Source organism: Roseimaritima sediminicola (assembly GCF_009618275.1).
GTDB classification, from domain to species: Bacteria; Planctomycetota; Planctomycetia; order Pirellulales; family Pirellulaceae; genus Roseimaritima; species Roseimaritima sediminicola.
On the sequence record NZ_WIAD01000042.1, the window covers coordinates 1 to 52028 of the forward strand.

General features: G+C 63.7%; 37 protein-coding genes and 1 tRNA gene. 13 read left to right on the forward strand and 25 right to left on the reverse strand.

Annotated elements, in window-relative coordinates; translation table 11 throughout:
- Positions 1–610 precede the first annotated feature (610 nt).
- Positions 611–1393, forward strand: a complete 783-nt coding sequence (locus tag GE027_RS17190) for a DUF1571 domain-containing protein (protein ID WP_162006780.1) — start codon at positions 611–613, stop codon at positions 1391–1393.
- A 566-nt stretch (positions 1394–1959) separates the two neighbouring features.
- On the opposite strand, the gene GE027_RS17195 is transcribed toward GE027_RS17190, so the two are convergent.
- The 6 genes from GE027_RS17195 to coxB form a co-directional block, all read right to left on the reverse strand.
- Positions 1960–3243, reverse strand: coding sequence for a PDZ domain-containing protein (locus GE027_RS17195; RefSeq protein ID WP_153558456.1), 1284 nt, complete (start codon positions 3241–3243; stop codon positions 1960–1962).
- A 306-nt stretch (positions 3244–3549) separates the two neighbouring features.
- Positions 3550–4680, reverse strand: a complete 1131-nt coding sequence (locus GE027_RS17200) for a c-type cytochrome (protein WP_153558457.1) — start codon at positions 4678–4680, stop codon at positions 3550–3552.
- Positions 4677–5390 carry a cytochrome c oxidase assembly protein gene (locus GE027_RS17205; protein WP_237607611.1) on the reverse strand — a complete coding sequence of 238 codons (714 nt, stop codon included), beginning with the start codon at positions 5388–5390 and terminating at the stop codon, positions 4677–4679. Before GE027_RS17205 ends, GE027_RS17200 begins: the two co-directional genes overlap by 4 nt.
- A complete protein-coding gene (locus tag GE027_RS17210) occupies positions 5390–5827 on the reverse strand; it encodes a transmembrane prediction (protein ID WP_237607612.1) in 438 nt (145 codons plus the stop codon). Before GE027_RS17210 ends, GE027_RS17205 begins: the two co-directional genes overlap by 1 nt.
- Before the next feature lie 19 nt (positions 5828–5846).
- Positions 5847–8447: a cytochrome c oxidase subunit I gene (ctaD, locus tag GE027_RS17215; RefSeq protein ID WP_153558459.1), complete on the reverse strand. Its 2601-nt coding sequence runs from the start codon at positions 8445–8447 to the stop codon at positions 5847–5849.
- Positions 8444–9400, reverse strand: a complete 957-nt coding sequence (gene coxB / locus GE027_RS17220; protein WP_237607613.1) for a cytochrome c oxidase subunit II — start codon at positions 9398–9400, stop codon at positions 8444–8446. Before coxB ends, ctaD begins: the two co-directional genes overlap by 4 nt.
- 228 nt (positions 9401–9628) lie before the next feature.
- Here coxB and GE027_RS17225 point away from each other — a divergent pair, with 228 nt between their 5' ends.
- The 3 genes from GE027_RS17225 to GE027_RS17235 all read left to right on the forward strand — a co-directional run bounded on the left by GE027_RS17225 (position 9629) and on the right by GE027_RS17235 (position 12538).
- The gene (locus tag GE027_RS17225) at positions 9629–11143 is read left to right on the forward strand and encodes a hypothetical protein (protein ID WP_153558460.1); all 1515 of its coding nucleotides are present in this window, start codon (positions 9629–9631) and stop codon (positions 11141–11143) included.
- Between the two features lie 110 nt (positions 11144–11253).
- Entirely contained in the window at positions 11254–11478 is a 225-nt protein-coding gene (locus GE027_RS17230) for a BON domain-containing protein (protein ID WP_153558461.1), read from the forward strand.
- A gap of 163 nt (positions 11479–11641) precedes the next feature.
- Entirely contained in the window at positions 11642–12538 is an 897-nt protein-coding gene (locus tag GE027_RS17235) for a hypothetical protein (RefSeq protein ID WP_153558462.1), read from the forward strand.
- Between the two features lie 76 nt (positions 12539–12614).
- Here GE027_RS17235 and GE027_RS17240 read toward each other — a convergent pair whose 3' ends face one another.
- The 6 genes from GE027_RS17240 to msrB form a co-directional block, all read right to left on the reverse strand.
- Positions 12615–13637, reverse strand: coding sequence for a polysaccharide biosynthesis/export family protein (locus GE027_RS17240; RefSeq protein WP_153558463.1), 1023 nt, complete (start codon positions 13635–13637; stop codon positions 12615–12617).
- 845 nt (positions 13638–14482) lie between these two features.
- Positions 14483–17557 (reverse strand): AsmA-like C-terminal region-containing protein, encoded by a 3075-nt coding sequence (locus GE027_RS17245; RefSeq protein WP_153558464.1) that lies wholly within the window; start codon positions 17555–17557, stop codon positions 14483–14485.
- A gap of 238 nt (positions 17558–17795) precedes the next feature.
- A complete protein-coding gene (gene miaB / locus GE027_RS17250; RefSeq protein ID WP_153558465.1) occupies positions 17796–19223 on the reverse strand; it encodes a tRNA (N6-isopentenyl adenosine(37)-C2)-methylthiotransferase MiaB in 1428 nt (475 codons plus the stop codon).
- Between the two features lie 8 nt (positions 19224–19231).
- On the reverse strand, positions 19232–19357 hold the full coding sequence (locus GE027_RS23605; RefSeq protein ID WP_261344063.1) for a hypothetical protein: 126 nt from the start codon (positions 19355–19357) through the stop codon (positions 19232–19234).
- A 277-nt stretch (positions 19358–19634) separates the two neighbouring features.
- On the reverse strand, positions 19635–20342 hold the full coding sequence (locus tag GE027_RS17255) for a hypothetical protein (RefSeq protein ID WP_153558466.1): 708 nt from the start codon (positions 20340–20342) through the stop codon (positions 19635–19637).
- 271 nt (positions 20343–20613) lie between these two features.
- On the reverse strand, positions 20614–21144 hold the full coding sequence (gene msrB / locus GE027_RS17260) for a peptide-methionine (R)-S-oxide reductase MsrB (protein ID WP_237607614.1): 531 nt from the start codon (positions 21142–21144) through the stop codon (positions 20614–20616).
- Between the two features lie 211 nt (positions 21145–21355).
- Between msrB and GE027_RS17265 the strand changes: the two genes are divergently transcribed.
- On the forward strand, positions 21356–22459 hold the full coding sequence (locus GE027_RS17265; protein ID WP_237607616.1) for an ABC transporter ATP-binding protein: 1104 nt from the start codon (positions 21356–21358) through the stop codon (positions 22457–22459).
- A gap of 349 nt (positions 22460–22808) precedes the next feature.
- Here GE027_RS17265 and leuB read toward each other — a convergent pair whose 3' ends face one another.
- The 5 genes from leuB to zwf all read right to left on the reverse strand — a co-directional run bounded on the left by leuB (position 22809) and on the right by zwf (position 29914).
- Positions 22809–23876, reverse strand: coding sequence for a 3-isopropylmalate dehydrogenase (gene leuB, locus GE027_RS17270; protein WP_153558469.1), 1068 nt, complete (start codon positions 23874–23876; stop codon positions 22809–22811).
- 204 nt (positions 23877–24080) lie between these two features.
- Positions 24081–25334, reverse strand: coding sequence for a hypothetical protein (locus tag GE027_RS17275; RefSeq protein WP_153558470.1), 1254 nt, complete (start codon positions 25332–25334; stop codon positions 24081–24083).
- Positions 25335–25433: 99 nt separating this feature from the next.
- The gene (locus GE027_RS17280) at positions 25434–27299 is read right to left on the reverse strand and encodes a pilus assembly protein N-terminal domain-containing protein (RefSeq protein ID WP_153558471.1); all 1866 of its coding nucleotides are present in this window, start codon (positions 27297–27299) and stop codon (positions 25434–25436) included.
- Between the two features lie 357 nt (positions 27300–27656).
- A complete protein-coding gene (locus tag GE027_RS17285; RefSeq protein ID WP_202617450.1) occupies positions 27657–28478 on the reverse strand; it encodes a TrmH family RNA methyltransferase in 822 nt (273 codons plus the stop codon).
- Positions 28457–29914: a glucose-6-phosphate dehydrogenase gene (zwf, locus tag GE027_RS17290; RefSeq protein ID WP_153558472.1), complete on the reverse strand. Its 1458-nt coding sequence runs from the start codon at positions 29912–29914 to the stop codon at positions 28457–28459. Before zwf ends, GE027_RS17285 begins: the two co-directional genes overlap by 22 nt.
- A gap of 181 nt (positions 29915–30095) precedes the next feature.
- Here zwf and GE027_RS17295 point away from each other — a divergent pair, with 181 nt between their 5' ends.
- Positions 30096–31064 (forward strand): ferredoxin--NADP reductase, encoded by a 969-nt coding sequence (locus GE027_RS17295; protein WP_153558473.1) that lies wholly within the window; start codon positions 30096–30098, stop codon positions 31062–31064.
- A gap of 796 nt (positions 31065–31860) precedes the next feature.
- Here GE027_RS17295 and GE027_RS17300 read toward each other — a convergent pair.
- The 4 genes from GE027_RS17300 to GE027_RS17315 all read right to left on the reverse strand — a co-directional run bounded on the left by GE027_RS17300 (position 31861) and on the right by GE027_RS17315 (position 38009).
- Complete coding sequence (locus tag GE027_RS17300) at positions 31861–33939, reverse strand: sulfatase-like hydrolase/transferase (RefSeq protein ID WP_153558474.1); 2079 nt, start codon at positions 33937–33939, stop codon at positions 31861–31863.
- Positions 33940–34008: 69 nt separating this feature from the next.
- The gene (locus GE027_RS17305) at positions 34009–35613 is read right to left on the reverse strand and encodes an arylsulfatase B (RefSeq protein ID WP_153558475.1); all 1605 of its coding nucleotides are present in this window, start codon (positions 35611–35613) and stop codon (positions 34009–34011) included.
- A gap of 83 nt (positions 35614–35696) precedes the next feature.
- Positions 35697–36515 carry an inositol monophosphatase family protein gene (locus tag GE027_RS17310; protein WP_153558476.1) on the reverse strand — a complete coding sequence of 273 codons (819 nt, stop codon included), beginning with the start codon at positions 36513–36515 and terminating at the stop codon, positions 35697–35699.
- Positions 36516–36941: 426 nt separating this feature from the next.
- A complete protein-coding gene (locus GE027_RS17315; RefSeq protein ID WP_162006781.1) occupies positions 36942–38009 on the reverse strand; it encodes an aldo/keto reductase in 1068 nt (355 codons plus the stop codon).
- 354 nt (positions 38010–38363) lie between these two features.
- On the opposite strand from GE027_RS17315, the gene GE027_RS17320 reads away from it, so the two are divergent.
- The 4 genes from GE027_RS17320 to GE027_RS17335 all read left to right on the forward strand — a co-directional run bounded on the left by GE027_RS17320 (position 38364) and on the right by GE027_RS17335 (position 43571).
- Positions 38364–39302, forward strand: coding sequence for a glycosyltransferase family A protein (locus tag GE027_RS17320; protein ID WP_153558478.1), 939 nt, complete (start codon positions 38364–38366; stop codon positions 39300–39302).
- A gap of 446 nt (positions 39303–39748) precedes the next feature.
- Positions 39749–41377, forward strand: coding sequence for an HlyD family secretion protein (locus tag GE027_RS17325; protein WP_315852922.1), 1629 nt, complete (start codon positions 39749–39751; stop codon positions 41375–41377).
- Positions 41377–42237 (forward strand): ABC transporter ATP-binding protein, encoded by an 861-nt coding sequence (locus GE027_RS17330; protein ID WP_153558479.1) that lies wholly within the window; start codon positions 41377–41379, stop codon positions 42235–42237. The genes GE027_RS17325 and GE027_RS17330 overlap by 1 nt, the downstream gene beginning before the upstream one ends.
- A complete protein-coding gene (locus GE027_RS17335; RefSeq protein ID WP_153558490.1) occupies positions 42237–43571 on the forward strand; it encodes an ABC transporter permease in 1335 nt (444 codons plus the stop codon). The genes GE027_RS17330 and GE027_RS17335 overlap by 1 nt, the downstream gene beginning before the upstream one ends.
- A 522-nt stretch (positions 43572–44093) precedes the next feature.
- Here the strand turns inward: GE027_RS17335 and GE027_RS17340 are convergent.
- From GE027_RS17340 to infC, 4 genes are all read right to left on the reverse strand, one after another.
- The gene (locus GE027_RS17340) at positions 44094–45695 is read right to left on the reverse strand and encodes a hypothetical protein (RefSeq protein WP_153558480.1); all 1602 of its coding nucleotides are present in this window, start codon (positions 45693–45695) and stop codon (positions 44094–44096) included.
- Complete coding sequence (locus tag GE027_RS17345; RefSeq protein WP_153558481.1) at positions 45692–46468, reverse strand: glycosyltransferase family 2 protein; 777 nt, start codon at positions 46466–46468, stop codon at positions 45692–45694. The genes GE027_RS17340 and GE027_RS17345 overlap by 4 nt, the downstream gene beginning before the upstream one ends.
- 213 nt (positions 46469–46681) lie before the next feature.
- Entirely contained in the window at positions 46682–47563 is an 882-nt protein-coding gene (locus GE027_RS17350) for a Nif3-like dinuclear metal center hexameric protein (protein WP_153558482.1), read from the reverse strand.
- Positions 47564–47610: 47 nt separating this feature from the next.
- Positions 47611–48141, reverse strand: coding sequence for a translation initiation factor IF-3 (infC, locus tag GE027_RS17355; RefSeq protein WP_153558483.1), 531 nt, complete (start codon positions 48139–48141; stop codon positions 47611–47613).
- A 485-nt stretch (positions 48142–48626) separates the two neighbouring features.
- Here infC and GE027_RS17360 point away from each other — a divergent pair.
- From GE027_RS17360 to GE027_RS17370, 3 genes are all read left to right on the forward strand, one after another.
- A tRNA-Val gene (locus GE027_RS17360) sits at positions 48627–48700 on the forward strand.
- A 375-nt stretch (positions 48701–49075) separates the two neighbouring features.
- Positions 49076–51532, forward strand: a complete 2457-nt coding sequence (locus GE027_RS17365; protein WP_153558484.1) for a type I restriction-modification system subunit M — start codon at positions 49076–49078, stop codon at positions 51530–51532.
- The coding region (locus tag GE027_RS17370) for a DUF1016 N-terminal domain-containing protein (protein WP_153558485.1) at positions 51529–52028 on the forward strand (500 nt) is incomplete at its 3' end. The genes GE027_RS17365 and GE027_RS17370, both read left to right, overlap by 4 nt.

Genomic DNA, 52028 nt, shown 5'->3' on the forward strand with positions numbered 1-52028 from the left:
GGGAGGGCCCTACGAAAACCCTCTCCGGGCCTGAGAGCCCGACTCTCCCAGAGGGAGAGTAAAGCCGAATTAAATGTTGCGACGCGCTTAACACCTCTCGTCCTGTAGTCGAAGCCGCCAGACTTTGGGGGCATTTGCCCCCTCTCGCCGATGCTGTCCAAACGCTGGCGAGTTCAGCTACGAGGGCCGAGGTACTGGATCGCAGCGGCTATGGGCGCAGCATTTGCAAGATTCATTGAAGTTGGCGATGACCGTTCCATTTTCGTATGTGCCGAAGCCGCACAGCAGTCGATTCGCGGTCGCTCGGACGTGTCGTCGCCTCGAACCACCGCACCGTGCGCCGCAATCGCGGCTGTGCCCTCCCGCCTGAACGGCTTCCAGTCAACCGAGGCCAAAGATGACGATGTTTCGCTGCTGTTGTTCTACCACCGCTGTGTTGTTGCTGATGTCCGGCCTTGCAGCTCCTCTGCGGGCTGAGGAACCGTCCCGCGAACCGCCTTCACCCCCAGCCGCGGCGCCCCCGGCAACGCAGGAGGATCGATCGTTGCCGGGGCAAGAGAATCTGCTGGCCAAACTAGTGCGGCTGCCGCGCGGTGTTCGAACGATCGATGTGCGACCACGCAAAACCAGCCAACATCCGCTGCTACCGCTGCTGGACTGGGCCGAAGCGGGTCGGCAGCGAGTGCTGGCGGACGTCCGTGATTACACCTGTGTGCTGTCGGTGCGCGAACGCCTGCACGGCCGCTTGAGCCCGCGGAGGTACATGTTTGCCAAAGTTCGGCACGAGCAAGTGAAGGACGGACGCGTAATCGTGCCGCTGAGCATCTATCTGAAATTCCTGGCACCGGAGAGTCTCGAGGGTCGCGAAGTCCTGTACGTCAAAGGACGCGACGACGATCAGTTGCTGGTTCGCAAAGGAGGCCGATACCTGTCCTCGTTGACCACCCTGATCGATCCCCACGGCCCGATGGCGATGGCCGACCACCGTTACCCGATTACCGAGATGGGGATCCTGCGTTTGATCGAGCGGCTGGTCGAGGTGGGACGGGCGGAACTCGAGCACGGCGAATGTGAAGTCGCCGTGCAGCACGATTTCAAAACCAAACACCGCGTGTGTACGAAAGTGGAAGTACGGCACCCGCATCCACGCAAACATTTCCAGTACCACCTGGCGAGGATCTACGTCGACAACGATCTGCAGTTGCCGATTCGGTTCGAGTCGTACCTGTGGCCGCAAGCGGGTGACGAGGAACCGCCGTTGTTGGAAGAGTACACGTATCACGACTTGAAGATCAACGTCGGCCTCACGGACGAAGATTTCGACTGCGACTGTCCCGATTACCAGTTCGGCGATGTCACTACCGCCGCATCACTGGCCGACCTCAAGCCGTAGCCGAACCGGCCAGAGTCGCCTTTCGCTCCGCCGAAAGTACCGAGCGACACCTCGTAGCCGAACCGGCCAGAGTTTAGAGGAGCGACGCACGCAGTTTCAGATCTCCTCGCTCCGGCGGGATCTATGTATGAAGAAATTCGTTTTCTCCCCTCTCCCCCGAATCCTGGCGAGCCTAAGCGAGCCAGGATTCGGGGGAGAGGGGTCGGGGGTGAGGGGGCATTGCAGAGCAGCACCACTTCCGTATTTCGATGCGGAGCGAGAGTCGGAAATCGTGCACAAACAGTCATTCCGTTGCACCCGAGACCCCCTCACCCCCGGCCCCTCTCCCACCACTGCTTCACTCGCTGACGCTCGCGGCGCAGCGGGGGAGAGGGGAGAAAACGTTGCATTCTATCGCCGCTCACCGCTCACCGCTCACCGCTCGCCGCTCGCCGCTCGCCGCTTCTTCTCCAAACTCTGGCGAGTTCAGCGACGAGCCTAATAAGAAAGGCCTCAAACCGGTCGTGAGGCGACCGGGCTGAGGCCTTCGAGCCTGTTGGGCTTCGCCCTTTCGGACGGCGGATTACTTAGTACCAGTAAACGCCGAAGTTACCGAGCTGGATGCCCGAGCGGCCGTAGCCGTATCCATAACCGCCGCCGCGGTTGTAGTAGGGTCGACCGCCGTAGTTGTAGTAGTAGTTGCCGTAGCGGGGACTGCGGTACAGCGGCCGGTAGCTGCGGTAACCATAGCCGTCGTTCCAACCGCGGTCATTGTAGTAACGGTTGCCGCGGTTCCAGCGATTTCCGCGATCCCAACGATTTCGATCCCAGAAGTCGCCTCGCTGTACCACCAACGTCGTGCCGTTCTGCTCGGCGGCATCAAAGCGCAGGGAAACGTCCGGGTCGCTCGGGGCGTCGGAGTCCTGATGGTGTTGCTGCAGCCGGCGAACCTCCTGCTCCAGCTGGTGCAGTTGGCGGCGGATCTGATCCAGCGTTTCTTCCATCATCGGATCGCCGCCACCACCGAACCCGGGTCCGGGACCAAAGCCGCCTCCGAAACCGCCTTGAGGCCCATCCATCGGCGGCCGCATGGCTCGCAGGAAACGCATCGGTGCGGCGTGCACATGTCCCAGCGTCACGTCCATCTGCTGCTCTTCGCCGTCACGGCGTACGGTCAGCTGCAAGTCCGTTCCCGGACCCTTGTCTTCGACGCTGCGGACGAACGCCTGCACGTCGGTCACTTCCTGGCCGCCCTGCTTGACGATCGTATCGCCACGCTGCAGCCCCGCTTCATCAGCAGGACTTCGCGGCACCACTTGTTCCACTCGCACCCCTTCGCCATCGGTGCGGGCCAGCATCACGCCCAACCAGGCTTTGTGGCTTTCCGGCTGCTGCTCGGCACGCGAGGCCAGCATCAGTTCCTTTTTCATTTCCTCGCCTTCGCGCCACACGGTCACCGAGGTTTCTTGCCCCGGTTTCATCTTCTTGATCAGCTCCCGCAGTTCGCCGGGCGAACTGACCTTCTTGCCATCGACCGACAAGATGTAGTCGCCTTGGCGAATCCCCGCCGAGTCGGCCGGACTGTTCCACACCGTGTCCTTGACGCACACCCCTTCGCCGGGACAGGAGCCCACGATCACGCCCAGCGCCGGTTCCTCGTCCTCTGCATGCTGAGACAACATCTTGGAAGAATTTTGTCCAGCGCGTTGTTCCTGACGGTCATCACGCTGCTGCTGGCGCGCTTCGGCACGCTCGCCGCGACGCGTATCCGGTCGTTGCCCCTGGGCGATGCCCATCGTCGAAACCGCCGCGCCGGCAATCGCTGGCAAGACGACGGGCCGAAGAAAGCGGTACAGTCGTTCGTACTTCATACTCGGGTTCTCCTTATCGAAACCAAACCATCAAGGACGGACGCCAACCCCGTGCTGGCACAGCAGTCCTTTGTCGTTCGAACCCAATGAGCTGCAAACACCGCGCCCGCGATCAAATTCCGCGGTCAAACAGAAAGTAGCCCGGCCGTGACGAGGTTCAAAGTAGCACGTCGCAACATTTCATTCGGCTTTACCCTCCCGCTGCGCGGGAGGGTGTTGTCGCGGGGTTTCACCGAAAGATTTATGCCGACGTGCTTAGCACGGCCGTCCCCGGCCGTGACACTGTTCTCGGCTGGGACAGCCGAGCTACTTTTCGTCCTTGGCCGAGAGGCTGGCGTAGTAGGCGGCGAGGGCCGCGCGATGATCCTCGTCCAGGTTGTCGGCCACCTCGTGCATCAGCGAAGCGTCCGGGCCGCCGCCGCGGTTCCGCTCGGCGAACAGCCGCAGCTGGTTCTGGAGGTACTGCTGCGGCTGGCCGGCCAGACGAGGATAATGCGGTTCGGCCTGGTGTGCTTTATCGCTGTGTTCTCCAGGGCCGTGGCAGGCCACGCAGGCGGGAATCTTGGCGGCGACGTCGCCTTGATGGGCCCAGCGTCGGCCTTCACTTTGCAACCCCCGATCGATACGTGCCAACGATTCCTGCGAGGATTCCGGCGGCGGCGGTTGAGAACTGTAATGGGCGGCCAGGGCGGCGATCTGCGCATCACTCAACCAGTAAGCCACCGGCATCATCACACCGCTGTGGCGATCCTGCTCGCGATAGGCCAGCAGGGCCTGGCGAAGGTAAGCTTCGCGTTGTCCGGCCAGGATCGGCACGCGGGGGCTGCCGATGCCGTGACCATCGACACCGTGACAGGCAGCACAGCGACGGCGCACCAGGTCGATGGTCGCAGCGAAACCGTCGACGGATACATCGGCCGGCGCGTCGGCGCGGCCATGAACCATCTGCCGGTACTCCGCCGTGCTGGTCTCGGGCCACTGCTGCAGAAAAGCGACCACGGGCCAGATCTCTTGCTCGCGTTGCTGCGTCGGCCAGGCGGGCATGCCGGCGAACTTGATCCCGTGCTTGACGATGTAAAACAACTCCCGAGGCTCTTTCTGCCGAGCGGCCGTCAGCAGATTCGGCGGCTTGGGCGTCATGCCTCCGGCCACCGGCGGCCGACCGCCGCCGGGTTCCCCGTGACAGAACCGGCAATTGGTTTCGTAGATCGCCGCGCCCAACCGGACTATGCCCGGTTCGTCCAGCGGCGGCGTATCGACGCCGCGACTGTGCAGCGATACCGAACGGTCGCTGGCGAAATCCAACACCCAACGCGTCACCGCCCAGTGGCCCCCGCTGGCCTTCACCGGCACGATCCCGCTGACCAATACCCCCACGCCCAGGAGGGCCAGGGCGGCGGCGGCCAGGACGAGGCGTTTGACATGTCGCTTCTTCACGAGGTCTCTCCGCAGGGAATCGGTTCATCGCCGGGCGCAGGTGGCCGGGAGGCTTGCGCCGGTGGCCGGGAGGCTTGCGCCGGTGGCCGGGAGGCTTGCCTTGGGGACGTCAACAGCAGGTCGCGGGTCAGCCACAAGCCGCCGGCTAGAAAGGCGATCCCGCCGACGACCAACATCACCGCGCCACCGATGTGTTGATCGAGCAGCGGCGGCAGACCGCCACCGCCGTGGTGATGGACGTACAACAACCGCGGCGACATCGCCAACAGGGCACCGAGAAACGTCATGTGCATCGAGGTCAACAGCAGGGCGATCACGCCGGCACCGCTGCGCGAGCGGCTGCGAGGCAGTCGGCCGCCGAAGGCCGACAACCAAACCCAAACGCCGGCGGCCAGAAACATCGATTGCTCGATCACCAGACCGATCGTCGAATGGCGGGCGAAATGATGCAGCCCCGGCGCGTGCCAAGCCCACACGATGACCAGCTCGCCCAGCGAGGCCGGCAGAGGCGAAAAGAAGCGCGGCCAGCGGCGCACCGGATCGTAACGGCACCCCGCCGCGGCGATCGACAACAGCGGCGCCGCGACGGCCACGACGGCCATGTGCAGCGTCATGTGAGCGGCGAACGAGTAACCCGCCCAGAACGGCAGCGGGCCCAGCCAAGCCAGGATCAACACCACCCATCCCAGGTTCCACAGCAGAGGTTTCATCAGTGGCACCCCCGCACCAACACGAACACCGCGGCGGTGAACAGCGTGGCCACCAGACTGAGCAGTGCCAACAACAGCCCGGCTAGGGCGATAAAGCGTCCGCGATCGCGCGGCCGGTCCAGATCCTCGGGCAACGCCTCGCAGCCGCGACGGTGGTTGCGATAACTGATCACGCCGAAGACCACGATCCCGGCCACCGCCACCACCGAGTAGATCGCCACGAGGATCAAAAGCAGCGCATCGGAATCCGCCTCGGCAGCGTACTTGGCACACCAGATCGCGGCGGTCAAGTAACACGCCAGAAAGTGCAGCGCCCACAGCGTCGGACCGATCACGATCCACCACAGACGCTCGCTGATTTCCAGCGACTGCCCCTCGTACCGAGGCGGCGGGGCGGAGGGCGATGGGTTTGCCGAAGCGTTTACCGATTGCGTCATCGAATCCTCCTCCGCTGCGTCACGAGACCAAGGGAAACAGTCCGATCACCATCGCGGTGATCGCGGCGGTCAGCAGCATAAAGTGCCAGTACAGGGTCACGTTGACGATGTCCGCATCGTGCCGCCCGTCCATTCGACCGGCCAACCGCCGGGCACCGCAGTACAGCAGCATCACGATCGCGACCGCCAGGTGCAGCACGGTCCACAGCACCAGCACACAGACGATGGCCGAATAGGCGTGATGCGTGGGATCCATGCCGCGCGCCAGGGGCCCCCACACAAACGCCACCCCGGCCGACGCTGCCAAGACAATCGCAAGGACAAGGGTTCCATAGAACGCGCCGGCGCGGTCCTTTCGGTTGCTCCGCCGCGCCCCCAACACGGCGGCCCAGGCGGCGCCGGCCAGGGCCAGGGCCACCATCGGCCACAGCGTTCCCGGACCGATCACCGGGCGACCGTCGAACTGCTGGGGCGGAAACGTCTCGTGCACCGTCCAGAAAAAGAAGTACCCGAACACCAACGAGATGTACGCCGTGATGTCGCCCAGCATCGTGATCAACATCGCCCACCAGCCCACCGCGCGGGGCCCCGATACGTAGGTCGGCAGCGTTAATCCCAGGCCGACGTCCTTGTGCGATTTTTCCGGGATCTGAGCCGTGCCGGTCCACAACCAGGTCAGGATCGTGCCCAAGGACAATACGCCGCTGATCCCCGCCGCCCACCACCAGTGATAGGTCGAAAAGATGAACACGCCGCCGGTAAACACCGCGGCAAACATTGCCAGGAACGTCGGACCGGGAACCCGCAAGCACTGCATCGGTTCGGCGTCGACCGCGCTGGTCACCAACGTCTCGCGCAAACCTTCCTCGGCATCGGGCAAATAGAATCGACCGGCGTCGATGTCGGCCAACAGGTTCGGCTGCTGCCACAGCGGATAGCGAGTCTTGATAATGGGAATCGAACGAATGCCCCACGGCCGGTCGGGAACCTCCGCGACCCATTCCAGCGTGCCCGCGTTCCAGATGTTTCTTTTCACCAGCGGCTGCTTTGACTTGGGCCGCAGCACATCCCACAGAAACACGGCCAGCCCCGCGGCCAACACAAACGACCCGCCGGTGGAAATCAGATTGGGAATCTCCAACCCCAAGCCTTCGGCATAGGTGTAAACGCGCCGCGGCATGCCCCACAAACCACTCAGGTGCATCGGAAAGAACGCGACATTAAACCCGATCAACATCAACCAGAAACTGACCGTCCCCAAACGTTCGGATAGTTGTTTGCTGGTGACCACCGGGTAGTAGTAATAGAACCCGGCCATGATGGGAAAGATCGTGCCGCCGACCAGCACGTAGTGCAGATGGCCGACGATGAAGTACGAGTCGTGAGCTTGATAGTCGAACGGCGCGACGGCAACCATCACACCGGTCAATCCGCCGATGATGAACGTAGCCAACCCCGCCAGGACGAACAACAAACTGACGCTTCGCACCACGCGTCCGATCAACAGCGTGGCGATGAAACAAAACAGCTGGACGCCCGTGGGAATGGCCACGGCCTGGGACGCGGCGGAAAAAATCCCAATGGTGATCCCCGGCAGACCGGTGGTGAACATGTGATGCACCCACAGCCCGAAACTGAGGAAGCCGGTTCCCACGGCGGCCAGCACGATCCATCCGTAACCGGCCATCGGCACGCGCGCAAACGTCGGCACGATCATCGCAATCAAGGCGATCGACGGCAGGAAGACGATGTAGACCTCCGGGTGCCCAAAGATCCAGAACAGGTGTTGCCACAGCAGCGGATCGCCACCTCGCTGGGCATCGAAGAAGGGCCAGTCGGCGGCGCGTTCCAGCTCCATCAGCATGTCGCCGGCAATCAGCGGCGGGAAGGCGAACAGGATCATCACGGCCACGACCAGGATGTACCAGGCGTACAGCGGAATTAAATTCAACCGCATGCCCGGCGGCCGACACTTCAGCGCGCCGACAATCAATTCCACCGCCGCGGCGATCGAGGCGATCTCGATAAACGATAATCCCAACAGCCAGATATCCGGCCCCACACCCTCGTGGTACTCGGTCGTCAACGGCGGATACATGAACCAACCGCCGCGCGGGGCCACCCCGAAGAACAGCGACCCACAAACGAAAACCCCGCCAATCAGGAAACACCAAAAACCGTAGGCCGACAGGCGTGGAAACGGCAAATCCCTCGCCCCCATCATCTGAGGCAACAATAGAATCGAGATCGCTTCCAGGATCGGTACGGCAAACAGGAACATCATCACGCTGCCGTGCATCGTGAAGACCTGGTTGTACTGCTCGGCGGTCAGAAAGTCGTTGCCGGGAACGGCCAACTGGATCCGCATCACCAGTGCCAATACGCCGCCGAACAGAAAGAACGCAAAGGCGGCCAACGTGTACCACAACCCGACTTCGGAATTGTTGACCGCCGACCAGTAACGCCAGCCCTCGGGCGTATGCCAGGCCTTCAGCAATCGCTCCGCACTGCCGGCCGGCGCCTCGCCGCGCGGCTCCTGCTCGCGTGGTTCCTGGTCGCGTGGTTCCCCGTCGCGTGGCTCCCCGTCGTCGGGCCGCCGGGTTTCCTCGGCATCGCTCATCGCAGGTGCTCCAGATAGGCGACCAAAGCCTCCAACTCGTCCGCTTCCAAGTTTTCGAAGGCGGGCATCTCCACGCCGGGTTTGATGTCGTGGGTTCGAGTGATCCAGTGACGCAGGTTCTCGGGCGTGTTTCGCAGTTCCCCTGCTCCGATGGAAAGTCGGCTGCCGAAGTGCGTCAGGTCGGGCCCCAGTCTGCCGGCCGCTTGGGTGCCACGAATCTGGTGACACGCGCCACAGCCCAGGGACAGAAATGCCGCTTGGCCGGCGCGCGTCTGCGGGTCCTCGGGCGGCGTCGCCGGCTGAGCCAGCTCGGCCAGAACACGATCGAACCGCTCGCGCGGATGCACCACCACGTCGAAAGCCATGTGGGCATGCGAAGCCCCGCAGAACTCGGCGCACACGCCGCGATACCGGCCGGGGACTTGGGGATGCAGCTTCAACCGGTTCTCGCGACTGGGGATCATGTCCACCTTGCCTCCGAGCGATGGGATCCAAAACGAATGGATGACGTCCTCACTGGTCAGTTTGAACTCAACCGCTTCGCCGGCCGGCAGGTGGATCTCATTGGCCGCTTCGACGCTTCGGCCGTCGGGCAAACGATAGGCCACTCGCCACCAGAACCGCGCCCCGGAAACATCGATCACCTGACTGCCCTCGGGCGCGGGCCGCTGCAGCTCCGGTAAAAAGGAGAGTCCATAAAACAGCAGCCCCGTCAGCACCACGGTCGGCATGACGGCCCCGCCGCCGATGACCAACAGACGTGTGGAGCGGGGATCATGGCGACCGGGCCGCCACAGGGCATAGACGGCCAGACCGATCACCACGGCCCAGATCACCACCGCCCCGGCGACCATCACGTAGAACAACTGGGCAATCTGCGCAGCCCCACTGCCGGCGGTCTCCAGCGCGGATTGCGAAGGCAACGAATTCATGCCGAAAGGATTGAGGTTCATGCTGTGAAACAGGGTTCTCGCCAAACTGGGTGCCCCGCCCGGGGGTGCAGCCAACTTGCTGCATTTATTATGCCCACTTGGAATTCCCCATCGCCGGGGCCCGATCGACGGATGGCCAGACGCCGCGGCTCCGCGGAAATTGGCTCCGGCGAGGATTTCAGTTAATCTTAAAGGAGCTGCTCGGGGCTTGTCCGTGCCGCCGCTTTCTTTTCTTTCGGAACTGTTCGTATGCGTCTTCCACTGTCCCGTTGCCCCTTCCTGCCGGCCGCCTCGGCCGCCCATCGCGGTCGTACCCTGCTTTCGCTGCTGACCGGACTGGTCCTATTGGCCGGTGCGGAGTTGCCGCCGGCCGCGGCCGATCAATGGACCGATGTTTCGGGCCAGCACACGCTGGAAGCGGAATTCCTGGGACTGTGGGGTGAGAAGGCCGTCTTCGCGCTGCCCGATGGCCAGCGGAAAACGGTGTTGCTGAAGAACCTGCAGGCGGAGAGCCGACTGCGAGCCCTGGATCTGGCCGAACAGCGAAAGGCACGCGTCGAGGAGATCAAAGCTGAATTGGCCGCGATCCAGGAAGCCGAACGAGCTCCCTCGGCCGAACGCATCGAGCAGCCCAGCGACTCGGCCCCGCCCTACCAAGCCCCGTCTCAGGACGCTTCGCTGGAAGCATTCGTCGAACATCAAATGGCCCAGCTGCGCGCCGGACACCTGCTGGTGTTCTGGGATTCGCTGCCCGCCTCCTACCAGAAAGACCTCGAAGAACTCACCGTCCTGTACGCCCAAACAATCGATCAATCGGTTTACGAGCAACAACTCGATAACCTGGATCGCATCACTCGGCTGTTGGCCAGTCGGGAAGACTGGATCTTCTCGCACCCCTTGGTGATCGGCCTCCTGGGCCAGGTCAGCCAGGACGAAAACGCGGCTCGCGACACCTACCGCAATCTGATCGGATTGGTGCAAGCTTCGATCGATCCCGAAGTCGCTTCGCTGGAACGCGCCAAGCAAGGCGACCTGGACGGATTAATGCGTCGCTGGAACGAGCTCGCCGCCGGCTTCGTCCACAACCTGATGCCGCTCGTCGAACCAAACCTGCCCACCGGTTACAAGGTCACCATGACCGACGAGAACCACGGCACGATCGTCGCCCAGTACGATGACGCAAGCGGCCAAGCGGGCCGAGCCGGTGACCAACCCGGACCGGGCGGATCGCCCGAGATGTACGGCTCCGGCATGCAGCCGCCGGGCATAGCACCCGGCGGCCCCGGTGGCCCCGGCGGACGTGGTGGCCCCGGCGTCAAGATGGTGCGTGTCGAAGGTCGCTGGGTCGACCAGCGGGTGGCGGACAACTGGGACAAGACCGTCGCCGAGACGCGCGAGCAAATCGAGAAGCTGCCGGAGTTGATCGCCCAGTATCGCGGAACCCTGGACGCCGTGAACCAATGGGTCAACCTGAACGTTGCTCCGCTGGAAACGGCGCAAAGCCGAGAAGCGTTTCACGCCTCGCTGGATCCGATCCTGGCCGATGTGATGCTGAAGGTGATGCAGGCCAGACCGCGCCGCGGCGCCGCGACTTACGGCAGTGGCGGTTACGGCGAAGGCGGCTACGGCGAAGGCGGCTACGGCGAAGATGGTTACGGCGAGGATGGCTACGGCGAAGAACCCTACAGCGAAGGCGACGCCGGTTACGGCGAAGGCCCCGACGGCGGCTACGAAGGTGCCGAAGGCTACGGGCCACCACGCTAGTTTTTGCTAGCATTTCCAACTGTTTGACAGTCGCTCTCGCCAGCTCTACGCTATCGGACGGAACATCTGATCGCGGTGTTCATTCGTTTTGCCATCCAATGGAGTGAATCATGGTTGACGTGGTTGAGCGGCGTGAAGCGGCAGAAATCCAAGCCCGCACGTTGCTTCGAAACAGCCCGATCGCCGAGCTGCGGGAGCTGCGGATCGAATGCGATGAGGGCTATCTTCAGATCAGCGGCCGCGTGCGCTGCTTCTATCACAAGCAACTGGCTCAAGAGACGGTGCGCGGCGTTGCCAGTGGCTTGCAAGTTTTAAACGCCGTCGACGTCGATTAGCAACGTCGGGGCAGATCCATAACCGTCGACGACAAGGAAGCAGCGTCGACGCGGTTGGGCCACAGGATTCGATGCCGCGTGATTTGCGCAGCCGGACGGAGTATCATGTGGGGGTTTGGCAACCCGCCACCGAGAAACTTCGTATCACCGACTGGGCAATCGCATGATCCATCCCCTGCTCCGCTGCATCGTCTTGTTCGTCACATTGACGCTTCTACATTCGTCAGCCTTGCCGATCTGGGCACAGGCCACCCCTGAAGGCGAAGCTCAACCGGAACCCGAAACCGGACTGCGGCTGTCCTGGGACGACGGCTATCTCGAGATCAGCGGCCCGAACGTTCCCGGCGGCCCCGTGCGGATCCACTACATGGAAGCCTACTGCCGGCCGGGGTCGACGAAGCGCGACTGGTCGGAAACGGTCATCCCTCACGAAACGGCTCGTCACAGTGTCAGCAGCGACGGCAAGCGGTTGGTGCTGGAGGATGTGCTGGAGGACGGTTGCAAATTCATGCACTTCATCGAAGCCGGCGAGGACGAGGTCAGCTTTTACATCTCGGCTTACAATCCCACCGATCAAGCGTCGGACGTGCACTGGGCCCAGCCCTGCATGCGGGTCGACACCTTCACGGGCAGCGATCCGGAGGACGCGCGTCAGACGCAGCCGCCGTACATCCGCAAATGCTTCTTGATGGTCGACGGCGAACTGACGCGTCTACCCACCGAACCCTGGGCGACCGAAGCGCGCTACGTTCCCGGCCAAGTTTACGTCCCCGAGGGCGTCGATCGCGCCGACGTCAATCCGCGTCCGCTCAGCCAGGTCGTGCCCTCGAGCGGCCTGACCGGCTGCTATTCGGAGGACGAAAAAATGATCTTGGCGATCGCCTGGGAGGACTACCAGGAGGTGTTTCAGGGCGTGATCACCTGCATGCACAGCGATGTTCGCATCGGCGGTTTAGCTCCCAAAGAGCGGAAGGGGATCGACGGCAAACTGTACATCGTCCCGGCCGACGAGCAGCAACTGATCCGCCGGGTCCGCAAGGATTTCCAAGCCCTGAAGTAGCCGCGCCCTCGTAGCTGAACTCGCCAGAGCTCGGACAAGTGTCGCCTTTCGCTCCGCCGAAAGTTGCCCGCCCCACTTACAGCGGCGCTTCGAAATCCAGCTCACCGTCTCGCAGCGGCCGCCGAGGAACCGTCTCGATCGCCGGCGCGGCGGCTTCGGTGGTCGGCCGGAGCGGCAGGGACTCGCCGCTGGAATCGATCGTCGGCGGCGCGGTGGATTCGATCATCTCGTCCTGGGCGACCAACGGTTCGGGACGCTCCAGCTGGGGATCCTGAGACCAATTGGGCAGCGGTGGCGAGGCGGGCAGCGTGACGGCGACCGGCCGGTACTGAGGCACGGCTTGGGGAGCACAGCAAGCTTGCTGCGCTCCGCAGCAGCGGTCACAGCTCTGCTTGGCTTTCCAAAACATCCATTCTTCACAGCAGGAGCGGGAAGCGATGTAGATGCGGTCGCCCGGCTGCAGTTGGTAGTTCGTCGTGGTGTCGCCCAGCTGGGTGATCTGGCGGTAGCAGATCGGCAGCACGACGCGGCAGGAACCGGGTGCGGTGGGACGCGCGAGCAGGATACGGCAGGGGGCCGCCAGGTCGGTCAGCCCACCGGCTTGCAGGATCCCGTCGAGCACGGTTTCGTGACCGACCAGTGGATAAGCGCCGGGCGATTGAACTTCGCCCAGTACATAGTAGCGTTCGATGCCGTCGAGCAGCCGCACGTTCACCTGAGCCGGCGAGGCTTGCATCGCGACCAACCGCTGCTCGATGGCGGCCTCGGCTTCTTCCAGCGTCATTCCGGCGACCTGCAGGCGACCGAAGCCGGCCAGGTCGAGGGTGCCGTCGGGCATCACTTTCTGATCCGCCGGCAACCGCACGTTCTCATCGAACTCGACCGCTTCGATCAACAGCACGTCGCCGGGCTGGAGGTAGTGCACCGGAACGACCGATAGGTCCAGTTCGCGTGGCAGCGGGGCCCGAGACGGCGCCTGCTCGAGAACCGCTTCGCTCTCCGGCGTCAGCAGGTGTCCGGTGGGATAGAGCGAGATACCCAGCGAGCTGCAACCGACCGACGACAACAAGCAGCAGCAAACCAGCAGAGTGCGGATCATAGGATTCACCGGGTTACGCGGGACAAACCGTTCCAGTAGTGTTCGTCGACAACACCGCTGCAACTGGTTTGCTCCGATCCTGCGGCCCGGCACAACAGGCACCGTACGGCATTTCCACGCAACCGGAACAGTTTGCCAGACGCAAAGCTCTTCAGGCTCCAGTGTCACCCCTCCGGGGTTTGGCGTGTGTTGGGGTCATGCCCCAGGGGCTCGCGCCCAATGCCATCTACTTTCACCATCGCTTGCGATTGAAGCGTTAGCGGAGCGGCGCAAGCCGCCCGGTGTGTGAAGGTTCGCACCGCAAAACCGGACGGCTCGCGCCGTTCCGCTACAAAGAAAGTGGCATTGGTCGCTAGCCCACGGTTACGCCAGTTGCGAAGCAACGACCGTCGATAGCCTGGGATGCCAATCCCAGGTCGGCCACAGCCCACCCCACGGATAGTCGCGAAGCGACGACCTTTGGCTTGCGCGACGCAATTCCTCGATGGACGCTGTAAGGCACGAGCACAAACGACTGCCGTCGCTCCGCGACTCCTGACGTGTCTTGGGGGGCTCCTACCTCGGATTGGCATCCGAGGCTATCAACTGCCATCGCTTCGCGATTCAGCGTGTTGCGGCAGACGCCAGACCACAGAACCGGACGCTAGCGCGCCAGCGGCTGATCAACGCATCAGCTGCCGCAGGGCGCGAGCCCAATGCCATCTACTTTCACCATCGCTTGCGATGGAAGCGTTAGCGGAGCGGCGCAAGCCGCCCGGTGTGTGAAGGTTCGCACCGCAAAACCGGACGGCTCGCGCCGTTCCGCTACAAAGGAAGTGACATTGGGCGCTAGCCCCCGGGAAGCGCTAATCCAGGGCGGCGCCGAGCACGACTGCGGCGGTGCCGCGGCGAGCTTGACGCAGGAAGAACTCGGTCGCGTTAGCGCGCAGGGTGTCGATCGATTTCAGCTTCACTCGCGGATTGCTGACCGGCCCCGACAAGCCCACTAACAACGTCCGATTGCTGAGCAATTCGTTGGCTTGGATGACGACCGACAAGGGCACGGCCGCCTCGCCGGCGAAACCGGCCAGCCGCCGCAACAGGATGTTCTGGGCGGCAAAGTCGCCGGTGTTCAGGACCGCGTCGATCGCCATGCGGCCATCGGCCAGCCGAATTTTGCCGTCGGCAAAGACCCGCAACTGGCTGTCCAGCAACCAGAACTCGTCCAGCACAACCGCTCCGCCGCGGATCACGCCCTCCATGCGGCCTTGGTCGAAACGCACCGATCCCAACGACACCGCGCCCAAATAGTTCTGCGTGTCCGGTAATCCCGGTACCGCGCGAGCCTCGGTCCCGTCCAGTTCGGCGGCAAAGCGGCCTTCCAGATCACTCAGCCCGCGAATCGATCGTCCGCCCAAAGTCAGCTCGCCCGACGCCCGCGCCGTTCCCAGCGAGATCGGGCCGCTGCGGGTCGGAAACAAATCGGTAAAGTCCACGCGGTCCGCCTTCCAGTGGCTGGCCAGTTTGATCCCGCGGCGATCGACGGTCGACGCCACGCTGGCCTGCCCCGTCCACTTGCCGCGCAGCGTCCGCAGCTGGATGCGATTCAAATCCGCTCGCCAAGATCTCAGGTCCTTGGCCACCTGCACGCGAAAGCCCGCGTCGCCGGTCTGGATCGGGATTTCGATCAATCGTCCCTCATGCCACTGCACCGCCCCGCTCAACCGGATCGCGTCGGCATAACGAAGCCGCGCGGTCAGACTGCCGTACCCGTCGACGTACCGGGGCGCTTCGGACCACAGCGGGAGCAGGGCCGCCGACACGTCCACACTGCTGGCTCGAACCACCATCTGTCCGCGCCGCCAACCATCGCTCCAACCGCCCGAACCGCTCCAGGTCCCGCCCGCATAGCGGCCTTCGAAGCGGTCCAGCCACAATCGTTGCCGGTCGCCACGCAGGTGGATCTGCAACTGCGGCGAAAGCAACCGCGTGCCGTACGTGACCTGCTGCAGCGTCACCGCCGCCGTAAACTGCGGCCCCACCAGATCAGAACCCGCCACATCAGAACCCACCACATCAGAACCCGCCACATCAGAACCCGCCACGCTGGAATCTGCGGCGGACTGGACGGCGACGGTCACGGATACTTTGCCACCGACGTCGAGCGGCGTCCGGCCGGGCACGAGCCGCGCCGCGCGCTGCAGGTCGGCCGCGTCCAACTTCACCTCGGCCCGCCAGGCGTCCTGCCAAACCTCCCGCCAACTGGTCTTCTGCTCCAGCGACGAATCGGCGCTGACGGCGAACGTTCCGCCCAACAGCTCGCCGCTGCCGGCCAGCTCGATCGCCCGGCCGTCGTGGCTGAGCTGCACCGTCGCCGATCCGATTTCGGCATCGCCCAGACTCAAACGCCTCAGGTCCAGCGACGCGCGGCCCCGATGTCGGTCCGGACGCTGCCACCGCGCGGCAGCGACCCGCCAGTCGATCGCGCCCGAGGATTCGGCGACCAACATCCGATTGCCCAGCCCGAGCAGCGGCAGCGGCACGGGCAATCGCAGGTCGCTCCAGCTCACATCGATGTGGTGCTCCGCAGCCGGCGGGGCGGCGCCGCGAACCAGGGTCAGCTGGCCTTCGACACGGCCTCCGAACAGCTCGCCCTCCAACCGGTCCAGCTCCAGCACGCCGGGACGCAGTTCGTAATCGGCCGCGATTTTTCTGATTCGCAGCCGATCATCGACGTCGGCCTCAGCCATCTCCGCTCGACCATCCTCGCCCGATGCTTGGCCGCGATCGGAACTGCGAACGATTGGGCTCAGCCGAAACCGCGTCTGGTCGAAGTGCAGCCGGTGTTCGAGCAATCCCAGATCGAACCCCCACAGGCGGAGCTGCGGCGATGCGACTTGGGCGACGACATTCCACTGCCACGGTTGTCGCTGTCCCGCCGCTCGCAGACGCAAGTCCAGCTTGCCCTCCGCCGTGCCGGCGGGCTGAGCCAACATGGCGGCCACCTGCTGGGTCGGTACATCGTTGGCGACCAGCCGCACCTCGAACGCTCGCCGGCCCAGGTATTCGTAGCCCAGCGAACCGGTCACGCGCACGTCCGGCTGCTCGGCGTAGTGAACCGCAAAGGAGGGCACCGACAAGCGGCCGTCGCGCTGCTCGATCGGTCCGCTGGCGATGTCCAGCGGCGGCGAACCGTTGATTCGCAGATCCGGGCTATCGATCGCGGCGGTCACCTGCCACTGGGCCGGATCATCCAAGGCGTCGACGGCGCAAATTAATTCTGCTTGACCATCCAACCGCCCGGTGACCTGCGTGCCGGCCGGCAGCACCTCGGTTCGCTCGAGCAACTGCACCAGCGGACCGATGGCGGTTCGTTGCAAGACCAGATCGGCGGCCAGCGTGCCTCGCGGAACCAGTTCGACACGCGCCGAACCGCGAACCGTGCCCGCGGTCGCTTCGGTCGCCACGGCCCCCGCCCCGGCTCGGCTCCACAGCGTCCGCAATTCTTCCAGATGCAGCACGCCATCACGATAGCGAACGGCGGCCGCAAAATCATTCCACTCCAGCGCGTCGATGCGCAGGCGATTGGAGGACAGCGAACCTTCAAAGCGATACGCACGGGCCTCGCGGAGGCCGTTCAGAGGCACCGAGACGCGAAACCGAACCGAGACATCCCCGGCGACTTCCATCGGCAGGGTCACTCCGATCGACGCCAGCCGGTCGGCCAGCTTGCGGACGTCCACGTCTTGAAACGACCAGTGGGTCGTCCAGTACCGATACTCGGTTTTCGCCGGAGCCGCCCCGGACGCCTTGTCGGACTGGGGTGCCTCGTCGGGCTGGGGTGCTGTATCGGACTGGGCCGCCGGGTTGGCCTGCGGCGGGTTTTCGCTCGGCGTCTGGTCCTGGGCCGCCGCGACGCTCAGGCCTAGCAGCAGCGTCATCACGCCTGGAAGGGTTCGACGACCAACGCGCCACGCCGTCAGGCCCAGCGTGACCAAGCGTTCGAAGGCGGAGCCAGTGAGGGGGCGACGAGCGGACCGGAGTGAGCTCATGGGGATCTGCCTCGGCTGGTGGAACTGGCTGCTGATCTCGCCAGGGATTGGATCGCAGCGGCGAGCAGGTCCGAAGTCTGGCGACTTCAGCTACGGCCACACCCGAGGATCCAATCTTGCCGTCGCCTTAGACGGTCTGCAGCTGGAACAGTTCGGGTCCGGAGTGGACCGTCTTGATGCGACCGATCAGGGTGGTGGCGGTGGCATCGGAGATTTCAATCGGCAGGAACTCGCCGGCCTGCCGCCGGTTGCCGTCGTAGACCACGATGCGATCGCACAGCGTCCGCCCCATCATCTGACACAGCGGGCCGTCGTCAGCTTGCTTCTGCGCCCGGCGGCTGGGGCCTTCGACCAGGATCTCGACGGTTTGACCGACAAAGCGTTGGTTGTCCGCGGCGGAGATTTCATCCTGAACGGCCAGCAATTCGTTGTTGCGGCGGTTCTTGACCTCCTCGGGCACATCGTCTTCCAGCCGCTCCGAAGCCTTGGTGCCGGCGCGGACGCTGTACTTGAAGATGAAACTGTTTTTGAATCGACAGCGGCGGACCAGGTCGACGGTCTGCTGGAAATCCTCTTCGGTCTCGCCACAGAAGCCGACGATGAAGTCGCTGCTGACGGCCGCCTCGGGCAGGATCCGTTCGATCCGCTCCATCATCTCCAGATAATCGGCCACGGTGTAACCGCGGCGCATGCGTTTGAGTTGTTCGTCGCTGCCGCTCTGCGCCGGCACGTGCAGGTAGGGGCTGACCTTGGGCAGGTCGCGGATCGTCGTCAGCAGTTCCTCGGTCATGTCCTTGGGATAATTGGTGACGAACTTCAATCGCCGCAGCCCTTCGATCTCGTGCAACTGCCGCAGCAGGTCGCTCATCCGCGTCACGCGGCCATCCTCGCCGGTGTGGCGGTAGCTGTTGACGGTTTGTCCGAGCAGCGTGATCTCGACACAGCCCTGGTCGGCCAACACACGAGCCTCGGAGAGAATCTGTTCGGGGCTGCGGCCCTGCTCCGGGCCCCGCGTCATCGGCACCACACAGTACGTACAGAACTTGTCACAGCCGATCTGGATCCGCAGGTAAGCCTGAAAGGGGGTCGGCCGCATCGACGGATCGCGGAGCGGATCGAAGGTTTCGTGGCTGCGGCGAATCACTTCCTGCGAGCCGGACTTGCGGCCCAGCGAAACGGCCAGTTGCCGTCCCTGGCCGCTGCGGATGTTTTCCAGCAGCGTCGGAATCTGCTGCAGCTGGCCCGGACCGACGATCAGATCCACGTAGGGGGCACGCTGGAAGATCAGCTTTTGATCCTTCTGCGCCATACAGCCCATCACGCCGATGGTTTTGTCCGGATTGTGTTCTTTGGCCTGCCGCAGTTTTCCCAGCGCGCTGTAGATCTTCTCTTCAGCGTGCTCGCGGACACTGCACGTATTGAACAGCACCGTATCGGCTTCGCGCGGCGTGGCCACCAGCTCGTAGCCGTGGCGTTTCAGGTCGGCGACCACCATTTCGCTGTCCAGAACATTCATCTGACAGCCGACCGTTTCGATGTAAAGTCGTTTGCTCATCGCTATCGCTAGGTTACGTCTTGCTCGCCGCCGGATGCCTCACGGTCGTCGGCTTGACTACGTTGGACATAGTCTCGAAGGGTTTTGACATAGAAGGCCCGACGACGCGTCAGGATTCCAGAGAACATCGTCATACAGACAAACGCTGCTACGGCCCACAATACCCAATCGACTACGGAAAAATCCAGCACTCCCATGACCTTAACCTAACGTCCAGAAGGAACAAGCGGTCCCCAGCCCATCAGCCGCCTCGGCCCTAGCCGCCGGTTCTCCATCAGCCGCCTCGGCCCTAGCCGCCGGTTCCCCACCAGCCGCCTCGGCGCTAGCCGCCGGTTCTCCATCAGCCGCCTCGGCGCTAGCCGCCGGTTCTCCATCAGCCGCCTCGGCGCTAGCCGCCGGTTCCCGGCCCTGCTACGGCAAAATTAATATTCCACCGGCGATCGCCGCCCCCTCGACCAGGGCCGCGTTGCGTTGGTACGGCGGCCGCTGGCACAGGGCCGGAGCACAGCTGCCGGGCCGGTAATAGCCCAGCGTGTAGTAGCAGTCGCAGGGATGTTGGACGGTCGCCAGGTAGGGCAGCATCGGCACGGTGGCGAAGAATCGGGCGCCGCTGACCAACGGCTGCAGGGGCGGACAACGCTCGTGACCGTGTCGCTCCAACATCACATCTTCGAAGTACAGCGGATTGGAGAACGTGTTGGGGGCCTGCCAGAGGTAGGCCGAGTAGGACCAGTTGCCCGGCCGGTCGGGACCTTCGGGCAAGGGGATGACGTTCTCGGCCGAGGGCTCTTCGAGCGCCTTGGGCAGAGCTCGCACGCCGATAACCGACAGATCGATCGTCGGGGCCCGCAGCTCGGGCAGGTGGAACATGCCGTCCTCTCGCTCCACCAGCCGGTCGTCGCCGTAGATGCTTTCCCCACCCAACTGGAACCCGCGGGAACCGGGCGCCGGATAAGCTTCCGAATCGGGCGTCCGCAGTCCTTCCGGGTCCAGCGCCTCACGGATGCCGGCGTCGGGCCGCGGCAGGGCGTCCTCTTGCGCCCGGAGGACGGATCCGTCGAGCGACACGGCCAGAACCATCACGCATCCCAGTACGGCTTGTTGCCAGCATTGTTTCACGATGGACATCCTTTGTCTGCCAAAAGAGCGGGGCGAGGACAGACGTCACCGGCTCCGGGCCGGCACATCCGCCTGACATACCCTAGCAATCGTCACCGCAGGGCCCGGCCGGACAGAACAACCGCTCGCCCCGGCACAATCCCTACAGCCAGCACCCCTTTCGATCGGCCGCGACGGGCCTGGTGATTCGTCCAAGGTGGACTTTCGCGTAGCCGATCCTGCCAGAGATTGGATCGAGGCGGCGAACAGGCCCAAAGTCTGGCGACTTCAGCTACGGGCTCGCCTCTGCCCTGGTCTTTGGAATCTTCTTCGCTTCGAATTCCAACGACGCACTGTTCATACAGTAGCGTTTGCCGGTGGGAGCGGGGCCGTCGTTGAAGACGTGCCCGAGATGCGCTTCACACCGTGCACAGTGGACTTCGATGCGGGGGTACACCATTTTCCAGTCGCGTTTGGTGCCCACCACCCGCTCGTCCAGCGGCGCGTAGAAACTGGGCCAACCGGTGCCGGATTTGAATTTCGTGGCCGAGGTGAACAAGGGATGGCGGCAGACGACGCAGCGGTACAGGCCTTCGCGTTTGTTGTTCCAGTAACGATTTTTGAAAGCCGGCTCGGTGCCCTCCTGCTGGGTCACGCGAAACTGCATCGCACTGAGCCGCCGGCGCAGCTGGACGACGCTCTGCGGCTTGTACTCCGGCACCTCAAAGGGCAACGCATCAGCCGCCGCATCGGCGCCGCTGGACGGATCGCCCCCGGCCGCCGGACGAGTCACGGCCTGCCGAGGCAACTGCTGAGCAGGCACAAGCGAGGCCGCGCCCCAGAACAGCAAACCGGCCCCAATCCCTCTACGCAGCCACCTTCCCCAACATGCCATCGTCCACACCTCCGGGATAGAATCCAGACGGAAACCTCGACAGAAAGCCGCCGCCGAACTCGACAAACCGGCGATCGACTACCATTGTAACCACCCGTCCAGTTTTCCCTTTCCCAACCCGAGGATTCGCTTGACCACGGTGACCCTGTCCGGACTGACCAAATCCTATGCCCAGACGCTGGCGATCGACGCGGTCGACCTGGAGATCCGCGAGGGCGAGTTGTTGGTGATCGTCGGCCCGAGTGGCTGTGGCAAGAGCACGGCTCTGCGGTTGATCGCCGGCCTGGAGAAGCCCGACCGCGGCCAGATCCATTTCGGCGAGCGCTGCGTCGACACCGTACCGGCTCGCCATCGCGACGTGGCGATGGTTTTTCAGGACTACGCGCTGTATCCCCACATGAGCGTCCGAGACAACCTGGGCTTTGGGCTGCGGATGCGGGGCGAGCGGCGCGAGCAGGTGCGGCGGCGCGTCGCCGAGGTGGCCGAAGCCCTGGGGCTCGATTCGCTGCTCGACCGCAAGCCGGCCGAGCTGTCCGGCGGCGAGCAGCAGCGGGTGGCCGTGGGCCGCGCGATCGTCCGCCAACCGGCCGTGTTCCTGTTGGACGAACCGCTGTCGAACCTGGATGCCCAGCTGCGCGAGGGCCTTCGGGTGGAATTGGTCCGCCTGCACCGCCGCCTGCAAACCACCATGATCCACGTCACCCACGACCAAACCGAAGCCATGATGATGGGCCAGCGAGTGGCGGTGATGCGCGGCGGTCGGATCGAACAGGTGGGTCCACCGCTGGAACTGTTCCAGCGGCCCGCGAACCGCTTTGTCGCCGGCTTTCTGGGCACGCCCCCGATGAATTTTCTAAGCGCCCAGATCGACGGCGAAGCCTGCCAAAGCGACGGCTTTCGGTGGCCTCTGCGGACGCCCGGCACAAGTGACGGGCCGGTCGAAGTCGGAGTCCGGCCCTCGGCGTTCCGCCTGGTGGCAAGCCCGAAGGAAAGCGCCGCGAGCGAAAGCGCTGCGAGCGAGACGCTACGGCTCGACGTCGAGGTCGTTCAGCCGCTGGGCGCGCGCGTGCTGCTGCAGTGTCGCGGCCCGGGCGGCCAGCCGCTGGGCGTGGAATGTCCCGCGGCCGGAGCTCCGGCCGCCGGCGACACGCTCACCGCCGAAGTCGATCCTCGGCAGGTACACGTTTTCGATCCCGCCACCGGCCGGCGGCTCGAGACGGTTCGCGACGGAGATGAGATCTGAAGTCTGCTGACTTCGGCGGAATCTATGTACGGCTCGGCGCGATGGAATGCAACATTTTCTCCCCTCTCCCCCGCTGCGCCGCGAGCGTCAGCGAGTGAAGCAGTGGTGGGAGAGGGGCCGGGGGTGAGGGGGCTCGGGTGCAACGGAATGCCTGTTTGCGTACGCCTTGCCGATTCCCGCACCGCAGCGAAAGACGGAAGTGGTGCTGCTCTGCTGGCCCCCCCTCACCCCCAACCCCTCTCCCCCGAAGCCTGACTCGCTTAGGCTCGCCAGGCTTCGGGGGAGAGGGGAGTAAACGATTCTTCTCATACATAGCTCCCGCCGGAGTCAGCAAATCTCAAATCTTCACTCAAAGCGCTGCGACGACGGCGTTGCCCATCGCTTCGGTGCCGATGCTGTCCTGCCCGCCGGCGATATCGGCCGTTCGCAGGCCGTCGGCCAAAACCTTGCGCACGGCCGCTTCGATTTTCCCGGCTTCGTCTTCCAGCCCCAGCGAGTGGCGGAGCATCATCGCGGCGGCCAGGATCGTGGCCAGCGGGTTGGCGATGCCGCGGCCGGCGATGTCCGGAGCCGATCCGTGGATGGGTTCGAACAAGCCGGGACCATCGGAACCCATCGAGGCGCTGGGCAACATTCCCAGCGAACCGGGCAACATCGAAGCTTCGTCGGTGAGGATGTCGCCGAACAGGTTGCCGGTGACGACCACGTCGAAGTCGCGGGGGCGGCTGATCAAGTGCATGGCCATGGCATCGACCAAGACCACGTCGTACTGGACGTCGGGAAATTCTTCGCTCATCACCCGCTGGGCCACCTGTCGCCACAACCGACTGGGCTCCAACACGTTGGCCTTGTCGACGCTGGTCAAACGGTTGCTTCGCGAGCGAGCGGCCTGGGCCGCCATCCGCACGATGCGTTCGACTTCCGGCACGCTGTAGACCATCGACTGGTGCGCCGACTCGACGCCGTCGACCGTCGTGCGGCCGCTGTCGCCAAAGTACACGCCGCCGGTCAGTTCGCGGAAGAACAGGATGTCGGTGCCTTCGACGATCTCGCGTTTCAGCGGCGAAGCGTCGACCAATTCGGCAAACGTCTGGATCGGACGCAGGTTGGCAAACAGCTGCAGCTCTTTACGAATCCTCAACAATCCCTGCTCGGGGCGGACCGCGGCCGAAGGATCGTCCCACTTGGGCCCCCCGACGGCCCCCAACAACACGGCGCCGGCCGCCCGACAAGCCTCGACCGTCGCCGCCGGCAGCGGATCGCCCGTCTGATCGATGGCCGTGCCGCCGATCAAGTGGCTCTCGAAGGCGAAACGATGATTAAAACGCTTGGCGACCGCCGCCAATACACGTTCCGCTTGCTTGATGATTTCCGGCCCGATGCCGTCGCCGGGCAGGAGTACGATTTTTGCGTCCACGACTCAGTTGCTTCCTCGAAAGATTGATAAACAAAGCTCGCACCACTGTAACCGATCCGGCCTCGCAGGCGAACCTCGCCACCCCCCCGTAGCTGAACCGCGCCAGACTTTGGACGTCGGCCATCCAAACTCGGGCAACTTTCGGCGGAGCGAAAGGCGACTCTCGAACTTTCGGCGGAGCGAAAGGCGACTCTCGAGTTTGCTCTAGAAGTTCAGCTCGGCTCCGAACACGGCTCCGTGCATGAACACGTCGTCGCTGTCGTCGACCGCCGATCCGACCAGGGGCGACATCACGCTGGTGAATTGTCCGGGAGCGGTGGCCACGTTGGCCAGGTACCACAATTCGTACCCGCCGCTGACCGACAACCGCTCGCCGATCTGATAGCGAAGCGTCCCGCCGAATTCGATCAGCCCCGCGATGGTCGAGTCTTCGTCGAAGTTGAAGACCTCGGTCGTGGAGTCATTATTGAACTGGAACGTGCTGTCGGTCAGGTTCACAAACACGCCGCCCCGAGCTCGCAGCATCGACCACAGGCGTTGGCCCAGCGGGTATCCCATATCGATGCCCACCTGACCGCCGATCAAGTCGTTATCGACGTCGCTGGCCAAGAACCCGATCTGATTGGGGCCCGTCGCATTGTCGATCACCGAGAAGCGGTAGTCTTCGGAGTAGTCGATGTAGCGGATACCGTACAGCAGCCGCACCACGTCCCAGCCGCTGCTGGTGCGGTTCAGTTCGAAGCTGTCGTACTGGGCGTTGTAGGTCTGACGCTGGAAGACGTTGTTGCCGGTATCAAAGACGTCGACATTCACTTGATTCGGAGCGAGCGCTGAGGTGATCAGCGTGCCCAGCGTACCCGGCGGATCTCCCGGAGCGGCTCCGGCGGGATTGCCCCGCTGTCCCGACAGGTCCCAGCGGAATCCGCCGGTGTAGGTCGCTTCGAAGCCGTCGACACAGTCGATGGTCTGGCCATAGGTCAGCCGGGTGCCCCACTCGTGATCAAACTCATCCAGCGTAAAGGCCTGGCTGAGCGTCAGGCGTTCGTCGCCGGTGCGCCGCATGAACAGGCCCTCGGCGCGAAAGTAACAGCCGGGTTCGCAGCCGCCAAAGCAGCCGAAGTTGCCGCCGGTGCCGCCACAGCTGTTGCAGCCCGGGTGGGCCACATGCCCGCCGTGACCGCCGTGGACATGCCCGTCGTGACCGTGGCCTCGACCGGGACCGGCCGCGCCGCTGCCGACGATGGGTTGGTTGGTTTGGGCGTCAAACATCGGCACCGGCAGGCCGGAGGCTCCGTCGACCGACTTGATGATCTGCTCGCCGGGCGCCAATTCGATGCCGTCCAAGTCGTCGACTTCGGCGACAACCTGAGCGTGAGCGACGGACAGGCTGCACGAAGCGGCGGCGATCACCGGGATGACGAAGCGACGGAGACGCTTGGTCCAAGGAGCGTTTAACATCGGATTACCTCTTAGCGGTTCAGCACGCCGCGACGACGGGCCAAAGTCCAGGGCGTTAACGGTCGAGAACGGGAAAACTGCAGCGAAAGCTTGGCACAACTAACGCGTCGTCAATTTGTCGACGACCGGGACCAGGCAGGTCTGCCGTACCAGTCGCAGAATCTGGTTTGCTTGTTCGTCATCGGCGGCGATCCCGCGGACCGTCAGCCGGTTGTCGGTGGCGAAGATGCGTACCCGGCTCTCGGGAAACGTCGTCCGCATCATCTGGTTCAATTTGTCGGCCGTCGCCGCCAATCCCTCCAGCTCGCTGGGCGGGCCCAGTTCCACGTGGACGTTGTAGATCTCCGGCGGAGCCGATTCGTCGTCGCCCGTCCAGACCGCCAGTCGCGTGCTGCCGCCGCGCTGCCCGACGATCCGCAGCGACGACAAACCGGCCGGCAACACCTGACAGATGGTTTCATCCTCGACGGCAAAGCAGCGGACTTTGCCGGCGATCTGCAGGGCTTGCATCTGCGCCTTGCCGACCTTCACCTCGCCGATGCTCTCGGGACGATGGGACACCGGAGCGACCGTGCCCGGAGCGACCGGTGCGGTCGCGGTGCGTGGGCTGACGGGACGGGCCGCAGCAGTGGGGCGGGCCGCAGCAGTGGGGCGGGCCGCAGCAGTGGGGTGGGCCGCAGCAGTGGGGCGGGCCGTGGCGGCGGCCGCGGGCGAACGGGTTGGCGAAGCAGCCGGCGCGACCGAAGCGGTCGGGGCTGGCGACGCGGTTGGGGCTGGCGACGCGGGCGAAGCCGGCCGTGGAGCGGCGGCAAAGACCTGGTCGACCGCCACATCGGCCGATCCGGCCACCGGCTCGGCTCGCTTGGGTGGCTGTGGATTGCGGATGGCCGTATCGACCTCGACCGGTACGTCGATCACCAATCCGGCCGAGGGCCGGATCAGTTCAGCCGACCGGTCCAGGGTCGCGGCGGCCGCCGGTTCGACGACGATCGGACCGGCTTGCAAAACCTTTGCGGCTTCGGCGCCGGGAGCCTGAGGCGGTGAAGCGGCCCGGCGAGCCACCTTGGGTTCGGACGGGCCGGCCAAAGTGTTCTCGCGAACCGGGCTGACCGCATCGCTGCTCTCGACGACCAACGGCGGCGCGGCGGCCAAGGGCGTCGCGGCGGCGACGTCGGCCGCCTGCAGCGGTTCGATCGGCTCGGGCCACGTCGCGGCGTCGGCCAGACTCATCTCGATCGCACCCTCGACGCGGGAGTCGCTGGCGACAGAAGCCTCGCTACCGTCGTCGTTGCTACAGCCGCCTTCGCTGCAGAGGCCGGCGGCGCCGTCTGCGGCGGACTTCGGTTCGCAATCGGATAGGCTGAAGGTGATCGGCGTGGATGCTTCGGCCACCGCCGTTTCCGCACTGGCTGCTACGTCACTGGCTGCTACGTCACTGGCCGCTACGTCACTGGCCGCGGCGGGCATCACCGGTTCCAAGACCGGGGTCAACCGCAGCGTGGTGCGGGGCCGAACCAGCTCGACAATCTCCTCGTCGGCCTGCGCCTCCGCGCCGGCCTGCGCCTCATCCCTGCCGGCCTGCATCGATGCATCGACGGCCGCGGACACCGGTTGCAATGAAAGCACCGCGTCGGCGGGCTGCAAGGGACAGGCATTCTGTTCGCCGGAAACCAAGGTGATCACCGACTTTTTCGGCTCGCAGAAAGGATTCCGCTGGGTTTCCAGCGGTTGATTCACGCGGATGGGCGAGCCGGCGGTCGACGGCGCCGGGCCGCTCACAGCGGCATCGCCGCTCGCCGCGGTATCAGCGGTGGGAACGGGCAGCGGCGGCAACTGGTGCAGTTGGACCGATGCCGGTTCGCTGGCCGAACTGGTGGATTGCCAGGCGACCGAGGCCAGCAGGGCGGCGAGGGCCGCGCGCTTGGCAAAACGGGTCGAACCTGGGTGATGTTTGCGATAAAGCATGCCGCATCCTTGACCTATTCTGGGCCTCTGTGTGACGCGCCCCCCTTGGCACATCTCTGGGTCCGACCGGCGCTGGCGGTTTTGCGTGCAAACCGTACTCGGCCAGCGCGATGGTCGTCCGCGTTAGGTATCGGAATCCACCTAGTCAAGCATTAACGATTCTGCCAGCAGGCGCGGTTTTCAGGGCATCGCCCGTCCCCCAGTGGCATAGGCTTCCAGCCTGTGAAAGCAGTGGCATAGGCTTCCAGCCTGTGAAAGCAGTGGCATAGGCTTCCAGCCTGTGAAAGCAGTGGCATAGGCTTCGATGCCTGTGAGGCTCTACCCCTCCAAACCACAGGCTGGAAGCCTATGCCACGGTTAGCGGCGCTGGCGGCGGGCTTCGAAGGCCAAGACGGCGGCGGCGACCGACACGTTCAAGCTGTCGGCCCGGCCGGCCATGGGGATGCGAATCGCCTGCGATTGCCACTGCGGCCCCAGTCCGCGATCCTCGGCTCCGACCAACAGCGCGACGGCGCCGCCGAGGTCGGCTTGCCACATCGTGGCGCTGGCATCAACGCGAGCGGCCACGACCTGAATGCCGTGGGCGGCCAAGAACGATCGGGCCGCTTCGCCGCTGCAGGCGGCGGCCGGCAGGGTGAACACCGTGGCGGTGCTGGCCCGGATCACATTGGGGTGAAACAGGTCCGTCGCACAGTCGCTGCACAGCACGGCATCCACACCGGCGGCATCGGCCGAGCGAAGGATGGCGCCCAGATTGCCCGGTTTCTCCACGCCGTCGGCGATCAACAGCAGCGGACTCGGCGGCAGCCGCAGCTCCTCCAGCGTCCTCGAGGGCGTTTCGAACACGGCCACCGCCCCCTCGTTCCGCTCGCCATAGGCCAGCTTTTCAAAAGCCGCCGGAGCCACCAGGGTTTGGCAGTGGGCCAGCTGGGGAGCGGCCAAGAGGTCGGCGTGCTGCTGCCGCAGTCGCTCGCTCTGCTGGGTCTGTAAAAACAATTCCACCGGACGCACTCCCGCGGCAACCGCTCGCTGGATCTCGCGCAGGCCATCGACGACGAACTGGCCGCTGCGGCGACGGTAGCGGCCGGTGCGGAGCCGCGCGGCATGGCGGATGCGTGGGTTGGCGGGGCTGCGGAGCACTTCCATGGCCGCCTCGCTCAGCCCTTCAGAACCGGGCACACATCGAACCACTGACGCCCCTGTTGGTGCATCCACTGGGTGCACCACTGGGGTCCCCAGTCGCCCTGCGGATAGGTCTCCAGCGGCGGGGCGGCGGGACTGTTCCAAGCGGCCAGCAGCGGATCGATGATGCCCCACGCCAATTCGACTTCGTCGGCTCGGGCGAACAAGCCGGCATCGCCATTCATCGCGTCCAACAACAACCGCTGATACGAATCGGGCATCGCCCCGCCTCCGCCCTCACTCTGAAAGCGGAAGTCCAGCGAGCTGAGTTTGGTCTTCAGTTCGGTGTCGGGAACCTTGCTTTGGAAATGCAACTGGATGCCTTCGGCGGGCTGTACCTGGATGACCAACTGGTTGGCCGTGGGCACGCGCGTCTTGGTGCCCAGCAACAGGTGCGGCGCCTCGCGAAACTGAATCACGATCTGCGTGGTGCGACAGGACATGGCTTTGCCGCTGCGCAGATAGAACGGCACGCCCTGCCAACGCCAGTTGTCCACGTGCAGCTTCAGCGCCGCAAACGTCGCCGTCTGGCTGCCCGCCGGAACGCCCTCCTCCTGCAGGTAGCCCTCGTACTGGCCGCGGACCGAATCGGAGGCAAAGTCGCCGCCGATCATCGGCCGTACGCTGTGCAGCACTTTGACCTTCTCGTCGCGCACCAGATTGGCATCGAAGCGAGCCGGCGGTTCCATGGCCGTGATCATCATCAACTGCAGCAGATGATTCTGGAACATATCGCGGAGCACGCCGGAGGTGTCGTAGTAGCCCGCGCGGCGGCCCACAGGCATCTCTTCGGCCACGGTGATCTGCACGTGGTCGATGTAGTTGCGATTCCAGAGCGGTTCAAAGATGCTGTTGGCAAACCGCAGCACGAACAGGTTCTGCACGGTTTCCTTGCCCAGATAGTGATCGATGCGATACACCTGGTCTTCGCGAAACACGCGGTGCGTGGCGGCATTGAGCGCTTCGGCCGAGGCCAGGTCATAGCCAAAGGGTTTTTCCACGATCACCCGCCGCTCCCCCCGGCTATCGTCGCTCAGCCCCGCCTCGCCCAACTGCTCGATGGCTTTCTCGTACAACTGGGGTTTGGTCGAGAGGTAGTACACCCGATCGACGGCCCCTTCCGGCTCGATCGACTCGAGGAACTCGCCCAGTGAGCGGAAGTCGGCGGCTTGCTGGATGTCGCCGGCGTGGTAGTACACCTGTTCGCGGAACGCTTGCCAGGCGGACTTTTCGAAATGGTCACCCACGAACTGAGCCGTCGTCTCGGCCAACTCATCGCGCCACTGGTCGTGCGAATATTCGCTGCGCGAGACCCCCACGATCTGCGTATCGACGGGCAACCGCTGTTTTTGAAACAAACGGTACAGAGCCGGGATCAGCTTGCGGCTGGTCAGGTCGCCGGAAGCTCCAAAGATTACGATCGTGTGTGCCATGCCGAGTCCGGGTGGGAATGAAGCGCCGAAAAAGTTTACCCAAGCGGTCCGGTCAATGTAGTCATCGGGCGGAAAGCCGACCATCACCCCTTTTCTGCGGGCCGCCCATCGGCATTGCATGCCGATGGGAATTGGTGAACAATCGCACGTGCTCTGGTTTCCCCCCCAAGGAGTCTGAACGTTGTCCAGCACCGTCGAACCTTCGCCGCCGGACGCTCAAGAGCAGCAGGAGCTGCGGAGCCGGCATTACAACGCTCAGATCATTCGTCGTGTCGACTGTCACGACAATCTGGCGATCTTCCGCGTCCGCCCCGACGGCGACATCCCCCGCTTCCAAGCCGGCCAGTACGTGGCTCTGGGGCTGGGCTACTGGGAACCGCGCGTCCAACCCTCGCAGGCCGAGTCGGTGCCCGAGAAGAAACTCCGCAAGCTGGTGCGGCGCGCCTACTCGATCTCCTGCCCGATGCTGGACGACCGCAACCAGCTGGCCGCCTGCGACGACATCGACTACCTGGAGTTCTACATCACGCTGGTGCGCGAAGCGGGCGAGCCGGGCGGACGGGCCCCGGCGCTGACGCCACGCCTGTTCGGCCTGCAAGAAGGCGACCGCCTGTGCATGGAATCCAAGATCGTCGGCCGCTATGTGCTCGAAGGTATCGAGCCCGATGACACGCTGCTGTTGATCGCCACCGGTACGGGCGAAGCGCCCCACAACGCGATGGCCGCCAGACTGCTCCGCGATGGCCACCGCGGACCGATCTTGATGGCCACCACCGGCCGCTACATCGGCGACTTTGCCTACCGCCAGACGCACCAAGAACTGATGCGACGCTATCCGAATTTCCGCTCGCTGAACTTCACCACCCGCGAGCCGGAAAACGTCGACCGCACGCACCCGCAGTACGTCGGCAAACACTACATCCAGGACCTGTTCCAATCGGGCCAGCTGGCCGAGCTGTGCGGCACCGAACTATCGCCGGACTCGACCCACGTCTTCCTGTGCGGCAACCCGGCCATGATCGGCTACACCCCGCCCGGCGCCCCACCGCCGGAACAACCCGGCATGCTGCAGGTCCTCAAGCAAGCCGGCTTCGTCCACAACGACGACCCACCCACCGTCGGCCACATCCGCTTTGAGAAGTACTGGTAGAGAGTGGCGAGAGGCGAGTTCGAATCGTGCTCGTGCTCGTGCTCGATTTGAGATTTGCTGACTCCGGCGGATTCTATGTAGGGCTCGGAGCGATAGAAGACAACGTTTTCTCCCCTCTCCCCCGCGGCGCCGCGAGCGTCAGCGAGTGAAGCAGTGGTGGGAGAGGGGCCGGGGGTGAGGGGGCTCGGGTGCAACGGAATGACTGTTTGCGTACGCCTTTCCGATTCCCGCACCGCAGCGAAAGTCGGAAGTGGTGCTGCTCTGCTGGTCCCCCCTCACCCCCAACCCCTCTCCCCCGAATCCTGACTCGCTTAGGCTCGCCAGGCTTCGGGGGAGAGGGGAGTAAATGTCTTTTTTTATGCATCGATTCGCCGGAGTCAGGGGATTGGAGATTTGCTGACTCCGGCGGATTCTATGTAGAGCTCGGAGCGATAGAAGACAACATTTTCTCCCCTCTCCCCCGCGGCGCCGCGAGCGTCAGCGAGTGAAGCAGTGGTGGGAGAGGGGCCGGGGGTGAGGGGGCTCGGGTGCAACGGAATGACTGTTCGCGTACGCCTTTCCGATTCCCGCACCGCAGCGAAAGACGGAAGTGGTGCTGCCCTGCTGGTCCCCCTCACCCCCAACCCCTCTCCCCCGAAGCCAGACTCGCTCTCCCCCGAAGCCTGACTCGCTTAGGCTCGCCAGGCTTCGGGGGAGAGGGGAGTAAATGTCTTTTTTTATGCATAGATTCCGCCGGAGTCAGGGGATTGGAGATTTGCTGACACCGGCGGATTCTATGTACGGCAACCCTACTGCGCTACCGACCCTGCTGCCAGGCCGACGCTGGAATCGGCTGCTGCGGCCCGTCGCCCTCTGCCCAGGTCAATCGCAACTGACCACCTGATGCCGGTTTCAAACACGTCAACCGAATCGGGTGCAGCCCCTGCTCCAGGCGGATCGTGCCGGTCCGCTGCGTCCCGCTCTCGTACCCCGCGTCGGCATCGATCACCGTGGCGTCGTGCAGCCGCAACAGCGCCCGCCCATCGGTCTTTAGGGCAAAGGTGTAGGCGCCGTCGGCCGGCACCTCGATCCAGCCCGTCCACTCTACGGCGCCCACGTCCTCCGAGGTGACGGCGCCCAAATCCAGGGATTCCGCCGAACCGGTCTCCGTGGGCGTTTGATGTCGCAGGTTCGGAACGTAGTCGAACTGGCCAGCGAGAAAGCGCCACTGCAGACCGGCGCGCCGCTCGTGCAGTTCCTCGCCGCGAACCGCCGGAACCAAGGCCTCGTCGTAGGGCCGCGGCGCCGTGGCGTTGGGCCGGCGGACGCGGAGCACGCGAGCTTGCATCTTTCGCTGCAAGCGGCGAAAGCGGTCGCTGGTGTCAGCCAAATTGCTGCGTTCCTGCGGATCCTGCTGCAGGTCATAAATCCGGAACGGATCGTCGGCGTTTTGAATATCGACGCGGATGCCCTTGTACCCGTCCACGTGAATCACTTGCATCTGACCTCGTTTCTGCCGGCGATGCTCGGGCCCGAAATCGGCGTAGTCGCGAGTGCGTCCCGACTGGGCGTATTCGACGTAGACGGTTCCCGGCGATTGTTCGCCGTTGCCGGTCAAAGTCGGCACCAACGAAACCCCGTCGCTGCGGGCCGGCGGCAGCACCCCGGCCAGCTCGGCGAACGTGGGCATCCAGTCGTGGAACTGCGACGGCGTTTGATCGATGCGCTCCTCGGTGATCCCGCCGGGCCACCAAGCCAGAGTGGGCACGCGAATGCCGCCTTCCCAGGTATCGCGTTTGGTGCCGTCAAAGCGGCCGTAGGACTTGAACGCCGTGGGATCGTACTGCTTGCCGGCGATGTAGCTCTCGTGATGCGGTCCGTTATCGCTGGAAAACACCACCAGCGTTTCGCGGTCGATGTCCAGATCGCGCAGGGTCTCCAGCAGGTCCCCCACGGCGGCGTCGATGCGGCGAACCATCGTGGCAAAGCGGACCGCCACGTCGTCCCAGCCCCGATCGGCGTAGTCCGGATGGCGATACGAATCGATCGTGCCTTCGGCCGTATTGATCATCCGCCCGGGCTGGCCCAACCACTGCACGCCGCCGTCCAGACCACGGCCCTCGGGATAGGGACCGGTCGGAACCTGTAGCGCCGCGTGCGGCGTGTCGTAAGCCAGGTACAAGAAGAACGGCTGCTCGCCGTGCTCGCGGCGATGTTCCGCGATCCAGTGTTTGCTGCGCGCGGTAAACAGGTCGGTGGTGTAGCACTTCTGCAACCCCTCGGAAACCTCGCGATCATTGTGCCAGACCTGATGCGGCTGGCGATGCCCCTCGGAATTGCCCAGCGGCCAATGATCGGCCGGATAATGCACGTGCCCATCGCGGTGACGCACATAACCGTAGAACTCATCGAAGCCGCGGCGGGTGGGATAAGCCGGCCACTGCTGCGGATTCTCGCCATCGCCCTGCAGCCCGTACTTGCCGATGAGCGCCGTCCGGTACCCGGCCTGCTGCAGCACGGTCCCCAGGGTGTGGTTATCGGCCAAGGCCTTGTCGAACTGGTTGTCGCGAACCTCCGCGTGTCCCTGATGCACGCCGCTGAGCAGCGAGCTGCGCGACGGGGCGCACACCGGCGCCGGACAATAGTGGGCTCGCAGCTGCACCCCCTGCTCGGCCATCTGGTCCAGCTGTGGCGTGTGGAAGCGCGGGTGGTTCTTCAGTTGGTTCTGATAGAACACCCCCAGGTCGCCCCACCCCAGATCGTCGCAGAGGATAAAAATGATGTTGGGCCGCGGAGCCGAGGGCGAGCCTGACGAGGGCGATTCGCCGCGCAGCACTCCCGAGCAAAGGCCGTTCACAGCCAACAAACACACGGTAAGACAAACCAGACGCAACATCACAACCTTCAAAGGTAAAAAGTGAACTAACGCAAACGGATGTTATGCATGAATCGAATCGTTGACGCCTCAGCGGCCATCGCCGGTGTACTCGATCGTGGCACCCTGCGGCGCTTGGGGCCACGGCGTTTCTCCCTCGGCCCAACTCTGCGGCTGCTCGGCTCGCACGGCATCGACCAGGTCGACCAGCCACGCCGGCGGGTCGACGTTTTCCTTCTGGCCGTAGACGTAGGGCAGCGGCGGATCCATCAACCGCGTCTTCTCGCCCATCGGCGGACGCTGCTCCGCGGCGGCCTCGAGCTTGGCAGCCAACCGCTGCACGATGTCCGGGTGCTGCGCCGCGATGTCGGTCGTCTCGTAGGGGTCTCGACGAATATCAAACAACATGTCGCCCATCAACTTGTAATCGCCACTGCGGATCGTGGGCAGGCGGACGCTGCCGGCGACTTCGAAAATGATTTCCTGTCGCGGGCTGGGCCGACCGGCAAACAGCGTCGGCGTCATGTCCATGCCGTCCAGCGGCAGCGTGCCCTCGAGCGACGCGCCGGCCAGAGCGGCGAACGTGGGCAACAGGTCCACCACGTGCATCATCCCATCGTTGGTCGTGCCGGCTTCGATCCGGCCGGGATAACGCATTACGCAGGGCACCCGCACGCCGCCCTCGAACGTGGTGTTCTTGGTGCCGCGGTACGGCGCGTTCATCGCTTCGGTCAGGCCGCCGTTATCGTTGGCAAAGATCACCAGCGTGTTGTCGCGGTAACCCAACTGGTCCACGGCTCCGACGATTCGTCCGACCGCATCGTCCAAGCACTTCAGAGCGGCCTCGCGAGCGGGATACTGATCGGTGTACCGCGGCACCTCCTCGATCGGTCCGTGGACGGCGTTAAAGGGCACGTAGATGAAAAACGGTTGCTCCGCCGCCGCGTCTTCGCCGCCTTCGCTGCGCTCACCCAACAGCCGCACCACTTCGCCCGCGATCAGGTCCGTCGTGTACCCCTGCTCGAACAAGGGCCGTTGGTTGCGATGCCAATCGTAGACGGCGAACCGGGCCGGGGCATTATGCGGAATGGTGTACTGGTTGTAGTCGATACCCCAAGCGTAATGGCCGTACTGGTGCTGGAAGCCCTGCCCCATCGGCAGATGCTCCTCCAGCCATTCACCGCAGTGCCACTTGCCGGTGATCGCCGTGAAATAACCGGCATCGGCCAGCACTTCCGCCACGGTCCGCTCCTCGCTGGGCAGCGCATGGATCCGCCGCGTAGGCTCGCCTCGTTCGTTGTGCGCCAGCTGCAGATTCAATTTGGCCAGGTAGCTGGGTTTGCCAAAGTCTTCGCTGCGCCAATCCATCCAGTTGCGAAACGCATACCGCCCGCTCAGGAGGGCGCCCCGCGTCGGGGCACAGACCGAGTGGGTGTAGAACTGCCTCAGGCGAACGCCCTCGGCGGCCAAACGATCCAGGTGCGGCGTCAGCTCGGCGTTGCCGCCGTGAAACCCCGGCTCGGCCCAGCCCATGTCGTCGGACAGCATGAACACGATATTCGGCCGATGCGGCGCCAAGGCGGCGACGGGTTCGGCGGCAACCGGCGGAGCACCAATGCTCGTTCCGGCAGAGGCCACCAGGGCAACCAGAACCGTCTTCTTCCACAACCTCATCAGGGCGGACCAACATTGCATACAGGGTATCTCCGGTCATTCTCGAACAAGCTTCGTGCTGGCAGTATAACTCGGCGCGACAGCGAATGACCGAGAGCCGCGGCTTAATAGTCGGCGTGCCGGCCGGTGATCGCCGCGAGTTGCTCGTGCAGGGCGGAGTTGGAGGCCAGCACGCTGGTCTTGGCCAACGGCAGCGGCTCGCCGCGAGCGGTCGTGATCCGGCCGCCGGCCTCTTCGACGATCAACCGGCCGGCGGCAAAGTCCCAGGGCGACAACTGGTATTCGAAGAAACCGCCGAAGTGGCCCGCGGCGACCTGGCACAGGTCCAGCGAAGCGGTTCCGAAGCGGCGGATGCCGTGGATGTGAGCTTCGAACAGGTCGTTCAGCGCCGCCAGAGTGCTCCGCATCATCGCCCCGCGGTCGTAATAGAACCCGCATCCCACCAGGACTTCGGCCAGCGACGCGGCCGACGATACCGCGATTCGGTTGCCGTTGTGCGCGGCGCCCCCGCCGGCGGTGGCGGTGTACCAATCCTGATGCGCCGGGTTGTAGACCACGCCCGCCGCGGCCCGGCCGCGATGGTAGTAGGCGATGGAAACGGCAAAGTGCGGGATGCGATGGGCGTAATTATTGGTTCCGTCCAGCGGATCGATCACCCACAGGTGCTCGGCATCGACACCGCCGCTGAGCGTCTCCTCACCCAACATCTCGTAATCCGGCGTCGCCGCCCGCAGCACCTCGGCGATCTTCTCCTCGGCGTGCACGTCGGCATCGGAGACCAGGTCGTAGCTCATCCCGCCCGAGTCGGCTTTGTTGCGGATCTCGACGCCCTCTTCCAGGTAGCGCATCAGGATTTGCCCCGCCTGCTCAGCCGCCTCGCGAGCCACTTCGAGGTGTGCCGAATAGTCGCCAGGATCGATCATGTGTTTTTCTCAGTTGTAAGTGGTTAATTCTGTCGTAGCTGAACTCGCCGGAGTTTGGACACCCTAGCTGAATTCGCCAGAGTTTGGACGGGCTGATTCTTTCAAAAAAATCGTTTACTCCCCTCTCCCCCGAAGCCTGGCGAGCCTAAGCGAGTCAGGCTTCGGGGGAGAGGGGCCGGGGGTGAGGGGGAATGCAGCACCACCAAAAAAAACCAACCATTGCCCCGGAGACCCATCTCCTCGCTACGCGTTTTGCTACTGCCCGCAGTACGAGCACGAGCACGAGTACGAGTACGAGCACGAGCACGAGCACGAGCACGAGCACGAGCACGAACTAACCTCGCCAACCAACAACCAACAACCAACAACCAACAACCAACAACCAACAACCAAAGTCTGGCGACTTCAGCTACGGGCGGTCGGCCGCTACTTTCCCGTCGACCAATCGTCTCGGGGCCAGTGGTGGCGGCGGAGGACGTGCTGGAGCGCTTCGGGCAACTCGGGCAGCGCGGCCGACGCCGCGTTCTGTTTCACTTGGGCGGCCGAGCGCATCCCCACGACCACACAGCTGACCTCGGGCCGCGAGAGGGCAAATTTGATCGCCACATCGCGGAGGCTGTAGCGGGCGTCGAGCCCGAACTGGGCGACGTCCTGACCGATCCGCTCGACACGCTCGGTGGCGCGGCCCAGCCGATCGCCGGCAAAGTAGTGTCGGCGGAAGTCGTCTTCGGCAAAGACGTGCTCGGCCGAATACTTGCCGGCCAGCACACCGTGCTCCAAGGCCGCCCGCACGATCACCCCGGTGCCGGTCTCGGCGGCCACCGGCAATAGCTGGGCGGCCGCGTCCTGGCGGAGCAGATTGAAGGGCACCTCGACCACGTCGACCAGCCCGTTATGCATCAGCGGGATCACGCAGTTGGGATCGTGCGGCGGCGCACACAGGCCCACCAGAGCCAGCTTGCCCTCTTCCTTCATCCGCCGCAGGATGACCAACGGCTGGGGGTCGTCGCTCCAAGCTCGCGTCCAGGCGGCCAACAGGTGCAGCCCCAGAGATTCGCGTCCCAGCCGCTCGAGCCGCCGATGAACGTCGTCTCGCAGGTACGCCGGCCCGTAGCGGTCCTGCCAGCGACAGTAGGGCGACAGCGGCGTCGGCCCGGCGGCCGGCTCGCTTTTGCTGGCCACCAGGATCGCTCCGCCGGGATCAACCTCGGCCAGCACGCGAGCGACCGTCCGTTCGCAGACGTCTTCGCCCTGGCAGACGTCGATGTAGCGGATGCCCGCCTCGAGGGCCGCTTCAAGCGCCGCTTCGAGGGCCGGCTCGGGGGCCGCTTCGGGAGCACCGGCAACCGCGTCGGTGGGCGACGCCGCGAGCCGGGTCGGATCGCGGCGATTTGAATCGTTCGGCGGGCCAGCCGACCGGCTCAGCGGAAACGTACCGAACCCGATTTCGGAAATGTTGCGACCGGTTTCGCCGAGCGGACGTGGACGGATCACAGTGGCCAACAGCCCCCGGGGTTTTTTGATTTAGTTTTAGTTTTGATTTGGAAGCGAGCGAACCGAGCCGAACCGAACCAAGCCGAACCGAGCCAAGCCGAGGTCCGGAAACAACCCATTCGGGCCGTGACGAACGGGGGACAATGTGAAGTTTTGCCGATTGAGCAGGCGACGCGAAGGGGCCTGTTTGAATTTTCAGGCTTTCCGAACCGCCTGCGGTGTTGGTCTCAATTGTCAGGCTATCCCCTACCGATTCCCTTCACAACAACGCTGCTATCATCGGCCGATACCCTTCGGTATTGGCGAGACACCAAGGAGGGTCTGCAAATGGCTCCGTTCGCACCGACACCTGTGTTGTCTATCGTTGTGCCCCATTTGGGCGATGATTCCCGTTTCGAGTCGAGTCTGGTTTCCGTATTGGAAAACCGGCCTCGCCGCTGTGAGGTCCTGGTATGTCACGACGGCAGTTACGGTGATCCTTTTGACCTGGGCGACGAAGTCCGTTTTGTAACCAGCCCCTCGCAGGACCTGCCCAGCCAGGTCCTGGCCGCTGCGGAGGCTGCCCAGGGGCGCCTGCTGCACGTGCTCTGCGACGGCGCCGTGGCCACCGAGGGCTGGACCGAAGCCGCCTTGGACGCCTTTGAGGATCCGTCCGTGGCCAGTGTCGCCCCGCGGGTCAGCGACGGCGACGACAAGCACACCGCCGCCTTGGGCTGGACCCAGACCGCCGGCTCGGTCTGCACCCCGGTCGCCGCCGGTCGCCGCACGCCCAGCCGACGCGACCGCGCGGCGGTTCGCGGCGCCTATTTATCCGCCTCGTTCTGGCGGACGGCCGTCCTCCGCTGTTTGGACGAACTGACCGCCACGACCGATCCGCACGTCGCCACCGCGCTCTGGACCGCCGCGATTCACCGCGCGGGCTTGCGCTGCAGCGGCCAGGTGGCCAGTCAGGTCCGGGCCGACAGCGATTTCGCTCAGTCCCTACAGCTCTCGGCCACCACGACGCGTCACCTGCAATCGGTCGCCACGGTCGCCGATGGGCAATCGGCCCTGAAAGCCGGCCTGACCGGCTTGGCCGCCAATGTCCACCGGCCGGGACGCTGGAGCCCGGCGTGGGGACGACTGAGCGCCGCCTGGGCCGACACCGCGATCCAGCGCCGCTGGCGCAGCGAGCTGCCCTCGGTCGTGGCCGCCGTGATGGCCGCCGCCGAAGGCGACGAGCGCCCGATGACGCTGAAGATGCCCACCCGCAGCCGCGTCGCCGTCCCCGCCTCGGTCCGCCGAGCCGCCTAGACGCCAGTGGCATAGGCTTCCCAGCCTGTGAAAACCAGTGGCATAGGCTTCCCAGCCTGTGAAAACCAGTGGTATAGGCTTCCAGCCTGTGAAAAAGTAGCACGGCTGTCTCAGCCGTAAGCAACCAAGTGGCATAGGCTTCCCAGCCTGCGAGAGACGCCCCCCACAGGCTGGAAGCCTATGCCACTGGGCCGAGCTACTTTTCTTTTCAAAAAACAGCAGAACTTCCGCTTGCCTGCTGGGTTAGAATACAATGGTAGGCGGCTCCCAGCATCTGCTCGGTTTTTCCAGCATCCGCTCGGTTTTTTTCGGGGCAACCATCTGTCACTGCGGATGATTCGCGCCAGCTGTGCTCGGGACGTCAATGTGCTTGCTGCGTCGTTGTGGTCTACGCACCACCCCTGCCTGACGCTCCGCTGAACTTTTTCCTCCCTCGAGGTTTTCTTGTGGCTGCAATTCGATTGCATTCTAGCCGTCGTGATCGGTATCGACGCGGAGGCGTCCTGCTGAATCTGTTGTTCTTGCTAGCAATTCTCGCTGTCATCGGCGGCGGGATGGTCTACTACTACCAGGACTCGCCCGAGGAGACGGTGGCCGGCGAGCTGATCACCCAGCCGGTCAAACTCGCGGCCTTCGACCACGTGGTGCTCGAACACGGTGAGATCGAGAGCAGCCGCAACACGGAATTGCTCTGCGAAGTCAAAGCCCGCTCGGCGGGCAGCGGCGGCGTTTCGATCCTGTGGGTCGCCGACGAAGGAACGCGGGTCCAAAAGGGCGACAAACTGGTCGAGCTGGATTCGTCCCAGCTGGAACAGGAACGCAAACAACAGCGGATCGTGCTGGCCAACGCCGAAGCCAATGTGACCAGCGGCGAAGCGGCGGTCGAGCAAGCCAAGATCGCTCGCGAAGAGTACCTCGAGGGCGTGTACATGACCGACGAGAAAGCGATCGAAAGCGAGATCGCCGTGGCCCAGCAGGAGCTCCGCAAAGCCAAACTCGCCTACGACAGCTCCGAGCGTCTGGTCGCCAAGGGATTGGTCAAATCGCTGCAACTGCAAGCCGACCAGTTCGCCGTGGCCAACGCTCAAAACAAACTCGATGCCGCTCGCGGACGGCTGACCGTGCTGCAGAACCTGACCCGGCAAAAGATGCTGGTCCAGTTCGATAGCGATATCACCGCGGCCCAGGCCAGTCTCGAAGCGTTGATCGGGACGCTGGAAGAAGAAAAAGAGAAAATGCAGGAGCTGGAGGAGCAGATCGCCGCCTGCGTCATGACCGCGCCCACCGATGGCGTCGTCGTTCACGCCAATAAATACAGCCGTCGCGGGGGCAGCGAAGTGGTGATCGAACCGGGCGCCATGATCCGCGAACGCCAGCCCATCATCCGCCTGCCCGACCCGGCGCTGATGCAGGTCAAAGCCAATATCAACGAATCCCGCGTGACCCTGGTCGAAGAAGGCATGCCGGCGCTGATCCGCGTCGATGCGATCCCCGGCCTGGAACTCAAAGGCCGCGTCACCAAAGTCAACCGCTATGCCGAACCGGGCAGCTACTTCAGCTCGTCGGTCAAGGAATACGCCACCATCATCGAGATCATCGATCCGCCGGAGATCATCCGCACCGGGATGACCGCCGAGGTGCAGATCTTTGTGGAACAATTGCCCGAAGCCCTGCAGGTGCCCATCCAAGGCGTCTATGAGTACAAGGACATCGCCCTGGCGCTGGTCCGCACCCAGGAGGGCAAACTGGAGACGCGGCAGGTCAAAGTCGGAGCGACGAACAGCAAGATGGCGACCATCGAGGACGGTTTGGCCGCAGGCGAACAGGTCGTGCTGAACCTGCGAGACCACCTGGACTATGTGGACCTGCCCGAAGTCGCCGCTCGCGACAACTCCGACCTGGTGGCGATCGCCGAACAGTCCAATGTCGCAGCCGTGGATGGCCCGAGCGACCGGCCGGCCGGCCCGCAGGACCAGGCCGCCGCAGGGGCTCCCGGCAAACGTCCCGGCGGCCCCGGCGGCCCCGGCAAACGTCCCGGCGGCGGTTCGGGTGCCAGCGGCGCGGGGAGCCGATAATGACGCGTTCCGCCGCAGGGCCCGCCCAAGAGACGGCGTCGCCCTATCAATCTCGCTCCACACCCACCGACTCGGCTCCACCCGCTTCCGCCGCAGCTGCCTCGCTGGCCACGTCGATCCGCAACGTGACCAAGGAGTACGTGCTGAAGAGCGAAACGGTGCGAGCCCTCCGCGGGGTCTCGTTCGACGTGCCCGAAGGCGACTTCGTGGCCATCATGGGCCCTTCGGGCAGCGGCAAGAGTACGCTGCTGAACCTGCTGGGATGCCTGGACAAACCGTCCTCGGGCCAATTGCTGCTCGGACCCGACGACATCTCGTTGATGAGCGACGATGAACTGGCCGAAATCCGCAGCCGCCGGATCGGATTTGTGTTCCAGTCCTATAACCTGATCCAACAGCTGACGGTCGTCGAAAACATCCAGGTGCCGCTGTACTACCAGGGCCGGCTGGGCGCGAAAGAACGCGAGCGAGCGATCGAGCTGGCCGGTCTGGTCGGGCTGGGCGATCGCCTCGATCACCGTCCCACCCAACTCTCGGGCGGCCAACAACAGCGGGTCGCCATCGCTCGGTCGCTGGTCAACGATCCGTTTTTTATTCTCGCCGACGAACCCACCGGGAACCTGGATTCGAAAACCACCGAAGAGATCCTCAGCCTGTTCGATTCGCTCAATTCCGAAGGGCGGACGATCATCCTGGTGACCCACGAGGATGACGTCGGCAATCGAGCCAAGCGCGTCATCCGCCTCAAAGACGGCCTGCTCCGCAGCGACGTCTTCAACAGCGAAGATGATCGCCGCCGCGCCCGCGAGGAACAAGCGGCCAACGTCAAAGCGATCTCAGCCCGGGAGGCCGAGCTATGATGCTGTGGCTGCGAACCTGGCAACTGGGCGTCAAGAGCCTGTTGCTGCATCCGCTGCGGAGCGGACTGACGATGCTGGGCATCCTGATCGGCGTCTGGGCCGTGATCGTGTTGACGGCGATCAGCCAAGGGGCCAGCGACCAGGTCCAGCGGCAGCTGGAATCTTTGGGCGCCGATACGATTATTTTGGTCAGCGTGAAACCGTCCGAAGAAATCCTGACGCGGACCGGCACGACCAAGTACGGCCTGACGCGCGACGATCTGGAATTGGTCAAAGCCACCGTGCCGACGCTGCAATCGGTCAATCCCATTCGCGAGATCCGCCGCCAGTTTTCCCGCGGTGACAATCTTGTCGACGGACGACTGGTCGGCTGCACTCCCGGCTACGCCGATCTGAACCGCCTGCAGCTGCGCGACCGTGGCGGTCGTTTCATCACCGACCTGGACAACCGCAAGACGGCCACCGTATGCGTGCTGTCGGCCGGCGTTGCCGATCGGTTGTTCCCCTACGAAGACCCGCTGGGCAAACGCATCTATGTGCCCGAGAGCCAGGACTACTATCGCGTGGTCGGCGTGCTGAAACATCGCACAGCCTCGGCCGCGGTCGGTGGCTCGCTGGATTCGCAGGATTTCTCCAACGACGTCTACATTCCGATCCGCACCCTGCGAGGCCGGATCGGCGACCGCATCGTGACCCGCCGCAGTGGCCAGTTTCAAGTCGAAGAACTGGAACTGAACCAGATCACGCTGCGGGTCGGCGGCGGCGAGAAGGCGGTCCGCAGCACCGCCAAAATGATCGAGAACCTGCTGGACGAGCGGCACGCCAGCATGGAGGACGCGGCGGTCGTCGTGCCTCTGGAGCTGCTCGAACAAGCCCGCAACCTGCGGCTGATGTTCCTCGGCATCGGCGTCCTGATCGCCTGCATCTCGTTGATCGTCGGCGGCATCGGGATCATGAACATCATGTTGGCCAGCGTGACCGAACGGACGCGCGAGATCGGCATCCGCCGCGCGCTCGGGGCAAAGCGCAACGACATCACTCGGCAGTTCCTGGTCGAAACCGTGGTGCTCAGCTTTGCCGGCGCGGCGCTGGGGATCTTGTTGGGTTTTCTCGGGCCGCCGATGTACCGCGGGATGCTGGCTCTGGTCGCCCACTGGGCCCCGGACAAATACGCCGTGCTGCCCGACGTGATTCGCGAAGCCGAACCGACGATCGTCTACGAAACAATTCCCTTGGCCGTGGGCATCGCCGTGGCCGTGGGTTTGGCCAGTGGCCTCTACCCCGCCATCCGCGCCGCCCGCATGAACCCCATCGACGCCCTCCGCCACGAGTAGGCACCGGTTCCCATCAGCCGCAAGGCGCTAGCCAACGGTTCAGCCGCAAGGCGCTAGCCAACGGTTCAGCCGCAAGGCGCTAGCCAACGGTTCAGCCGCAAGGCGCTAGCCAACGGTTCAGCCGCAAGGCGCTAGCCCAATGCCATCTACTTTCACCATCGCTTGCGATTGAAGCGTTAGCGGAGCGGCGCAAGCCGCCCGGTGTGTGAAGGTTCGCGCCGCAAAACCGGACGGCTCGCGCCGTGCCGCTACAAAGGAAGTGGCATTGGGCGCTAGCCAACGGTTCCTACCCGCCCGCACCCCGTATCTCCCCCTCTCCCTCAAGGCGCGGCGAGCCTAAGCGAGCCAAGCCTTGAGGGAGAGGGGGTCGGGGGGTGAGGGTGCGACCGGGAGCTAGAGTCTAGTCATGCAGGCGATTCAGACCTATCCTCGAAAGCGGCAAAAGCCGGGACTCCAGCATCCCCAAAGTCTGGCGACGAGCAGCTACGAGCGCTGAAGTCCAGCCTTTAGGCGATTCGCGCCCTACCGGGCCGCTTGCCAAAACCGCTCGAACGCGGCGGTCAACTGCTCCAGCGGATAGGCGCAGAACGGATGCTCGCGGCTGGCCAGCAACTGCTGCTGCTTGACCCGCTCGGCCGTCTCCCCCAGCTCTCGGCTCAGCCTCTCACGAACGCCGTCCAGATGTCCGGCCAGACTTCGCGTGACGTCCTGCATCGCCCTGTGCCAGGCTCGCTTCTCGCCACGCTCGGGAACCGCGACCAACAACTCGCGGTGCCGCTCGAGCAGCTCTTCGGGCAGCGAAGCTTTTTCGGCAAAACGCTGCGGATTAAAACGCGTGTCGCGAAGCTGTGCCTTCAAGCGACGGATCGCTTGCTGGCCTTCACCGTTGGCCGCACCGGGCAACAGCACCGTGGCCGACAAGACCATGAAACGCGGCGGCTCGATCCCAAAGAACTGGCGGATGATCATATCGCCCAGCTGATCGTACTTGCCGCCGCCGATGCCATGCAGGAACAGGTCGCCCAGGATCAACCGCGAATACATCGTCGTGATCAAGGCCCGCGGCCGCAGTTTCAACCGCGACGATTGCCGCTGGAACAGCTGCTCGGCCGTTCGCGGGTTGTCCGGGTCGTTGTCGATCCGCAAACACAATTGATCCCGATCGGAAATTTCAATCTGGTCACCGGCCACGCGCACCCAGACCGGACGTCGCTCGGGCGCATCGTCACCGTAGATCCACAGCGGCGCCTCCAGCCATCCGTCCCGCTCGCCCAGCAACGGCACCGGATGCGCACTGCTGCGAATCCCATGTGCGGCTCGGTAGGCGAGTACCGACTCGTTGTAACAGTCGTGCAGCCGCGGTAGCTGGCCGATCAACCCGACCAGGAAAGCGGCGAAGGACGGCGTCCGGCAGACCACGCTCAGCGGCAGCTCCAACGTCTGCCAGCCCAGGTCCCCTTCCAGCGCGTGCCTCGCTCCGGCCAGTGCACAGCCGGTGTTCTCACAGCGATTGGCCGCCTGCCGGGCATGTCCCCACATCGCCTCCACTGCGGGCTCCGGCACCCAGGGCCGGACGGCGGCGGCCAGACGCCGATCGAAGGAATCGAACAGCGAGCGGTTGGCGATGCGATGCTGCTCCAGCGGCACACTCGGACCGGGATCGTCGTACGGCACCTGGGCCGCGACGACCGAACCGTCTTCGCTGCGGCTGGGTACGCGGACACTGCCGCTGCCGCGAAGGTCGTTGTCGACGACCAGATTGATGGGCGTGGCGCCGGCCTGCTGGGCCAGTCGCGAGAGCGCATGATTCTTGAACCAGACGCCGGGATGGAACAACTGTGGCTGGTGGCCCGCCAGGATGATCGAATCGGTTCCGCTCGGGCCGTCGTAATCGCGATACCGCCGCGTGTAATGCGTCGCCGCTCGCAGCAGTTCCTCGCGAGCCTGCCGGCGCAGCTCCGCAACGCCCAACCCCGAGAATTCGATGTCCCACAGAGCCGCCGACTGGCGGTTGTCTTGCAGCAATTGCTCGGCCAGGCGCAGCGGCGGATCGATCAGCACCGATCCATCGGTCCGAGGAACGCGGTAGGTTTGAAAGGTGGCTGGAGCGTGCAGGGTATTCATCCGAGCGAGTGGCTACAGAATCGGCTGCGGTTTGCGGGTAAAACGCGACCCTGGGCACACGCCGCGGCCATCGATTCTTCGATGATCTGATTGTAGTAGGCCAGCCGGGTTTCCGCATGGTCCAGCGAACCACCGAAAGATCGCTCCAGATCCAAATATATCAACGGCACGGGCAATTCGATGATACTCAAATCCGCCGCCGCCGCTTCGACCCACAACTGCAGCGGCATCGCATAGCCGGTTTCCGTGATCCGCATCCGTTGGAGAGCCGCCGTGCGGTAAGCTTTGAAGCCGCAGAAGCCGTCGGTCAACTCCAGCCCCAGACGCTTGTTCAACTGGGCCGTGATCTGCCGGTTGATGAACAATCGCTGCGCCGGCGGTTGGCTGTCGCCCTCGTAGCGTTTCAGGTAGCGGCTGCCCGAGACGATGTCCGCATTGCGGCCGGCTTCGATGAAGCGAGGAATCCGTTTCGGCTGGTGCTGGCCATCGCAGTCCAGCGTCACCAGCCCGTCAAAACCGTGCTCGATCGCATAGCCGAAGGCCGACTGCAGGGCCGCCCCGTAGCCCCGGTTCTCGCCGTGGGTCAGCACTCGGATGTCGTCGCGCCGCGCCAGGATCTCGCTGGTTCCATCGCTGCTGCCGTCGTCGACGACCAACACGTCGCCGACGTACTGCCGCACCTCGTCCAGCACACCGTCGACGTACCCGGCCTCGTTGTACACCGGCAACGCCGCCAGCCAACGCTCGCGTTTCTGTTCGCTACTGAAACTCAAAGCTCATCCCCAAATGTTTGTTTCGTCATTTCCAACCCGTCCTGCACCGCAAAACACCTTGTTTCCCATTCCTCCCCTCTCCCCCGAATCTTGGCGAGCCTAAGTGAGCCAGGAACGGCACACTCCGGCCCCCTTACCTTCCAATGGTGCAATTCGTGCGCCATCCGCCCGATACGGCCCGTCCAACGGATCGTCAGAATGGCCCCGGCCGAATTAATCCAGCGTGACCAGGGGATCGCGATCGTTGTCGCTGGGCCAGATGCTCAGCGAATCATGCAGGGCGGCCAGGCGTCCGGCCAGCTCTTCCATGGCAAAGCGTTCGCTAGCATAGTGTCCCAGCAGGACCAAGCCCACGCCACGCCCTTCGGCTTCGAGACAAGCGTGGAAGGTCGCTTCGCCGGTGACCAGACAATTGCAACCGCGGCGAGCGGCCGCATCCAGAAAACTGCCCCCGCTGCCGCAAGCCAGGGCGACTTTGCGGACCAGCATGTCGGGCGAACCGACCAGCCGCACCGCGGTGGCTCGCGTTTTGGCGGCCGCTTGCTTGGCGAGGTGTTTCAGCGTCGTGCCCTCGCCGGCTCGCCCCAACCGCCCTGCCCCGAGCATTTGAGCGGCGCTCTCCGATACCTCCCCGGCGCCGGTCGCCGAGTCGCCGGTCGCCGAGTCGCCGGTCGCCGAGTCGCCGGTGGAATGGGGGGGCAGAACCTGGGGCTGGATCGGGCCGACGTCGGTCAAGCCGAGGGCATCGGCCAACTGTTGATTGATGCCATCGGTGGCGGAGTCCCAAGCGGTATGGGCGCTGTACACCGCGACGCCGCCGCGGATCAGATCCCACAGCATGGCCCCGGCCACCGTGTCGCGGGTGATGCGGGCCAGCGGCTTGAAGGGCAGCGGATGATGGGCGACGATCAAATCCGCTTGCCTCTCGAGCGCCTCGGCGACCACCGCCGGCGTGATCGTCAGACAAACCATTACGCGTTCGACGCGAGCTCGGCGGTTGCCCACCAGCAGGCCCACATTGTCCCAGGATTCCGCCAGGGACAGCGGAGCCAGCTCGGCCAGGCTCTGGCAGAGTTGTTCGACGGTGACGGTCATCGATGCGGCACGTTCTGCGGCAAACCGCAGCCGAAAGAGGGCAGAGGCTAACGCGGAGCGATCATGCAGATCATTCGCCGGCCGTGCTGTTGCGGCGGCGTCTCCACCTTGCCGTACTCGCCCAGCGTCTCGATCACCGATTCCATGACCTTGCGGCCTTCTTCGATGTGCGCCATTTCCCGGCCGCGGAACAGAACCGAAACCTGGACCTTGTCCTTGTGCTTCAGGAACTTGATGGCTTGCCGCACGCGGGTATTGATATCCTCCTGGCCGGTCTTGGGCCGCAGGCGGATTTCCTTGGTCTTGTTATGCGAACCGCCCTGGTTCTTCTTCTTGTTCTTGTCGTACTTGTATTTGCCGTAATCCATGATTCGGCAAACCGGCGGGCGCTCCGTGGGGGCGACCTCGACCAGATCCAGGCCCGCATCTCGAGCCTTTTCGAGCGCATCTTCCGTCGGGATGATCCCCAACTGCTCGCCGTCGGCGTCGATAACGCGGATCGGAGTGATGCGGATTTGAGAATTGATTCGCGTCGAATCACGTTGGTCGTTTTGAGGGGGTCGTCGTGCCAGTGCCACCAAAAAGTCGCTCCTTGCCGGGTGGTGTTCCCAGCAAACCTTTGAGAAAATGCGAAATCTGCATCGGACTCGAATCACGCGCCGAGCCGCTTTCAGTCTGCTGTAAAAAACTGTTCAGTGCAAATCGCAGACCAATCACCGCAATACCTAGCACACCCGCAGACGGGTACGGACAGGGTTCCGGCAACTGCAGAGTATCGGTGGCGTGGAACCCCTAAGTCAACACAGTTTACGGGGTTTTTGCCGGTTTTGCAGCTTTTGCGCGGCTGCGCGGGCAGCAAAAATGTGAGCTGCCGGGTCTTGACGAACAGACAAACTCGTCGCAGACTACCGAACCCTCAAGCGATCAAGCCGCCCTTTGTGGCGGCAAAATAGCTGCCGCGGCTACAGCAGATTCCTTGCAGATCAGCGGGCGTGGCAACCGATTAAGAGGGAGCCACCGTTCGCGGCGCGAGCCTTACGCGGCAAGCGGCGGAAAACAAATCGGGCGATTAGCTCAGTTGGTTAGAGCGCCACGTTGACATCGTGGAGGTCACAGATTCGAATTCTGTATCGCCCACTCCCGAGACAACTCGAAAAGCCCCGCCGAACCCAGCGTTCCGCGGGGCTTTTTTCGTGCCCATCCCGCCCCACTCCACCCGTAGCCGATGTCGCCAGACTTTGGAGCAAAGTCCGTAGCTGAAGTCGCCAGACTCTGGAACAGAATCCGTAGCCGAAGTCGCCCGACTTTGGAACCACTGAGGCGCTTGGGCGAACGCTTCGGTTTTCAGGCATGAACTCACGGCAACCGAGGCGATCGCCTAAACTGGCGACGCGTGCATGCCCAGAGCGCAGCAACGCCCCCGCAACTCACGAATTCACTTGCAAATCCAATCCCGCAGCGGTACTCAAGAAGCAGGAGATCCGCAAAAACCGCAGGGAAGCGAACGACCAAATGGCATTGAAAAAATCAGAACTGTATTCGTCTCTTTGGGCTAGCTGCGACGAACTTCGCGGCGGGATGGATGCTAGTCAGTACAAGGACTACGTCCTGGTGCTGCTGTTCCTGAAATACATCTCCGACAAATATGCCGGCCAGCCCTTTGCCCCGATCACGATCCCCGAGGGCAGCGGCTTCGCGGCCATGACCCAGCTGAAGGGCAAACCCGACATCGGGGACCAGATCAACAAGAAGATCGTCGCGCCCCTGGTGGCAGCGAACGACCAGCTGGACCGCTCGGATTTCCCGGACTTCAACGAGTCCAGCAAGCTCGGCGATGGGAAAGAAAAATCGGAACGACTGAGCAACCTGATCGGCATCTTTGAAAGCGACGCCCTCGACTTCTCCAAGAACCGGGCCGATGGCGACGATATTCTGGGCGACGCCTACGAATACCTGATGCGGCATTTTGCGACCGAAAGCGGTAAGAGCAAGGGCCAGTTCTACACGCCGGCCGAAGTCAGCCGAATCATGGCCAAGATCATCGGCATTCATGATCGTCCCACCTCCAGCAACACCACGGTCTACGACCCGACCTGTGGTTCGGGATCGTTGCTATTAAAAGTCGGTGATGAAGCCGGCACGCAGGTCACCCTCAACGGCCAGGAGAAAGACTCGGCGACGAGCGGTCTGGCTCGGATGAACATGATCCTGCATAACAATCCCACGGCGTTGATCAAGCAGGGCAATACGCTCGCCGATCCAAAATTCCTGACCAACAACGTCGTCACCCAGTTTGACTACGTCGTCGCTAATCCGCCCTTCTCGGACAAGCGATGGAGCACGGGCGTAGATACGGAGAACGACCCGCACGAACGCTTCAAAGCCTTTGGCGTGCCGCCGGCCAAGCAAGGCGATTACGCCTATTTGCTTCACATCGTGCGGTCCCTCAAGAGCACGGGCACCGGGGCGTGCATTCTGCCCCACGGGGTGCTGTTCCGTGGCAACGCTGAAGCCGCGATTCGCAAGAACCTGATCCGCAAGGGTTACATCCAAGGTATCATCGGCCTGCCGCCCAACCTGTTTTACGGCACGGGCATCCCGGCTTGCATCATCGTCGTCGACAAACGCGAGGCCGCCGCGCGACGCGGCATCTTTATGGTCGACGCCTCGGCCGGTTTCATCAAAGACGGCCCGAAAAACCGTTTGCGGTCCCAAGACATCCACCGCATCGTCGACGTCTTCAACAATCAAATCGAAGTGGCCGGCTACTCCAAGATAGTCGGCTACGACGAGATCGAAAAGAACGAATACAACCTGAACCTGCCGCGTTACATCGACAGCGGCGAACAAGAAGACATCCAGGACATTTCGGCTCACCTGATCGGTGGCATCCCCGAGCGTGACATCGACACGCTATCGGCGTACTGGGAGGTCTGCCCATCACTCCGCACCGATCTTTTTTCCCATTGCCGCGATGGCTATCTGAATTTGACGGTCGACAAAGCCAACACCAAACAGGCCATTTACGACCATGCCGAATTCGCCGCCTTCATGCAGTCCATGGCGGACCATCATGAACTCTGGCGGGACCGCAGCGCGAAACGCCTGCGAAAACTGGAAGCCGGCTTCCAGCCCAAGCAGACCATCGGCGAACTCTCCGAAGACCTGCTGGAACACTACCGCGGCAAGCCGCTGATCAACCACTACGACGTGTACCAGCATTTGATGGACTACTGGTCTGAGACAATGCAGGACGACTGCTACGCGATCGCCGCCGAGGGCTGGGTCGCTAAACCGTATCGCATCGTGCAAAAGCTGAAAAACGGCAAGACAAAAGACAAGGGCTGGGCCTGCGACCTGATCCCCAAGCCCTACATCGTCGCCCGCTACTTCGCCGACGAGCAAGCCAAGATCGATGCCTTGGAAGCCGAGATCGAAACGGTGGCCTCCGCCTTGGACGAACTGGAAGAAGAACACTCCGGCGACGACGGGGCCTTTTCCGAGCTCGACAAGATCAACAAAGGCAACGTCTCCGCACGACTGAAAGAGCTCAAAACCAATGAGCCGCAGGGCGATAGCCCCGGTTCTTTGGACGAAGAAGCACTCGCCGAAATGGCGATCCTGAGGAAGTGGCAGACGTTGTACAACAAACAATCGAAACTGAATAAGGAAAAGAAGGAAGCCGAAAAGCAGCTCGACACGCTTGCCCACGAAAAGTACCCGGACCTGTCCATCGACGAAATCAAGTCGATCGTGATCGACGACAAGTGGATGACGGCAATCGCCCAAGACGTACGGGGCGAGATGGACCGGATAAGCAACACCCTCGCCACCCGCATCAAAGAGCTGGCCGATCGCTACGACACCCCGGTCAAAACGCTCTCACAGCGCGTGGTGGATTTGGAATCGAAAGTCAACGATCACCTCCGCAAAATGGGCTTTGAGCAAGAGCTGGAGGCGATGAAATGAGTTTAGAGAAGGCGGTCCCAGCCGGAGATGAAAGCCTGGATCGCTTGGTCAGGCTCTTCGAGCAGACGAACGAGTATTTCCAACAAAAATCGGCCCAGTCCATCAACCGCAACCTTGTCATTCGCAATTGGTTGCTGGGATGCTACATCGTCGAATTCGAGCAGCACGGAGCCGAGCGGGCTCGGCATGGCGAGGGGTTGATCAAGGGCTTGGCAAAGAAGCTGAAGGAAAAGCGTTTTCGCGGTGGTTCGTTGTCGAGCTTGAAACAGATTCGAGCGTTTTATTTGGCTAATCGCGAGATTGGCCAGACACCGTCTGGCTTTTTGAGCGACGCCAGCTCCAGCCCGGAAAATACGGCAATTTTGACCCGGGTCAGTGAGAGTTTGCCCCTTTCCTGGTCTCACTATGTCACGCTGCTCTCGATCGACGATCAGAGCGAACGTCGGTTTTACGAAATCGAAGCCAGCCAGAACAACTGGGGTGTCCGAGAACTCAA

What these genes read in the sequence shown, in the direction of transcription:
- GE027_RS17195 (WP_153558456.1), bottom strand. Translation starts at nt 3,243, where the DNA reads ATGAAGTACGAACGACTGTACCGCTTTCTTCGGCCCGTCGTCTTGCCA.
- GE027_RS17205 (WP_237607611.1), bottom strand. Translation starts at nt 5,390, where the DNA reads ATGAAACCTCTGCTGTGGAACCTGGGATGGGTGGTGTTGATCCTGGCT.
- GE027_RS17210 (WP_237607612.1), bottom strand. Translation starts at nt 5,827, where the DNA reads ATGACGCAATCGGTAAACGCTTCGGCAAACCCATCGCCCTCCGCCCCG.
- ctaD (WP_153558459.1), bottom strand. Translation starts at nt 8,447, where the DNA reads ATGAGCGATGCCGAGGAAACCCGGCGGCCCGACGACGGGGAGCCACGC.
- coxB (WP_237607613.1), bottom strand. Translation starts at nt 9,400, where the DNA reads ATGAACCTCAATCCTTTCGGCATGAATTCGTTGCCTTCGCAATCCGCG.
- GE027_RS17225 (WP_153558460.1), top strand. Translation starts at nt 9,629, where the DNA reads ATGCGTCTTCCACTGTCCCGTTGCCCCTTCCTGCCGGCCGCCTCGGCC.
- GE027_RS17230 (WP_153558461.1), top strand. Translation starts at nt 11,254, where the DNA reads ATGGTTGACGTGGTTGAGCGGCGTGAAGCGGCAGAAATCCAAGCCCGC.
- GE027_RS17235 (WP_153558462.1), top strand. Translation starts at nt 11,642, where the DNA reads ATGATCCATCCCCTGCTCCGCTGCATCGTCTTGTTCGTCACATTGACG.
- GE027_RS17240 (WP_153558463.1), bottom strand. Translation starts at nt 13,637, where the DNA reads ATGATCCGCACTCTGCTGGTTTGCTGCTGCTTGTTGTCGTCGGTCGGT.
- GE027_RS17245 (WP_153558464.1), bottom strand. Translation starts at nt 17,557, where the DNA reads ATGACGCTGCTGCTAGGCCTGAGCGTCGCGGCGGCCCAGGACCAGACG.
- miaB (WP_153558465.1), bottom strand. Translation starts at nt 19,223, where the DNA reads ATGAGCAAACGACTTTACATCGAAACGGTCGGCTGTCAGATGAATGTT.
- GE027_RS23605 (WP_261344063.1), bottom strand. Translation starts at nt 19,357, where the DNA reads ATGACGATGTTCTCTGGAATCCTGACGCGTCGTCGGGCCTTCTATGTC.
- GE027_RS17275 (WP_153558470.1), bottom strand. Translation starts at nt 25,334, where the DNA reads ATGTTAAACGCTCCTTGGACCAAGCGTCTCCGTCGCTTCGTCATCCCG.
- GE027_RS17280 (WP_153558471.1), bottom strand. Translation starts at nt 27,299, where the DNA reads ATGCTTTATCGCAAACATCACCCAGGTTCGACCCGTTTTGCCAAGCGC.
- zwf (WP_153558472.1), bottom strand. Translation starts at nt 29,914, where the DNA reads ATGGCACACACGATCGTAATCTTTGGAGCTTCCGGCGACCTGACCAGC.
- GE027_RS17300 (WP_153558474.1), bottom strand. Translation starts at nt 33,939, where the DNA reads ATGTTGCGTCTGGTTTGTCTTACCGTGTGTTTGTTGGCTGTGAACGGC.
- GE027_RS17305 (WP_153558475.1), bottom strand. Translation starts at nt 35,613, where the DNA reads ATGCAATGTTGGTCCGCCCTGATGAGGTTGTGGAAGAAGACGGTTCTG.
- GE027_RS17310 (WP_153558476.1), bottom strand. Translation starts at nt 36,515, where the DNA reads ATGATCGATCCTGGCGACTATTCGGCACACCTCGAAGTGGCTCGCGAG.
- GE027_RS17330 (WP_153558479.1), top strand. Translation starts at nt 41,377, where the DNA reads ATGACGCGTTCCGCCGCAGGGCCCGCCCAAGAGACGGCGTCGCCCTAT.
- GE027_RS17335 (WP_153558490.1), top strand. Translation starts at nt 42,237, where the DNA reads ATGCTGTGGCTGCGAACCTGGCAACTGGGCGTCAAGAGCCTGTTGCTG.
- GE027_RS17340 (WP_153558480.1), bottom strand. Translation starts at nt 45,695, where the DNA reads ATGAATACCCTGCACGCTCCAGCCACCTTTCAAACCTACCGCGTTCCT.
- GE027_RS17350 (WP_153558482.1), bottom strand. Translation starts at nt 47,563, where the DNA reads ATGACCGTCACCGTCGAACAACTCTGCCAGAGCCTGGCCGAGCTGGCT.
- GE027_RS17365 (WP_153558484.1), top strand. Translation starts at nt 49,076, where the DNA reads ATGGCATTGAAAAAATCAGAACTGTATTCGTCTCTTTGGGCTAGCTGC.